48 protein-coding genes (1 of these 48 cut by a window edge) are annotated in these 57,671 nt (G+C 71.9%); 37 read left to right on the top strand and 11 right to left on the bottom strand.

Annotation, left to right across the window (positions count from 1 at the left end; genetic code table 11):
* Positions 1 to 1,724, bottom strand: the 5' portion of a protein-coding gene (locus tag ACYVK7_RS09570; RefSeq protein ID WP_460887915.1) for an ABC transporter ATP-binding protein. It extends 166 nt beyond the left edge of the window; the window shows 1,724 of its 1,890 coding nt (coding positions 1–1,724); its start codon is at positions 1,722 to 1,724; its stop codon lies off the left edge, out of view.
* 201 nt (positions 1,725 to 1,925) lie between these two features.
* Between ACYVK7_RS09570 and ACYVK7_RS09565 the strand changes: the two genes are divergently transcribed.
* On the top strand, positions 1,926 to 3,158 hold the full coding sequence (locus ACYVK7_RS09565) for a cytochrome P450 family protein (RefSeq protein WP_460887458.1): 1,233 nt from the start codon (positions 1,926 to 1,928) through the stop codon (positions 3,156 to 3,158).
* A 44-nt stretch (positions 3,159 to 3,202) separates the two neighbouring features.
* On the opposite strand, the gene ACYVK7_RS09560 is transcribed toward ACYVK7_RS09565, so the two are convergent.
* The gene (locus tag ACYVK7_RS09560) at positions 3,203 to 4,246 is read right to left on the bottom strand and encodes a helix-turn-helix domain-containing protein (protein ID WP_460887457.1); all 1,044 of its coding nucleotides are present in this window, start codon (positions 4,244 to 4,246) and stop codon (positions 3,203 to 3,205) included.
* A 169-nt stretch (positions 4,247 to 4,415) separates the two neighbouring features.
* Here ACYVK7_RS09560 and coaE point away from each other — a divergent pair, with 169 nt between their 5' ends.
* From coaE to ACYVK7_RS09535, 5 genes are all read left to right on the top strand, one after another.
* Positions 4,416 to 5,045 carry a dephospho-CoA kinase gene (coaE, locus tag ACYVK7_RS09555; protein ID WP_460887456.1) on the top strand — a complete coding sequence of 210 codons (630 nt, stop codon included), beginning with the start codon at positions 4,416 to 4,418 and terminating at the stop codon, positions 5,043 to 5,045.
* A gap of 45 nt (positions 5,046 to 5,090) precedes the next feature.
* On the top strand, positions 5,091 to 5,777 hold the full coding sequence (locus ACYVK7_RS09550; RefSeq protein ID WP_460887455.1) for a pyroglutamyl-peptidase I: 687 nt from the start codon (positions 5,091 to 5,093) through the stop codon (positions 5,775 to 5,777).
* Between the two features lie 118 nt (positions 5,778 to 5,895).
* The gene (locus ACYVK7_RS09545; RefSeq protein WP_460887454.1) at positions 5,896 to 7,278 is read left to right on the top strand and encodes an FAD-dependent oxidoreductase; all 1,383 of its coding nucleotides are present in this window, start codon (positions 5,896 to 5,898) and stop codon (positions 7,276 to 7,278) included.
* Positions 7,279 to 7,346: 68 nt separating this feature from the next.
* Positions 7,347 to 9,464 (top strand): excinuclease ABC subunit UvrB, encoded by a 2,118-nt coding sequence (gene uvrB / locus ACYVK7_RS09540; protein WP_460887453.1) that lies wholly within the window; start codon positions 7,347 to 7,349, stop codon positions 9,462 to 9,464.
* A 294-nt stretch (positions 9,465 to 9,758) separates the two neighbouring features.
* Positions 9,759 to 10,757 (top strand): TerC family protein, encoded by a 999-nt coding sequence (locus tag ACYVK7_RS09535; protein WP_460887452.1) that lies wholly within the window; start codon positions 9,759 to 9,761, stop codon positions 10,755 to 10,757.
* A gap of 105 nt (positions 10,758 to 10,862) precedes the next feature.
* Here the strand turns inward: ACYVK7_RS09535 and ACYVK7_RS09530 are convergent, their stop codons facing one another.
* Positions 10,863 to 11,729: a hypothetical protein gene (locus ACYVK7_RS09530; RefSeq protein WP_460887451.1), complete on the bottom strand. Its 867-nt coding sequence runs from the start codon at positions 11,727 to 11,729 to the stop codon at positions 10,863 to 10,865.
* Between the two features lie 403 nt (positions 11,730 to 12,132).
* The gene (locus ACYVK7_RS09525) at positions 12,133 to 12,414 is read right to left on the bottom strand and encodes a YciI family protein (RefSeq protein WP_460887450.1); all 282 of its coding nucleotides are present in this window, start codon (positions 12,412 to 12,414) and stop codon (positions 12,133 to 12,135) included.
* Positions 12,415 to 12,493: 79 nt separating this feature from the next.
* Between ACYVK7_RS09525 and sthA the strand changes: the two genes are divergently transcribed.
* A complete protein-coding gene (sthA, locus tag ACYVK7_RS09520) occupies positions 12,494 to 13,912 on the top strand; it encodes a Si-specific NAD(P)(+) transhydrogenase (protein ID WP_460887449.1) in 1,419 nt (472 codons plus the stop codon).
* A gap of 100 nt (positions 13,913 to 14,012) precedes the next feature.
* On the opposite strand, the gene ACYVK7_RS09515 is transcribed toward sthA, so the two are convergent.
* Positions 14,013 to 14,249: a hypothetical protein gene (locus ACYVK7_RS09515; protein WP_460887448.1), complete on the bottom strand. Its 237-nt coding sequence runs from the start codon at positions 14,247 to 14,249 to the stop codon at positions 14,013 to 14,015.
* 271 nt (positions 14,250 to 14,520) lie between these two features.
* Here ACYVK7_RS09515 and ACYVK7_RS09510 point away from each other — a divergent pair, with 271 nt between their 5' ends.
* The 15 genes from ACYVK7_RS09510 (at position 14,521) to ACYVK7_RS09440 (ending at position 33,667) form a co-directional block, all read left to right on the top strand.
* Positions 14,521 to 17,316, top strand: coding sequence for a tetratricopeptide repeat protein (locus tag ACYVK7_RS09510; protein ID WP_460887914.1), 2,796 nt, complete (start codon positions 14,521 to 14,523; stop codon positions 17,314 to 17,316).
* Between the two features lie 81 nt (positions 17,317 to 17,397).
* The gene (uvrA, locus tag ACYVK7_RS09505; protein ID WP_460887447.1) at positions 17,398 to 20,343 is read left to right on the top strand and encodes an excinuclease ABC subunit UvrA; all 2,946 of its coding nucleotides are present in this window, start codon (positions 17,398 to 17,400) and stop codon (positions 20,341 to 20,343) included.
* Positions 20,344 to 20,487: 144 nt separating this feature from the next.
* Positions 20,488 to 21,594, top strand: coding sequence for an acyltransferase family protein (locus tag ACYVK7_RS09500; protein ID WP_460887446.1), 1,107 nt, complete (start codon positions 20,488 to 20,490; stop codon positions 21,592 to 21,594).
* 47 nt (positions 21,595 to 21,641) lie between these two features.
* Positions 21,642 to 23,006, top strand: coding sequence for a sensor histidine kinase (locus ACYVK7_RS09495; RefSeq protein ID WP_460887445.1), 1,365 nt, complete (start codon positions 21,642 to 21,644; stop codon positions 23,004 to 23,006).
* Positions 23,003 to 23,665, top strand: coding sequence for a response regulator (locus tag ACYVK7_RS09490; RefSeq protein WP_460887444.1), 663 nt, complete (start codon positions 23,003 to 23,005; stop codon positions 23,663 to 23,665). Before ACYVK7_RS09495 ends, ACYVK7_RS09490 begins: the two co-directional genes overlap by 4 nt.
* A gap of 41 nt (positions 23,666 to 23,706) precedes the next feature.
* Positions 23,707 to 24,192, top strand: coding sequence for an OsmC family protein (locus ACYVK7_RS09485; RefSeq protein ID WP_460887443.1), 486 nt, complete (start codon positions 23,707 to 23,709; stop codon positions 24,190 to 24,192).
* Between the two features lie 51 nt (positions 24,193 to 24,243).
* Positions 24,244 to 26,190 carry an excinuclease ABC subunit UvrC gene (gene uvrC / locus ACYVK7_RS09480; protein ID WP_460887442.1) on the top strand — a complete coding sequence of 649 codons (1,947 nt, stop codon included), beginning with the start codon at positions 24,244 to 24,246 and terminating at the stop codon, positions 26,188 to 26,190.
* A 22-nt stretch (positions 26,191 to 26,212) separates the two neighbouring features.
* Complete coding sequence (rapZ, locus tag ACYVK7_RS09475; RefSeq protein WP_460887441.1) at positions 26,213 to 27,151, top strand: RNase adapter RapZ; 939 nt, start codon at positions 26,213 to 26,215, stop codon at positions 27,149 to 27,151.
* Complete coding sequence (locus ACYVK7_RS09470; protein WP_460887440.1) at positions 27,148 to 28,158, top strand: gluconeogenesis factor YvcK family protein; 1,011 nt, start codon at positions 27,148 to 27,150, stop codon at positions 28,156 to 28,158. The genes rapZ and ACYVK7_RS09470 overlap by 4 nt, the downstream gene beginning before the upstream one ends.
* 90 nt (positions 28,159 to 28,248) lie before the next feature.
* A complete protein-coding gene (whiA, locus tag ACYVK7_RS09465) occupies positions 28,249 to 29,229 on the top strand; it encodes a DNA-binding protein WhiA (protein ID WP_460887439.1) in 981 nt (326 codons plus the stop codon).
* 334 nt (positions 29,230 to 29,563) lie between these two features.
* Positions 29,564 to 30,568, top strand: a complete 1,005-nt coding sequence (gene gap, locus ACYVK7_RS09460) for a type I glyceraldehyde-3-phosphate dehydrogenase (RefSeq protein WP_460887438.1) — start codon at positions 29,564 to 29,566, stop codon at positions 30,566 to 30,568.
* 132 nt (positions 30,569 to 30,700) lie between these two features.
* On the top strand, positions 30,701 to 31,900 hold the full coding sequence (locus ACYVK7_RS09455; RefSeq protein WP_460887437.1) for a phosphoglycerate kinase: 1,200 nt from the start codon (positions 30,701 to 30,703) through the stop codon (positions 31,898 to 31,900).
* Positions 31,901 to 31,984: 84 nt separating this feature from the next.
* Positions 31,985 to 32,755: a triose-phosphate isomerase gene (tpiA, locus tag ACYVK7_RS09450; RefSeq protein ID WP_460887913.1), complete on the top strand. Its 771-nt coding sequence runs from the start codon at positions 31,985 to 31,987 to the stop codon at positions 32,753 to 32,755.
* Between the two features lie 252 nt (positions 32,756 to 33,007).
* Complete coding sequence (gene secG / locus ACYVK7_RS09445) at positions 33,008 to 33,250, top strand: preprotein translocase subunit SecG (RefSeq protein ID WP_020014806.1); 243 nt, start codon at positions 33,008 to 33,010, stop codon at positions 33,248 to 33,250.
* Between the two features lie 54 nt (positions 33,251 to 33,304).
* Positions 33,305 to 33,667 (top strand): RNA polymerase-binding protein RbpA, encoded by a 363-nt coding sequence (locus ACYVK7_RS09440; RefSeq protein ID WP_460887436.1) that lies wholly within the window; start codon positions 33,305 to 33,307, stop codon positions 33,665 to 33,667.
* Between the two features lie 106 nt (positions 33,668 to 33,773).
* Here the strand turns inward: ACYVK7_RS09440 and pgl are convergent, their stop codons facing one another.
* The 5 genes from pgl to tkt are packed head-to-tail and all read right to left on the bottom strand — an operon-like array spanning position 33,774 to position 40,331.
* The gene (gene pgl / locus ACYVK7_RS09435; RefSeq protein WP_460887435.1) at positions 33,774 to 34,568 is read right to left on the bottom strand and encodes a 6-phosphogluconolactonase; all 795 of its coding nucleotides are present in this window, start codon (positions 34,566 to 34,568) and stop codon (positions 33,774 to 33,776) included.
* On the bottom strand, positions 34,568 to 35,497 hold the full coding sequence (gene opcA, locus ACYVK7_RS09430; protein ID WP_460887434.1) for a glucose-6-phosphate dehydrogenase assembly protein OpcA: 930 nt from the start codon (positions 35,495 to 35,497) through the stop codon (positions 34,568 to 34,570). Before opcA ends, pgl begins: the two co-directional genes overlap by 1 nt.
* Positions 35,497 to 37,059, bottom strand: a complete 1,563-nt coding sequence (zwf, locus tag ACYVK7_RS09425; RefSeq protein ID WP_460887433.1) for a glucose-6-phosphate dehydrogenase — start codon at positions 37,057 to 37,059, stop codon at positions 35,497 to 35,499. The genes opcA and zwf overlap by 1 nt, the downstream gene beginning before the upstream one ends.
* On the bottom strand, positions 37,056 to 38,186 hold the full coding sequence (tal, locus tag ACYVK7_RS09420) for a transaldolase (protein ID WP_460887432.1): 1,131 nt from the start codon (positions 38,184 to 38,186) through the stop codon (positions 37,056 to 37,058). Before tal ends, zwf begins: the two co-directional genes overlap by 4 nt.
* A 39-nt stretch (positions 38,187 to 38,225) precedes the next feature.
* On the bottom strand, positions 38,226 to 40,331 hold the full coding sequence (tkt, locus tag ACYVK7_RS09415; RefSeq protein ID WP_460887431.1) for a transketolase: 2,106 nt from the start codon (positions 40,329 to 40,331) through the stop codon (positions 38,226 to 38,228).
* 314 nt (positions 40,332 to 40,645) lie between these two features.
* Between tkt and ACYVK7_RS09410 the strand changes: the two genes are divergently transcribed.
* From ACYVK7_RS09410 to ACYVK7_RS09355, 12 genes are all read left to right on the top strand, one after another.
* Complete coding sequence (locus ACYVK7_RS09410) at positions 40,646 to 41,626, top strand: heme o synthase (RefSeq protein ID WP_460887430.1); 981 nt, start codon at positions 40,646 to 40,648, stop codon at positions 41,624 to 41,626.
* A gap of 224 nt (positions 41,627 to 41,850) precedes the next feature.
* Entirely contained in the window at positions 41,851 to 42,666 is an 816-nt protein-coding gene (locus ACYVK7_RS09405; protein WP_460887912.1) for an HpcH/HpaI aldolase/citrate lyase family protein, read from the top strand.
* Positions 42,667 to 42,807: 141 nt separating this feature from the next.
* The gene (gene xerD, locus ACYVK7_RS09400) at positions 42,808 to 43,779 is read left to right on the top strand and encodes a site-specific tyrosine recombinase XerD (RefSeq protein WP_460887911.1); all 972 of its coding nucleotides are present in this window, start codon (positions 42,808 to 42,810) and stop codon (positions 43,777 to 43,779) included.
* A 150-nt stretch (positions 43,780 to 43,929) separates the two neighbouring features.
* Positions 43,930 to 44,817, top strand: a complete 888-nt coding sequence (locus ACYVK7_RS09395; protein WP_460887910.1) for a ParA family protein — start codon at positions 43,930 to 43,932, stop codon at positions 44,815 to 44,817.
* The gene (locus ACYVK7_RS09390) at positions 44,801 to 45,829 is read left to right on the top strand and encodes a segregation and condensation protein A (RefSeq protein ID WP_460887429.1); all 1,029 of its coding nucleotides are present in this window, start codon (positions 44,801 to 44,803) and stop codon (positions 45,827 to 45,829) included. Before ACYVK7_RS09395 ends, ACYVK7_RS09390 begins: the two co-directional genes overlap by 17 nt.
* The gene (gene scpB / locus ACYVK7_RS09385) at positions 45,826 to 46,485 is read left to right on the top strand and encodes an SMC-Scp complex subunit ScpB (protein ID WP_460887428.1); all 660 of its coding nucleotides are present in this window, start codon (positions 45,826 to 45,828) and stop codon (positions 46,483 to 46,485) included. The genes ACYVK7_RS09390 and scpB overlap by 4 nt, the downstream gene beginning before the upstream one ends.
* 80 nt (positions 46,486 to 46,565) lie before the next feature.
* On the top strand, positions 46,566 to 47,486 hold the full coding sequence (locus ACYVK7_RS09380) for a pseudouridine synthase (protein ID WP_460887427.1): 921 nt from the start codon (positions 46,566 to 46,568) through the stop codon (positions 47,484 to 47,486).
* Positions 47,487 to 47,628: 142 nt separating this feature from the next.
* On the top strand, positions 47,629 to 48,297 hold the full coding sequence (locus ACYVK7_RS09375) for a (d)CMP kinase (RefSeq protein ID WP_460887426.1): 669 nt from the start codon (positions 47,629 to 47,631) through the stop codon (positions 48,295 to 48,297).
* 28 nt (positions 48,298 to 48,325) lie between these two features.
* A complete protein-coding gene (locus ACYVK7_RS09370) occupies positions 48,326 to 48,517 on the top strand; it encodes a response regulator transcription factor (RefSeq protein ID WP_460887909.1) in 192 nt (63 codons plus the stop codon).
* Between the two features lie 91 nt (positions 48,518 to 48,608).
* Positions 48,609 to 50,156 (top strand): ribosome biogenesis GTPase Der, encoded by a 1,548-nt coding sequence (gene der / locus ACYVK7_RS09365; protein ID WP_460887425.1) that lies wholly within the window; start codon positions 48,609 to 48,611, stop codon positions 50,154 to 50,156.
* A gap of 169 nt (positions 50,157 to 50,325) precedes the next feature.
* Entirely contained in the window at positions 50,326 to 51,402 is a 1,077-nt protein-coding gene (lgt, locus tag ACYVK7_RS09360; RefSeq protein WP_460887424.1) for a prolipoprotein diacylglyceryl transferase, read from the top strand.
* Positions 51,403 to 51,514: 112 nt separating this feature from the next.
* Positions 51,515 to 52,768, top strand: a complete 1,254-nt coding sequence (locus tag ACYVK7_RS09355; RefSeq protein WP_460887423.1) for an MFS transporter — start codon at positions 51,515 to 51,517, stop codon at positions 52,766 to 52,768.
* A gap of 14 nt (positions 52,769 to 52,782) precedes the next feature.
* Here ACYVK7_RS09355 and ACYVK7_RS09350 read toward each other — a convergent pair whose 3' ends face one another.
* A complete protein-coding gene (locus ACYVK7_RS09350) occupies positions 52,783 to 53,970 on the bottom strand; it encodes an ROK family protein (RefSeq protein WP_460887422.1) in 1,188 nt (395 codons plus the stop codon).
* Positions 53,971 to 54,104: 134 nt separating this feature from the next.
* On the opposite strand from ACYVK7_RS09350, the gene ACYVK7_RS09345 reads away from it, so the two are divergent.
* Genes ACYVK7_RS09345 through ACYVK7_RS09335 form a run of 3 tightly spaced genes read left to right on the top strand, consistent with a single transcriptional unit; the run spans position 54,105 to position 57,648 of the window.
* Positions 54,105 to 55,613 carry a sugar ABC transporter ATP-binding protein gene (locus tag ACYVK7_RS09345; RefSeq protein ID WP_460887421.1) on the top strand — a complete coding sequence of 503 codons (1,509 nt, stop codon included), beginning with the start codon at positions 54,105 to 54,107 and terminating at the stop codon, positions 55,611 to 55,613.
* Positions 55,610 to 56,653, top strand: a complete 1,044-nt coding sequence (locus ACYVK7_RS09340; RefSeq protein WP_460887420.1) for an ABC transporter permease — start codon at positions 55,610 to 55,612, stop codon at positions 56,651 to 56,653. Before ACYVK7_RS09345 ends, ACYVK7_RS09340 begins: the two co-directional genes overlap by 4 nt.
* Positions 56,650 to 57,648 (top strand): ABC transporter permease, encoded by a 999-nt coding sequence (locus ACYVK7_RS09335; protein ID WP_460887419.1) that lies wholly within the window; start codon positions 56,650 to 56,652, stop codon positions 57,646 to 57,648. The genes ACYVK7_RS09340 and ACYVK7_RS09335 overlap by 4 nt, the downstream gene beginning before the upstream one ends.
* The last annotated feature ends 23 nt before the right edge of the window (positions 57,649 to 57,671 follow it).

Raw genomic sequence — 57,671 nt, 5'->3', positions numbered from 1 at the left:
CGCCCGGCGAGCGCCTGGTCGAGCGCCACCTGCACGGCCGCCTCGGACTCCGAGTCGAGGTGCGCGGTGGCCTCGTCGAGCACCACGACGTCGGGGGCCTTGAGCAGCAGGCGCGCTATCGCGAGCCGCTGCCGCTCGCCTCCGGAGAGCCGGTAGCCGCGGTCGCCCACCACGGTCTCCAGACCCTCGGGCAACCGCTCGACCAGGCCCCAGATGCGGGCCTGGCGCAGCACCCGCTCGAGGTCGGCGTCCGACGCCTCCGGGCGCACGAACCGCAGGTTGGCCGCCATCGTGTCGTGGAACAGGTGCGCGTCCTGCGAGACCACGCCGATCGTCGCCCGCAGCGACGCGAACGTCACGTCGCGCAGGTCGGTCCCCGCGATGCGCACGGCGCCCGATGTCGGGTCGTACATCCGGCTCACCAGCTGCGAGACGGTGGTCTTGCCCGCACCGGACGGGCCGACCAGGGCCACCATCGAACCGGCGGGAACGTCGAACGAGACGTCGCGCAGCGTGTCGGTCGCCGGGTCCTTGCGCTGTCCGGCGACCGACTCGAGGGACGCGAGCGAGATCTCGTCGGCCCGCGGGTACCGGAACGTCACACCGGCGAGGGAGACCGACGCTCCGTGGACCGCGACGGCGGTCCGCAGGTCGGTGGCGTCCGGCTTCTCGGCCACCGACGGCTCCAGGTCGAGCACCTCAAGGACCCGCTCGAACGACACGAGCGCCGTCATCACGTCGACCTGGACGTTCGCCATCGCGGTCAGCGGCCCGTACAGGCGCGTGAGGTAGGTGGCCAGTGCGACGACGGTGCCGACCGTGAGCTCGCCCGCGATCGCCTGCAGACCGCCCAGCCCGTACACGCCCGCCACGGCCAGCGCCGCGATGGTGGACAGCCCCACCCGGAACCACGTGCCGAGCAGCGCGGTCCGAACGCCCAGGTCGCGGCGCTCGCGGGCCGGTGCCGCGAACCGTTCGGACTCGGCGGCCGGGTCGCCGAAGATCTTCACGAGGTGGGCGCCGGACACGTTGAACCGCTCGTTCATGACCTGGCCCAGGTCGGCGTCGACCTCCATGCCGCGCCGGGTCAGCGCGGCCAGGCGGCGGCCGAACCAGCGCGCGGGGAGCACGAACAGCGGGACCAGGGCGAGGGCCCCGAGGGTGAGCTGCCACGACATGGTGAGCATCGCCGCGAGCGTGAACGCGATGGTCAGGGTGTTGGAGACCACCGTCTGCAGGGTCGAGGTGAAGGCGCGCTGCGCGCCGAGGACGTCACCGTTGAGGTGCTGCACCAGGGCGCCGGTGCGCGCGCGGGAGAAGAAGGCCAGCGGCATGCGCTGCACGTGGTCGAACACGGCGACGCGCAGGTCCAGGATGAGCCCCTCGCCCACCTGGGACGAGACCAGCCGGTCCGCCACCGAGAGGCCGGCGGCGAGCACGGCGAGCACCGCCGCGGCGCCGGCGAGCAGGACCACCAGGCGGGTGTCGCCGTCGACGATGCCGTGGTCGATGATCCGCTGGAACAGGAGCGGCGTGGCCGCCCCCGCCGCAGCTTCCAGGGCCAGGATCAGCACGAACAGGGTCAGTCGGCCCCGGTAGGGCCGGGCGAAGCCCGCGATGCGCCGCAGCGTGGGCCACCCCAGGTGCTGCCGGGTGACCGAGCCGTCCTGCGTGAAGGACCGCATCGCGCGGCCGCCGCCCATGCTCCCGCCGCCACCGTGCATGCTCACGTGTGCATGGTCCCACGTGCCTGGTCCCGCGTGTGCACAGACGGTTTGAACGTAGCGGATCCGCACGGGGTGACCTGGACCACACGGGTGTTACGGGTTCTTCGTAGACCGTGATAGAAACCCACGATCGGGCGTCTACGCAGGTCGCCCCATACTTCGGTGGATGATTCGATGAATATCGACGGGTGGAGGGCCATGCCTGACCTGGAACCGCAGCGGAGCGGAGGTCGTGTGGCGCTGGTGGACCTGACCGGCGCGGAGGACATGACCGCGGCGCTGCGGAAGCTGCAGGACGAATGGGGTCCGGTGGCGCCCGTGGACCTGGAGCCGGGCGTGCCGGGCTGGCTCGTGCTGGGGCACGCGGAGGTCATGGAGGTGATGCGCACGGAGAGCGTGTTCGCGCGCGACCCACGGCACTGGAAGGAGCGGCTGCCGATGGAGTCCACCCTGCACGCCATCCTCTCCCCGGCCGGACGGCGCGCGCTGTACTACGCGGACGGCGCGGACCACCGGCGGCTGCGCCTCCCGGTGGACGAGGCGTTCGCAGGCATCGACGAGGCGCAGACGGCCGCCCTCGTGCGGGGCGTCTGCAGCCGCCTCATCGACTCGTTCGCCGCCCAGGGGCACGCCGAGCTGATCGGCGGCTACTCCGCAGCGGTGTCGTTCCTCGCGGTGTCCGGCATGTTCGGCTTCGACGACCGGCAGGGGATCGCCCTGCTGCGCTGCGCGAGCGGCGTGTTCGGGCACGGCGGCGACTCCGTGTCGGCACTGGCCACCATGGACCAGATCGTCCTGGACCATGTGCTGGCGACCCGCGAGAACCCCGGGCAGAACCTGACCGCGCAGTTCGTCGCGCACCCGAGCTTCGAGAACGACACGGAGATCGTGCACTCGATGGTGGTCGCGATCTGCGCGGCCAACGAGATGCTCGTGACGTGGATAGCGGCCACGCTGCGCCGCATGCTCACCGACCCCAGGTACACCGGGCGCGTCACGGGCGTGCGCCGCGGCCTGGACGACGCGATGGACGAGACGCTGTGGAGCGAGCCGCCCGTCGCGAACCTGCCCGCCCGGTACGCCGTGACGGACTGCACGCTCGGCAACGTGCGGATCCGGGCGGGGGACGCGATCGTCATGGGCGTCGCCGCCGCGAACAACGATCCGCGGGTGCGCACCCCCGACGACCTGTTCGAGGCGGGCAACCGGTCGCACCTGTCGTTCGGCGTCGGGCCGCACGCGTGCCCCGCCAAGCGCCCCGGGCGGCTCGTGGTGAAGATCGCCGTGGAGAGCCTCATGGAGCGCCTCGACCTGCGCCTCACCGACCCCGCGGTGACCTGGGCGCCGTCGCCCTGGTCGCGCTACCCGGCGGTGCTGCCCGTCGCGTTCACCCCCGAGCGGCAGTCGGCGCGCACGCCCGCGCGGGTCTGAGCAGGCCCTGGCGGCCCGGAGGGCCGGGCCGCCAGAGCACACCACTAGGAGCCGGATCGTCGGGCGGCGCGGATCGCCTCGGCCAGCCACGGTCCGAGCGTCGACAGGTGCGCCTCCTGTGCCGCCGTGGCCGGGTCGACCGCCGCGGCGAGCTCGGCGTCGGACGACGGCTCGCCGTTGACGGTGGCGACCAGGGAGAGGTACCTCCCGTGCGTCGCCACGTACCCGGGATCCTGGAGCGACTCGTGGAGCAGGCGGTCGGCGTGGGGATAGCCCGAGGCGACGCGTTCCCACAGCGTGTCGTCCAGCTCGACCCCCAGGGCGGCGGCCGTCTGGTGCACCAGACGTGCCGCGAGCTCGCGCGCGTGCGGGTCGTCGGGGGAGAGCCCGCTGGCGTGCGCAGCCATGAGCTTCGGTGTCACGTCCTGCCCGGCGGTGGTGATGAAGTCCTGGACCCGTGCCGTGCCGAGCACGGCGCCGGGGCCGGTCGCGTAGGTCTCGTGGAGGTAGGACCGGGTGGCGTCGCGGAACGCGGCGTCCTCCAGCAGTCCCGCCAGCGTGATCCAGGCCTCCAGCTGGGCGGCGGTCGGGTCGGCAGGCAGCCGCGGCCGGAGCGCGCCGAGACGCGCGGCGTCGGCGTCGGTCAGGCCGGCGCTCACCTCCTGCCAGAAGTCCTCGACCAGACGCTCCCGCTCGGCGTCCGGCATCGAGACCAGCTTGCCGAGCAGGTCCGCCCGGCGCGCCGGGTCCTGCTGGCGCACGAGCGCACGCAGGACGGCGCGCCTGGCCCGTAGGTCCCGCTCCTGCCGCTCGACGACGTCCAGGTGCTCGGCGAGCAGGTAGTGCAGCGTGATCTCGCCGGCCAGGACCTGGCGGATCTGCTCGAGCCCGGTGCCCAGCTCGCGCATCGTGCGGATGAAGTCGAGCCTCGCGACGGCCTCCGGCCCGTAGAGCCGGTGGCCGGCCGGGGTCACCTCGGTGGCGGGCACGATGCCCTCGTCGGAGTAGAACCGGACGGCGCTCACGCTCAGCCCGGTGCGGCGCGCGACGTCGCCGATGGGGAAGAGCGGGTCATGTGGTGTGGTCATGTGCTCAAGCGTGCGACCTCAAGCCGGTTGAGACGCAAGCCCGTGGCGCGGGGCGCCGGCTCCGCGGCCCGCCCGGACCGCCCCCACCGGGCGCCAGGTAGCCTTGACGTGCCGCGGCGCACCCCGTGCCGCACGCGGTACCGCAATGCTCCCGGCCCCTGAGGACCCCATGTTCCGCATCGGACTGACCGGAGGGATAGCGGCCGGCAAGTCGGTCGCTACGGCCCGCCTGGCCGAGCTCGGCGCTGTCGTCGTCGACCACGACCTGCTGGCCCGCGAGGCGGTGGCACCCGGGTCGGTGGGGCTGGCCGAGATCGTCGAGGCGTTCGGCCCCGGTGTCCTGGCGGCGGACGGCAGCCTCGACCGGCCAGGGCTCGGTGCCCTCGTCTTCGCCGACGCCGCCGCCCGGAGCCGGCTGAACGACATCGTCCACCCCGAGGTGCGCCGGCTGTCGGCGGAACGGGAGGCGAGGGCGGCGGCCGCGGACCCGGCCGCGGTCGTCGTGCACGACATCCCGCTGCTCGTGGAGACCGGCCAGGCCGGCCACTTCCACCTGCTCGTGGTGGTCCACACCCCCGCGGAGCAGCGGGTGCGCCGCCTCGTGGAGACCCGCGGGCTGAGCGAGGACGCCGCACGCTCCCGGCTCGCGTCCCAGGCCGGCGACGACGAGCGGCTCGCCGCCGCGGACTTCACCCTGGACGGTTCGGGGAGCGAGGACGACCTGCGCGCCCAGGTGGATACCCTGTGGCAGCGCGTGGCTGTCGAGGTCGCGCAAGAGGCGGAGGCGGACTCCGTGTGATCCGGCCGGCGTGACCCGCACGGCCGTCCATGAGGAGCGTGTGCGATGAAGGTCTTGGTCACAGGGTTCGAGCCGTTCGGCGGAGACACCGTCAACGCGTCGGCGGAGGCCGTACTGGCTCTCGCGGCACGCTGGGCGGGGCCGGAGGAACTCGTCACGGCGGTGCTGCCGGTCGTGTTCGACCAGGTCAGGTCACCGGACGGACCGCTGTTGCGGCTCCTGGACGAGCACGCGCCGGACGTCGTCGTCGCCGTGGGGCTGGCCGACGGCGTCACGCAGGTGCGGATCGAACGGGTGGCGATCAACCTCATGGACGCGCGGTTGCCCGACAACGGTGGAGCCCAGCCGGTCGACGTCCCCGTCGCGGACGGCGGGCCCGCCGCCCGGTTCGCGACCCTCCCGGTCAAGGCCGCGGCCGCCGCCGTGCGCGCCGGCGGAGTCCCCGCGGGAGTCACGTACAGCGCGGGGACGTACGTCTGCAACGCCAGCTTCTACGCCCTCCAGCACGCGCTGGCGGAGCGGCCCGGTGTGCTGTCCGGGTTCGTGCACGTGCCGCGCACCACGGAGGAGGTCGGGGGAGCGGCCTCCGCTTCCGCGCTGTCCGACGGCGGCGAGCCCCACCTCCCGCTCGACGCGCTCGCCGGCGCCCTGGAGATCGTCGTGCGCACCGCGCTCGCGGCGGCCCGCGGTGAGCTGGCCGAGCCGGCAGAGACCGCGGGGACGCTGCACTGACCGACGCCGGTGCCTTGCCGCAGGTGCCCCCGATGGTCGAAAATCCGGCCAACCGGACATGGTGGTTCGACGAGGGTCGCGGCGGCCGCTGGGGTCGTGACCGTGGAGGGTGTGGCGCATGACGGACAGGCGGCTGGGCATCGGCGACGGCAGGGGCCACGCGGTGGTGGTCGGAGGCAGCGTCGCCGGCCTCATGGCGGTGGCGGCGCTCGCCGGGCACGCGGAGCGGGTGACCCTCGTCGAGCGCGACCGGTACCCGGACCGGCCCGAGCCGCGCAAGGGGGTGCCGCAGAGCAAGCACACCCACCTCCTGCTGGAGAGCGGTCTGGTGGCCATGGAGCGGTTCCTCCCGGGCCTCGGGGACGAGCTGGTGGCTGCCGGCGCGCTGCGGGTCCGGTCCCCTACGGACTACCTGCAGCACATGCGGGGCCGCTGGCTCGGCCGGTGGCCGGTGTCGGCCACGACGGTGTGCCTCACCCGGCCGCTGCTGGAGCACGTGGTGCGGGGACGGATCCTCGCGCTCCCGGGGGTGACGGCGGCGCAGGGGACCGACGTCGTGGGCCTGACCGGGTCGGCGCACCAGGTCACCGGCGTGCTGCTGCGCGAGCGCGGCGGAGCCGCCTCCGAGCCGACGCCGCTGACCGCCGACCTGGTGGTCGACGCGTCCGGCCGCTCCTCCCGCATGCCCGGATGGCTCGAGGAGCTCGGCGCGGGCAGGCCGGCGGAGGAGCGGGTCGAGTCCGGCATCGGCTACGTGTCGCGGGTCTACCGGGACCGCTCGGTCGACACGCTGACGGACGCCCGGATCCTCTACCTCATCGGGGAGACGATCGGCGCCGTGGTCGCCCCGGTGGAACCGGCGGGCACCTACATGATCACCTTCGCCACCCCGCGCGGAGAGGCCCTGCCGACCGCGTCCGACGCCTTCGAGTCCATGGCCGACCGCCAGCCGCACCCCGTGCTCCGGCACTGGATCGACAACGCGGAACCGGTCTCGCCCGTCTTCGGGTTCCGCAGGACGGAGAACGTGCGCAGGGCCTACGACCGCGTGGTCCCTGACGGTCTGCTCGTCACGGGCGACGCGCTGTGCGCGCTGAACCCGGTGTTCGGCCAGGGCATGTCGACGGCGGCGCTGGACGCCGTCGCGCTCGACGAGAGCCTCGCGGCCGGCCGCTCGGGCCGCAGGACCCAGACGGCGTTGCTCGCCGCGTCCGCGCAGGCCTGGGCGATCTCGACGGGGGCGGACAAGGCGCGTCCCGACGTCACGGGCAACGCGGCGGCACGCTCGCTCGGCGACCGGGTCACCAGCTGGTACCTCGGCCGGATCCAGGAGCGCTGTGGGGTGAACCGCGAGGTCCAGACCACGTTCCGCCGGGTGCTCGGGCTGATGGCGCCGACGACGGACCTCTTCCGGCCGCAGGTCCTGCGGTCCGTGCTGTTCCAGAGGGGCACGCCCGCTGACGCCGAGGCGCCGCTGCGCCTGGCCGCCGACAGGGGGTAAAGGGGCCGGGCCGGCCTCCTGAGCAGCCCTGCTGCGGGAGTGTCAGTGGTCGGTCGTACCGTAGTCACATGCGACCCGTGACCGATCTGCAGCGCACGGTGGCCCCTTTCGAGGTCATCTCCGAATACGAGCCGGCAGGTGACCAGCCGACGGCGATCGCCGAGCTGGCCGAACGCGTCCAGGCGGGCGAGAAGGACGTGGTGCTGCTCGGCGCCACGGGTACCGGAAAGTCGGCGACGACAGCCTGGCTCGTCGAGAAGCTGCAGCGACCCACCCTCGTCATGGCGCCCAACAAGACGCTCGCGGCGCAGCTCGCCACCGAGTTCCGCGAGCTGCTGCCGAACAACGCCGTCGAGTACTTCGTGTCGTACTACGACTACTACCAGCCCGAGGCGTACATCGCGCAGTCGGACACGTACATCGAGAAGGACTCCTCGATCAACGACGAGGTGGAGCGGCTGCGGCACTCGGCGACGTCGTCGCTGCTGACGCGTCGCGACGTCATCGTGGTGGCCTCGGTGTCGTGCATCTACGGCCTGGGCACGCCGCAGGAGTACGTGGACCGCATGGTGCGGCTCGACGTGGGCGACGTGGTGGAGCGCGACCAGCTGCTGCGCCAGTTCGTGACCATGCAGTACACCCGTAACGACATGTCGTTCACGCGCGGCACGTTCCGGGTGCGCGGCGACACCGTGGAGATCATCCCGGTGTACGAGGAGCTCGCGATCCGGATCGAGATGTTCGGCGACGAGATCGAGTCCATCCAGACGCTGCACCCCCTCACGGGCGACGTGGTGCGCAACGAGGAGTCGATCTATGTCTTCCCCGCCACCCACTACGTGGCCGGCCCCGAGCGCATGGAACGGGCCATCGGCGGCATCGAGAAGGAGCTGGAGGAGCGGCTGGCCGAGCTGGAGAAGCAGGGCAAGCTGCTGGAGGCGCAGCGGCTGCGCATGCGCACCACCTACGACATCGAGATGATGCGCTCGATCGGCACCTGCAGCGGCATCGAGAACTACTCGATGCACATCGACGGCCGAGAGCCCGGCACCGCGCCCAACACGTTGCTCGACTACTTCCCCGAGGACTTCGTGCTCGTCATCGACGAGTCCCACCAGACGGTGCCCCAGATCGGGGCCATGTACGAGGGCGACGCGTCCCGCAAGCGCGCGCTCGTCGACCACGGGTTCCGGCTGCCGAGCGCCATGGACAACCGCCCGCTGAAGTGGGAGGAGTTCACCGAGCGCATCGGTCAGACCGTGTACCTCTCGGCCACGCCCGGCGACTACGAGCGCTCGCTGTCCGACGGTGTCGTGGAGCAGGTGATCCGGCCGACCGGGCTGGTCGACCCGGAGATCGTCGTGAAGCCGACGACCGGGCAGATCGACGACCTCCTCGGGGAGATCCGCGACCGCGTGGACCGGAACGAGCGCGTGCTCGTGACCACGCTGACCAAGAAGATGGCCGAGGACCTCACCGACTACTTCCTGGAACGCAACGTCCGGGTGCGCTACCTGCACTCCGACGTCGACACCCTGCGCCGCGTCGAGCTGCTGCGTGAACTGCGGCTCGGCGAGTACGACGTGCTCGTGGGCATCAACCTGCTGCGCGAGGGCCTTGACCTGCCCGAGGTGTCGCTGGTGGCGATCCTCGACGCCGACAAGGAGGGCTTCCTGCGCTCCGGGCGATCCCTCATCCAGACCATCGGCCGCGCAGCCCGTAACGTCTCGGGCCAGGTCCACATGTACGCGGACAAGATCACGCCCGCCATGCAGATGGCGATCGACGAGACCACTCGCCGCCGCGAGAAGCAGGTGGCGTACAACCTGGAGCGCGGGCTGGACCCGCAGCCGCTGCGCAAGAAGATCGCGGACGTCACCGACATGCTCGCCCGCGAGGACCTGGACACCCAGGAGCTCCTGGCCGGCGGGTTCCGGAACAGCCGCAAGGCGAAGGGCGAAGGCCGTCCGGGCGCCCGGGTGCCGGGATCGCCGAAGGAGGGTGCGACGTCGGGCAACCGGCTGGCCGGTGCGGCGGCGAGCGAGCTGGCCGAGCTGATCCAGGAGCTGACGGACCAGATGCACGCGGCGGCCGCGGAGCTGCAGTTCGAGGTGGCGGCCAGGCTGCGCGACGAGATCTCCGGGCTCAAGAAGGAGCTGCGACAGATGCAGGCCGCGACGGCGTAGACCGGGCCGGGCCGTGCTGGCCCGGCCGGGCCAGCACGGGGGTGTCATACGTCATGTTCGGGAACAAAGGTGGCGTCCGTATGCTTCCCTGCGTTGGAGGGGAGTACCTCGAAACGGCCTGGTCGTCATCACAGCTGCCGATGACGCCAGCTCGGCCTGGCCGGCTCGTCGTGCGACCCAGCATGGTTTCGGCCAGGCTGGTGCACGGGCGGGCGAGGAAGACCTCCGGTGCCCTGCTGTACACACCGGAGGCTCGATGCTGTCGCGCGTTCCTCCCTGTTCTGGAAGGAAACAATGGTCCACGAACTTCCCGTGACCTTTGAGGCAGTCGCACTCGGGGCGATGATCGTCCTGCTGGTGGCCGATCTCCTCATCGTCGGGCGCCGTCCGCACATCCCGTCCATGAAGGAGAGCGCCCTCTGGGTGAGCTTCTACGTGGGGCTCGCCATCATCTTCGGTGTGGTCGTCTGGGTGGTCGGTGGCGTCACCCCGGCCGCGGAGTTCTATGCCGGCTGGCTCATGGAGTACTCCCTGAGCGTCGACAACCTGTTCGTGTTCGTCATCATCATGGCCAGGTTCGCGGTACCGCGTGAGCAGCAGCAGCGGGTACTCATGGTCGGCATCATCATGGCCCTGGTCTTCCGCGCGGCGTTCATCCTCGCGGGCGCCGCCCTGATCGAGCAGTTCACCTGGCTCTTCTACATCTTCGGCGCCTTCCTCATCTACACGGCGATCCAGCAGGCGATCCCCGAGAAGCCCGAGGAGCACGACGACTACAAGGAGAACGCGCTCATCCGGATGATGCGGCGGGTCCTGCCCCTGCACCACCAGTACGACGGCGCCAAGCTGCGCACGACCGTCGACGGCCGCAAGCTCTTCACCCCGATGATCATCGTGTTCCTGGCGATCGGCTCGACCGACGTCCTGTTCGCGGTGGACTCGATCCCCGCGATCTTCGGCATCACCAAGGACCCGTTCATCGTGTTCAGCACCAACCTGTTCGCGCTGATGGGACTGCGTCAGCTCTACTTCCTGCTGGGCGGCCTGCTGGACCGGCTGGTGTACCTGCCGCTCGCGCTGTCGGCGATCCTCGGCTTCATCGGCATCAAGCTGATCCTCGAGGCGCTGCACACCAACTCGATCCCGTGGATCAATGGTGGCGAGGGCTTCCACTGGGCGCCCGAGATCCCGATCTGGCTCTCGCTGACGGTGATCGTCGTCTCGCTGGTGGTCGGTACGGCGGCGAGCCTCATCAAGTCGGCGCACGACGAGCGGATCGAGGCCTCGAAGTAGGGGGCTGACCGACACGACGGGTATGTACAGCAGGTCGACGGCCGCGTCCACGCAGTGGCGCGGCCGTCGGCCTGCCGTAGGTGCCCACGGGAGCCGGGGCGCACGTCAGACCAGGGTGTAGTCCAGCTGGATCGAGAAGATGTTCCGGTCTCCTGACCGGAGCGTCCCGGTGAACGCCCGGTCGTGCAGCTCTGGTTCGGCGGGGGCGGACGGCTCGACGTCCACGGTGCAGGTCTGACCCGCCGCGGCGAGATGGTCGGCCTGCAGCCGGTAGAGACCCGCCTGCCACCGCGCGCCGGGGCCCGCCGCGGCGTCCAGCACATGGTCGAAGAGCGAGAACGTGGCGTAGCCGGCGACGGACACGGGGAGAGCGGGGTACCCGTCGAAGTGCCCCCGGCACATCGAGGCCTCCACGGCCAGCTTCGCGGTGGCGCTCCCGGCGTCCGCGGCGACGTCGACGAGCGGAGCCGCCGCGCCGTACGGGTTGGCGGGCTCCGCCGCGTCGGGCTCGGTGGCCCGCCCCATCAGACGCCGGAACACGGGCACCGACAGCACGAGGTACTCGAGGTCGAGCCGCGCCACGAGGTTCCCGTAGGCGTCGTGCAGCACGGTCTCGGCGACGGCCCGGTTGCGGCCGCTCATCCGGGCGCTCGCGGTCCCGTGGAGGGTGCTCGGCAGCCCGGCGGGCGGGTACATGCGCCCGACACCGCGGTGCGCGAGGTAGTAGTGCTGCCCGCCGCTCGGGTTGGTCGTGGCCGCGGCGCAGAGGCCGAGGATGGCGAGGTGGCGGCCCGCCTCCGCGACGTTGATCACGGTCGCCTGGCGGCCGGTCGGCGTCTGGACCGGGACGGTGGCCCTTGCCTGCCCCGGGACAGGGCTGGCCAGGTCATCGAGCGCGTAGTACGGCGGCGCCACGCAGATCTGCGGGCCGATCTTCTCGTAGGCCACAGCGGTGCTGTCGACAGAGGTCATGCAGTGCCTCCCCGAACGTAGCCGGCAGTTCTGGAAACGGCATCATGCGCACCACGCGGCACGGTGCGCCATGCCTCCAATGTGATGTTTGCGCAATAATCTCCACATGGTGGAGTATTGGGCCGTCTGACCCGTCGCCCGGTGTTGACACGGTGGGACCCGTTGCCGGACCGATGGGAGTCCGCGAGGCCGACGTGCCGGACGGTGGGGCACTTCCCTCGGGCCGCTCGCTCACCGCCTCGTGGCAGGTCACCGTGCCCGAGGACGCACGGTGCCCGAGGACGCACCGTGCCCGAGGACGCGACAGCGGGCCTGCACGAGGCCAGCGGGGTCCTCGGCTGCGCCACCGAGCTCGGCACCGTGACGAGCGTCGCCGGCACGGGAGCGGGCCGGTGGCGCTGCGCTACTCGGCCAGGCCTCCGATGACCACGTCCCACTGGCGCACGTTGCGCTCGGCGATCACGCCGCGGACGGTGAACGGGTCGGCGTCCAGGATCGCCAGGGCGGCGTCGGCCGACTCCGCCTCGACCACGACGAGGGCGCCTGTCCCGCCGTCGACCGGGCCGGAGGCGCGGACGATGCCCTGCGCGTTGAGCCCGAGCAGGAACTCACGGTGGCTCGGGCGGACCTCGTCACGGGTCGTCACGTCGTCGGTGTAGGTGTAGCTCACGGCGTAGATGCTCATGGGCGTCAGCCTGCCACGACCGGTGAACTCTTGATGAAGTCGTTCGTCACACGGCACCCCCACCAGGCAGACTCGGACCATGGACGCACGTGAGAACCACTTCGACCTCGTCGTGATCGGATCCGGCCCCGGCGGCCAGAAGGCCGCGATCGGCGCCGCCAAGCTGGGCAAGCGGGTCGCGGTGGTCGAACGGCGCGACCATGTCGGCGGCGTGAGCCTCCACACCGGCACCATCCCGTCCAAGACGCTGCGCGAGGCCGCGCTCTACCTGACCGGCCTGCAGATGCGGGACGTGTACGGCTCCAGCTACCGGCTCAAGGAGCACATCACGGTCCAGGACCTGCTCGCCCGCCTGCAGCACGTCATCGGGCGGGAGATCGAGGTGGTGCGCAACCAGCTGGCGCGCAACCAGGTCGAGACCGTCGTGGGCAGCGCCCGGTTCGCCGGGCCGCACGACATCGAGGTGACGGACCCGGAGGGCGACGTCGTCCGCCGGCTGACCGCGGACAAGGTGGTCGTCGGGGTCGGCACCCGGCCCGCCCGGCCCGCGAACATCGCGTTCGACGGCGTGCGTGTGGTCGACTCCGACGGCATCCTCGACATGAGCGAGGTGCCCCGCACCATGGTCGTGGTCGGTGCGGGCGTGATCGGCATCGAGTACGCGTCGGTCTTCGCCGCGCTCGGTACGCGGGTCACCGTCGTCGAGGCGCGCGAGAAGATCCTCGAGTTCTGCGACTCCGAGGTGGTCGAGGCGCTCAAGTTCCAGCTCCGTGACCTGTCGGTGACGTTCCGGCTGGGCGAGACCGTGGAGTCCGTGACCGCGGGCGCCGACGGGACGGTCACCGCGCTCGCCTCGGGCAAGCGGATCCCGGCCGACTGCGTGCTCTACTCCGCCGGGCGGCAGGGCTCGACCGACGGGCTCGACCTGGCCGCCGCCGGGCTCGAGGCGGACAAGCGCGGGCGGCTCCAGGTCGACAAGCAGTTCCGCACCTCCGTGGAGCACATCTACGCCGTCGGCGACGTGATCGGCTTCCCCGCGCTCGCGGCGACCTCGCAGGAGCAGGGTCGTCTGGCGGCGTACCACGCGTTCGGCGAGCCGGTCTCGTCGGTGCTCGAGCTGCAGCCGATCGGGATCTACACGATTCCCGAGATCTCCTACTGCGGGGACACGGAAGGCCAGCTCACCACCGCGGGCGTGCCGTACGAGGTCGGGATCGCGCGCTACCGCGAGCTGGCGCGGGGGCAGATCGTCGGCGACTCCTACGGGATGCTCAAGCTGCTCGTCTCGACCGAGGACCGCAAGGTGCTGGGTGTGCACGTGTTCGGTACGGGGGCCACGGAGATCATCCACATCGGCCAGGCGATCATGACGACCGGCGGCACCGTTGACCACCTGGTCGACACGGTGTTCAACTACCCGACGCTCGCGGAGGCGTACAAGGTGGCCGCCCTCGACGCGACCAACAAGATGCGCGACGTGGAGCGGTTCGGCATGTGACGGCCGCGGCGCTCCGCGCCGACCGGTGTCGACGACGGCACCCGCCCACCGTGCGGTGAGCGGGTGCCGTCCTGCGTCTGCCGCGACGCGTGAGCCGGTGCTACTTGTCGCCGGCCACCGAAGGCACCTCGGCGTCGGCGAGCGTCACGAGCGCCTGTGCGTGCAGCGCGTGCTGCCACTTGCCCAGGTCCTCGATGGTCTTGATCTTGAGCTCGGCGAGCATCTCGTCGTGCTTCGGCGTGAGGCCGAGCAGCGCCGACGGCGGTGCCGACAGGATGGCGGCGATGCTCTGGTCGTTGTAGGCCTTGTCGACGAGCTTGTTGAGGTTCAGGCTCACGTGCCTGCCTTTCGTCCGTGCGGTCGTGGAGCGGCAGGGCTTTCACCCGGCCGAGGGAAGGATGTCGCTATCCAAGGCGATATGCAACCTTTGCCCTAATTGTCGCGACAGCGTGTCGGGCCGGCACGGCGCGGCGGCCCGACGGCGGCGTTCACCAGCGCTCCCGTCCCCGGGTGGGCCCTGGACGCTCGGCGTCGATCCGTGCGCGGGGTGAATCAGCCTTGCCGTTCCCCTTGCAGTGTTGGACGTTCGTCCTGTTGACTTGCTCATCGTGGTGGTCTCGGAGGTGTCGACCCGGTTGGCCGCCGCGGTCCGGGCCGCCCGCGCAGCGGTACGCCGCGGTCCGCTGACGTCTGCTCCGGACGAGGTGCCGCGCGACGGCGTCAGGTGGCCGACCGCCCTGCTCGACCCCGCGCAGGCCGTCGTCCCGTTCCTCGGCCGCGAAGAGGAGCTCGACGAGCTGCGTACCTGGGCCGAGGGCGCCACACCGATCCGGCTCCGGCTGGTCGTCGCGCCGGCAGGCTTCGGCAAGACCCGGCTGGCGCTCGAGTTCGGCGACCGGATGCGCGTCTCCGGCTGGACCGTGGTCCCGGTACCGCGCGGCAAGGAGGCAGCGACGATCCGTGCGCGACCGGACGGTGACGTGCTCTTCGTCGTGGACAACGCGGCGACCCGGCTCGACCTCGGTGCGATGCTCGACGCCCTCGGCCGGCCCGCCGGAGGCCGCACCCGCGTCCTGCTGCTCGCCCGTGTCGCGGGGGAGTGGCTACGCCGCCTGCGCTGGGGCTCGACGCTCTGGACGCAGCTCGAGCCCGGAGCCGCGACGCAGACCGCGCTCGGCCTGCCGCTGACGCCCGGCCTGCCGGACGACGTCGTGCTGGAGGCCGCGGTCGCCGCGTTCGCCGAACGTCTCGGTGTCGAGAGCCCCGGCGTGGCCGACGTGCGAGCGCCCGAACCGGCCGGCGCCACCCGCGTGGTCGACCTGCACGCGGCCGCAGCGCTGGCCGCGCTCGAGGCGGCGGGCACCCCGGTCCCCGCGGACGAGCCGCACCCCGTCCGCGCCCTGCTCGAGGTCGCCGCGAGCTCGTGGGCCTGGTCGGCGCGGGAGGCCGGGCTCGACCTGACCATCGACGAGGTCCAGGACGTCGTGGCGGCGGCGTGCCTGCTCGGCGTGGACGACGCGGCCGGCGCGCGCGACGTGCTGCGCCGCGTCGTCCCCGGCCTGCCGGTCCGCGCGGGAGCCCGGTGGCTGCTCGGGCTGCAGAGCTCCGTGGTGGGCCTCGGGGCGAGTGCCGTGGGGCACGACCGCGTCGGCGACCTGCTCATCGTGGACCGGCTCGGGCGATCGGTCGCCCTGGTCGGCTCGTGCACGTGGGGACTGTCCAGGAGGGCGGCGCTGCGGGTGGTGCGGGTCGCCCGCCGGGTCGAGGTCGAGCTGGGGGAGCAGCCAGGAGCCGCGGCGCTCGCGGGCGAGCTCCTGCGGCGCGCCGCCGACTCGTGCGGCGACGATCCGCGCGCCCTGCGGACCATGTTCCTGCTCAAGCAGCGCAGCCTGCTCGGGGGCACCGCCGACGACGTCGAGCGGGGCCAGCAGGCGGTCGTGGTGGCGCGGGACCCGGTGGGCCGCGCGGAGGCGCTGCTCGACCTCGGTGCCGCGCTGAAGGAGTCGGGCCGGCTGGCGGAGGCGCTCGACACCCTCGACGCCGCCGTCGCCGCCTGGCGGCGCCTCGCGGCAGGAGATCTCGACCGGTACCGGACGGCCCTGATCGACTCGATCAACACGCTGGGCACCGCGCACTGGGGCGCCGGGCTGACCCAGGAGGCGCTGCGGCTTGAGCTCGAGGCGCTCGAGCTGTGCCGTGCGGCCCCGGAGCGGGACGTGACCTGGGTGGAGCCCGAGCTGGCCCGGACCCTGATCAGCCTGACCGTCAGCCTGGTCGAGACCGGGCACCCGCAGGAGCACGAGGCGCGGAACGCCGAGGTCATCCCGATCCTGCGGACCCTCGTGGCCCGTGATCCCCGGCAGTGGGGCGTCCCGCTGGCGCAGACGCTGTCCAACCGGGCGGTGACCCTGACCGAGAGTCGCCCCCAGGAGGCCCTTCCCTGCGCGCAGGAGGCGGTGGACATCAGCCGCGAGCTCGTGCTGCAGGCCGCCCAGCGGCACCGCCCGCAGCTCGGGTTCGTGCTGACGAACCTCGGCAACGCGTACGCGGCGCTGGGCCGGGACCGCGACGCGATCGGGCCGCTCGGCGAGGCCGTGGCGCTGCGCCGCGAGCTCGCGCGCGAGAACCCGGTCGCGCACACGTGGACGCTCGCCTACACCCTCGCGTCGCTCGGTGCCGTGCGCTCCCGGCTCGGCGACCTGGACGAGGCGATAGCCATCGAGCGGGAGGCGGTGCTGCTGCGCCGCCGGCTCGTGCGCGAGAACCCGACCCGGTACCGCCGGATGCTGGCGGCCTCCCTGTCCAACCTCGCGGTGACGCACTCCCGGTCCGGCGAGCCGGAGGAGGCGCTGCCGCTGGAGCAGGAGGCGGTGGCGATCCGGCGTGGCCTGGCGGAGGAGGGGCAGCCCGGCGAGGAGTACCTGGCGCGCTCGCTGTCCAACCTGGGCGTGCTGTTCTCGGAGCTGGGCCGGGCGGCCGACGCCGTCGCGCCCACTCGGGAGGCCGTCGCCCAGCTGCGCCTGCTGGCCGCCGGCGACCCGGACCGCTTCGAGCCCGACCTCGCCGACGCGCTGCTGAACCTGGGGGCGGCCCTCATCGACGCGGGGCGGTCCGAGGAGGGCATCGACCCGACGGCGGAGGCCGTGCGCGTGCGCAGGGACCTGGCCCGACGGAGCCCTGAGCTCCACCTGCCCGGCCTGGCGTCCGCGCTCTCCAACATGGTGTCGGTCCACCTCGACCTCGAGCGGTTCGAGCCGGCGGCCCAGTACGCGCAGGAGGTCGTGGACGTGCGACGGCGCCTCGTCGACGGGTCGTACGCGCACGAGCAGGACCTGCTGCGCGCCCTTGACCTGCAGGCTCGGGTGCGCCGCGCCGGCGTGGCCGGCGGCCGCCCCGTGCGCTGACGCGGAGCGGTGTGACGAGTCCGACAGGCTCATCCATAGAACAGGCGTGCGAATGTCGGTGAGGCGCCCTAGTATGCCTGTGTGAGCAATCGTCTCGTCGTCTCGGGAGCCCGGGAGCACAACCTCAAGAACGTCGATCTGGACCTGCCCAGGGACCGGCTCATCGTGTTCACGGGGCTGTCGGGCTCCGGTAAGTCGTCGCTCGCGTTCGACACGATCTTCGCCGAAGGTCAGCGCCGGTACGTCGAGTCCCTGTCCGCCTACGCGCGGCAGTTCCTGGGCCAGATGGACAAGCCTGACGTCGACTTCATCGAGGGTCTGTCGCCCGCGGTGTCGATCGACCAGAAGTCCACCAACCGCAACCCGCGGTCCACCGTCGGCACCATCACCGAGGTGTACGACTACCTGCGCCTGCTCTTCGCGCGCGCGGGCACCCAGTACTGCCCGGTGTGCGGCGAGAAGGTGCAGTCGCAGACACCCCAGCAGATCGTCGACCAGATCCTCGAGCTGCCCGAGAGCACGCGCTACCAGGTGCTGGCACCCGTCGTGCGCGGCCGCAAGGGCGAGTACTCGGACCTGTTCAAGGAGCTGCAGGCCAAGGGCTTCTCGCGCGCCCGCGTCGACGGGGAGGTCGTGCAGCTGACCGACCCGCCCGCGCTGGAGAAGAAGCTGAAGCACGACATCGAGGTGGTCGTGGACCGGCTCGTTTCGCGCGAGGGCGTGCAGCGCAGGCTCACGGACTCCGTGGAGACCGCGCTCGCCCTGGCGAACGGGCTCGTGATGATCGAGCTGGTGGACGCCGACATCGACGACCTGGCGCGTACCCGCAAGTTCTCCGAGAAGCGGGCGTGCCCCAACGAGCACACCCTGGCGCTCGACGAGATCGAGCCGCGGACCTTCTCGTTCAACGCGCCGTACGGCGCCTGCCCCGAGTGCACCGGCATCGGCTTCCGGCTGGAGGTCGACCCGGACCTCATCGTGCCGGACGACGAGCAGACGCTCCGCGGTGGCGCCGTCGTGCCGTGGGCGCAGACGTCCTCGGAGTACTTCGAGCGGGTGCTGACCGCGCTCGCGGACGAGATGAAGTTCTCCATGGACGTGCCGTGGCGTGCGCTGCCCGAGCGTGCCCGCGAGGCGATCCTGCACGGTCGTGACCACAAGGTGCACGTCAAGTACAAGAACCGCTGGGGCCGCGAGCGGCAGTACTCGACCGGGTTCGAGGGTGCCGTGACGTTCCTGGAGCGCCGGCACCGCGAGACCGACTCCGACTGGTCCAAGGAGAAGTACGAGGCCTACATGCGTGAGGTGCCGTGCCCCACGTGCGGTGGCGCGCGGCTCAAGCCGGAGGTGCTCGCGGTCAAGGTGGGCGGGCTGTCCATCGCCGATGTCAGCCGCCTCCCGGTGGGCGAGGCCGCCGAGTTCCTCAAGGGCATCGAGCTCGGGGTCCGCGAGGCGCAGATCGCCACCGAGGTGCTCAAGGAGATCCACGCCCGCCTCGGCTTCCTGCTCGACGTGGGGCTGCACTACCTCACGCTGGAGCGTCCCGCGGGCACGCTGTCCGGCGGCGAGGCCCAGCGGATCCGGCTCGCCACCCAGATCGGCTCCGGGCTGGTCGGCGTGCTGTATGTGCTGGACGAGCCGTCCATCGGGCTGCACCAGCGGGACAACCGCCGCCTCATCGACACGCTCACGCGTCTGCGCGACCTCGGCAACACGCTCATCGTCGTCGAGCACGACGAGGACACGATCCGCGCGGCCGACTGGATCGTCGACATCGGCCCGGGCGCCGGCGAGCACGGCGGCAACGTCATCCACTCGGGGGACTACGCCGGCCTGCTCGAGAAGAAGGACTCGGTCACGGGCGCGTACCTGGCGGGCCGCCGGACCATCCCGGTGCCGGCAAAGCGCCGCGCGGTCGACAAGGCCCGGCAGGTCACGGTCGTGGGCGCGCACGAGAACAACCTGCGTGACGTCGACGTGTCGTTCCCGCTCGGCGTGCTGACGGTCGTCTCTGGCGTCTCCGGCTCCGGCAAGTCCACGCTCGTCAACTCGATCCTGTACACGGTCATGGCGAACCAGCTCAACGGCGCCCGCCGGGTCGCGGGGCGGCACCGGCGCGTGACGGGTCTGGACGAGCTCGACAAGGTGGTCCATGTGGACCAGGGGCCGATCGGCCGCACGCCGCGCTCGAACCCGGCCACGTACACCGGCGTCTGGGACCGTATCCGCAAGATCTTCGCGGAGACCGAGGAGGCCAAGGTGCGTGGCTACGGGCCCGGCCGGTTCTCCTTCAACGTCAAGGGCGGGCGCTGCGAGGCCTGCGCGGGCGACGGCACCATCAAGATCGAGATGAACTTCCTGCCGGACGTCTACGTGCCCTGCGAGGTCTGCCACGGGGCGCGGTACAACCGCGAGACGCTCGAGGTGCACTTCAAGGGCAAGACGGTCGCCGACGTGCTCGACATGCCGATCGAGGAGGCCGCGGAGTTCTTCAAGGCGTTCCCCGCGATCTCGCGGCACCTGTCCACGCTGGTCGACGTGGGCCTCGGCTACGTGCGGCTCGGACAGCCCGCGCCCACGCTCTCCGGTGGTGAGGCGCAGCGCGTCAAGCTGGCGGCGGAGCTGCAGAAGCGGTCCTCGGGGCGCTCGGCCTACGTGCTGGACGAGCCGACCACCGGCCTGCACTTCGAGGACGTCCGGCGCCTGCTGGGTGTGCTGCAGTCACTGGCGGACAAGGGCAACACGGTCATCGTGATCGAGCACAACCTCGACGTGATCAAGAACGCCGACTGGGTCATCGACATGGGCCCGGAGGGCGGCAGCGGCGGCGGCAACGTCGTGGCGCAGGGCACGCCGGAGGCGGTCGCGACCGTTCCGGAGAGCCACACCGGTACGTACCTCGCGGAGATCCTCGACGGGCATGCGCAGGCGGGGGAGATCCCGGTGATCGCGCCCGCCAACGGCGCGGCGAAGCGCAAGCCGGCGGCCAAGCGGACCACGAAGGCCAAGGCGGCCGCCACGGCCTGAGACGGCGCGGGACGGGACAGCGCCGGGCGGGACGGTGCCGGGCGGGACGGTGCGTCGTCCCGGCTGATCGGCTGACGGAGATCCACCGATCGGTGGACCCGACGGTTGATCCGCGCCGTCCCGCCCGGGACGAGGCTGGGTGCCATGAGTACACCGACCGCGCCCCGCCTGGCGTACGTGGACAACCTCCGGCTCTGGCTGACCGTTCTCGTGGTGCTGCACCACGCGGCCGTCGTCTACAGCCCCCTGGCCGTCTGGCCGTACCACGAACCCGGACGCGGCCCCACCTCGGCCCTGCTCCTCCTGTTCCTGGTCCTGAACCAGCTGTGGTTCATGAGCGCGTTCTTCGCGATCTCCGGCCTGTTCGCACCAGGGTCCATCGAGCGCAAGGGCGCCCGGTCGTACTCCCTGGACCGGCTGCGCCGTCTCGGGATCCCGCTGCTGGTGTTCCTCGTCGTGCTGAACCCGCTGATGAACCTCCACGACTTCCCGTCGGCCGGCGCCGGGACGTCTCCGCTGCGGTGGTGGGCGGACGTGGCGACGCCGCAGTACATGTGGTTCGTCGAGACCCTCCTGGTCATGTCTCTCGTCCACGCCGCGTGGCGGCACCTGCGCCGTGGTCGGCGCCACGCTCCCGTGCTCGTGCGGGGCCTGCCCGGGACACGCACGGTCCTGCTCTTCGCAGCGGGCCTGACCGCTGCCGTCTGGCTGTGGCGCATCCTGGTGCCGACCGAGACGGCCTGGCCGGTCGTGGGCCTGCCCACGCCCGACCACCTGCCGCTGTACGTGGCGTTCTTCTGGCTCGGCACGCTGGCGCTGCGCAGGGGCTGGCTGGACGCGCTCACCGCGCGGGCCGCCCGGACCGGTGGGGCGGCCGCCGTGGCGGGGGCCGCCGTGTACCTGGCGGTGGCGGTCACCTCCCCGGACACCTTCGCCGGCGGGGGGTCGTGGCAGTCGCTGGTGACCGCCGCGGCGTCGGTCGCGACGGCACTCGGGCTCACCACCTGTGCGCTCGTGCTGTTCCGCACGTGGTTCGCCGTGCAGGGTCGACCGCTGCGCTTCCTCGCGGGCAACGCCTACGCCGTGTACCTCGTCCACGGGCCGGTGCTCGTGCTGCTCGCGCTGGTGCTGGCCCCGGTCGACGCGCCCGCGGTCGCGAAGTTCGCCCTGCTGGCGGTCACGGCGCTCCCCGTGTGCTGGGCCGTCGCACGGGCAGTGCGCGCCCTACCTGGCGCGCGGCAGGTGCTCTGAGCCCACCCCCTGTCACGATGTACCACGACGGCAAGGAGAGGGATCCGGTGGACGACGACGCGACAGCCCGGCGCTGGTCCGTGCGCCAGTGGCGTGCCGACCTGAGCGGGCCGGACGTCTGGCTGCGGTTCGAGGCGTTCCTGGTGGCCGTGCCCTGGATCCTGCTCCTCGTCCCCCTGATCCTCAGCCTCACCGCACCGGCCCCGGGGGCCTACGGACCGGTCGACCGGATGGTGCAGCTCGTGCTCGTCGTGCTCGCCGCCGGGTGGATCCTGGCCGGCCACACCCGGCACGACCCGCTCGCCCGCGGCCGGAGGGTGACCGTCGTCTACCTGGCCGGCCTGCTGACGTTCGCCGGGGTGCTCGCCACGCTCGACGACTACTTCGTGATCTTCGTGATCACCGGGTTCTTCCACGCGTACTACCTGGCCCGTCACCCACGCTCGTGGTCGGCGGTCTCGGCGGGGGTGCTCGCCACGTCGCTCGTCATCAACCTCGTGACGATCAGCCCTGAGCCGACGCTCCGTTCGATCGGGATGCTCGCCCTCATCGTCGTCGTGCAGACCGTCGCCATCTCCGGGGGCTACGTCCTGTCCGTCAGGGGCATGGAGCAGCAGCGCGAGCAGCAGCGTGCGGTCACCCGCCTGGAGCTGGCGCTCGCCGAGAACGAGAGACTGCACGCCCGCCTCGTCGAGCAGGCGCGCGACGCGGGCGTGGCGGACGAGCGACGTCGTCTGGCCGGTGAGATCCACGACACGCTGGCGCAGGGCCTGACCGGGATCGTCACGCAGGCACAGGCCGCGCAGCGTGTCTGGCACGACCCGGAGCGGGCGCGTCCGCACGTCGACCGGGCGCTCGACCTGGCCCGGGACTCGCTGGCCGAGGCCCGTCGCTCCGTGCGGTCCATGCACCCGGGCGAGCTGGTGAGCTCACGGCTCCCGGAGGCGCTGGCCGACCTCACCCGGCGCTGGGCGGCGGACCACGGCGTGGTCTGCTCCTGCGACGTCACCGGTGATGCCGTGCCGCTGCCGCCCGCCGCGGAGGTCGCCCTGTTCCGTGCGGCCCAGGAGTCGCTGACCAACGTCGCCCGGCACGCGGCCGCGAGCCGGGTGGGGGTGACCGTCAGCTACCTGGACGACGCCGTGCTGCTCGACGTCCGGGACGACGGCGCGGGCTTCTCGCCGCACGCCGGCGCCGAGACCTTCGGCCTGATCGCGATGCGGGAGCGGCTCGAGGGCGTCGGCGGCACCCTCGTCGTGGAGAGCGCCCCTGGCGAGGGCACGGCGGTCAGCGCGAGCGTCCCCGCGGGCAGGACGGCCGCCGCCGCGGTCCTCCCTGCCGGTGGCGGGGCCGCCGCAGGTGCGCCGGACCTCGCGACCACCACGGACACCGCCGGGCAGGGGCGCTCATGACCGCGCGCGACGTCTCCGCCGAGCACCCGATCCGGCTCCTGATCGCCGACGACCACCCCGTGGTGCGCAACGGGCTGCGCGGTGCGTTCGCCGACGACCCGGGGATCACGGTCGTCGGCGAGGTGGCCGACGGGCGCCAGGCCGTCTCCCGGGCGGTGCGCGGCGACGTCGACGTGGTGCTCATGGACCTCCGGATGCCGGTCATGGACGGGGTGGAGGCGACGGCCGAGCTGCGTCGACGCGTGCCGGACGTCCGCGTCCTGGTCCTGACGACGTTCGACGGTGAGACGGACGTGCTGCCCGCCGTCGCCGCCGGGGCGACCGGGTACCTCCTCAAGGACGCGGGCACGGACGAGCTCGCCGCGGCCGTCCGGGCGGCGCGGCGGGGCGAGGCGGTCCTCGCCCCGGCCGCGGCGGGCCACCTGATGAGCCAGGCACGCCGTCCCGCGCCCGCTCTGCTCACAGCGCGCGAGCTCGAGGTGCTCGCCCTGGTGGCTGACGGAGCGTCCAACCGCGAGGCCGCCCGCCGTCTGTTCATCAGCGAGGCCAGCGTCAAGACGCACCTCCTGCACGTCTACGGGAAGCTCGACGTGCGCGACCGCGCCGCCGCCGTCGGGGAGGCGTACCGGCGGGGACTCCTGCCCGCCACGCCGCCCTGAGCGGCAGTGTGATCCCGGCCACCAGCCGCTACGCTGACCCCATGAGCGGAGCCACGCATGACTACGCCGTGACGGTGCGGTGGACGGGCGCTGGGGACACGGGTACGTCGTCGTACACCGCGTACTCGCGGGACCACGAGATCGACCTGCCGCACAAGCCGCCGCTGCCCGGCTCGGCCGACCCCGCGTTCCGGGGCGACCCCGCCCGGAACAGCCCGGAGGAGCTGTTCGTCGCGAGCCTGAGCCAGTGCCACATGCTGTGGTTCCTGCACCTCGCGGCGGAGTCCGGTCTGGTCGTGCGCGAGTACAAGGACTCGGCGACGGGCACGATGCGGGTCGAGGCCCGTGGCGAGGGCGCGTTCACCGACGTGACGCTGCACCCGAAGATCGTCGTGGACCCGGGTGAGCTCGCTACCGACGAGCACGTCGCCGCCCTGCACCACAAGGCGCACGCCATGTGCTTCATCTCGCGGTCGGTGAACTTCCCGGTACACGTCTCGCCCGCCCGCCTCGGCGTCACCGTCTGACCCCCGCGCAGCGCGCCCCCAGGTGTCAGTGGCACCGTCTAGGTTGGGGTCATGGCGGATCCAGCTACCTATCGACCCAAGGCGGGAGAGATCCCGACGTCGCCCGGTGTCTACCGGTTCCGTGACGAGCACGGTCGGGTCATCTACGTGGGCAAGGCGAAGAACCTGCGCCAGCGCCTGGCGAACTACTTCCAGGACGTGGCGCACCTGCACGAGCGCACGCGACGGATGGTGACCACCGCGGCGTCGGTCGAGTGGACGGTGGTGGGCACGGAGGTCGAGGCACTCGCCCTCGAGTTCACCTGGATCCAGCAGTACGACCCGCGGTTCAACGTGAAGTACCGGGACGACAAGTCGTACCCCTACCTCGCGGTGACCCTCGGGGAGGAGGTCCCGCGCGCCCAGGTCATGCGTGGGGCCAAGCGCAAGGGGACGCGGTACTTCGGTCCCTACGGGCACGCGTGGGCCATCCGCGAGACCCTCGACCTGCTGCTGCGGGTCTTCCCGATCCGCACCTGCTCGGCGGGGGTCTACAAGCGTGCGGGCCAGTCGGGCCGCCCCTGCCTGCTCGGGTACATCGACAAGTGCTCGGCACCGTGCGTCGGCCGGATCAGCGTCGAGGACCACAGGGCGCTGGTCCTCGACTTCTGCGACTTCATGGCCGGTGACACCGCGAAGTTCGAGCGGCGCCTGACCAAGCGCATGCAGGAGGCCGCCGCGGAGATGGAGTACGAGCAGGCCGCCCGCCTGCGCGACGACATCGAGGCGCTGCGCCGGGCCACGGAGAAGAACGCGGTGGTGCTCGGTGACGCGACGGACGCCGACGTGTTCGCCATGGTGGGCGACGAGCTCGAGGCCGCGGTCCAGGTGTTCCACGTGCGTGGCGGCCGCATCCGCGGCCAGCGCGGCTGGGTGGTCGAGAAGGTCGAGGACGTCACCGACGGCGAGCTCGTGGAGCACCTGCTGCAGCAGGTGTACGGGGCAGCGGAGGAGGCGACCGGGCCGGAGGCCAGGGACGCGGTGCCCCGCGAGGTGCTCGTCCCCGTGCTGCCGCCCGACCTGGACCAGGTAGGGGCGTGGCTCACCGGGCTGCGCGGTGCCCGGGTGGACGTGCGCGTGCCGCAGCGCGGCGACAAGAAGGAGCTCGCCGAGACCGTCCGCAAGAACGCCGAGCACGCGCTCATGCTGCACCGCACCCGCCGTGCCGGTGACCTCACCACCCGCAGCCAGGCGCTGCGGGAGATCCAGGAGGCGCTGGACCTGGAGTCGGCGCCCCTGCGCATCGAGTGCTACGACATCTCGCACACGCAGGGCACCTACCAGTCCGCTTCCATGGTGGTGTTCGAGGACGGCCTGCCCCGCAAGAGCGAGTACCGCTCGTTCGGCATCCGCGGGTCGGACGGCGACGGCGCCCGCGACGACACCCAGGCCATGCACGAGGTCATCACGCGGCGCTTCAAGCGCTACCTCGCCGACCGGCTCCGGTCGAACGACGTCGAGATGTCCGCCGAGGTGTCCGACGGCGAGGTGGCCCCGGACGCCCCCGAGGAGAAGGCCCGGTTCGCCTACCCGCCCAACCTCGTGGTGGTCGACGGCGGCCCGCCGCAGGTCGCCGCCGCGAAGCGCGCGATGGACGAGCTCGGCATCACCGACGTGGCCCTCTGCGGCCTGGCCAAGCGCCTGGAGGAGGTCTGGGTGCCCGGGGACGACTACCCGGTGATCCTGCAGCGCTCCAGCGAGGGCCTGTACCTGCTGCAGCGGGTACGCGACGAGGCGCACCGGTTCGCCATCACGCAGCACCGCCGGCGGCGCAGCAAGGGCATGACGGCGTCCGTGCTCGACGACGTGCCAGGGCTCGGTCCCGCGCGCCGGAAGGTGCTCCTGACGCACTTCGGCTCGCTCAAGCGGCTCAAGGCGGCCAGCGTCGAGGAGATCGCCAGCGTGCGGGGCATGGGGGACAAGACGGCGGAGGCCGTGGTGGCCGCCCTCAAGGGCTGACGGTGCTGGCATGCTTGGCCCCATGAGCAACACCGAGCCGTCACCCACCACCGCACCCGACGGTATCGCCGAGGTCGAGGCCGCCACGCACGCCCCCGAGCACAGCGAGCCGCAAGTCCTGGTGATCACCGGAATGTCGGGCGCCGGCCGCTCACGAGCGGCGGCCGTGCTGGAAGACCTTGACTGGTACGTGGTCGACAACCTGCCCCCCATGATGCTCGTGCCCCTGGTGGACCTCATGGCCAAGGGGTCGAGCATCGAGCGCGTCGCGGTCGTCGTGGACGTGCGCGGCCGGGAGTTCTTCGCGGAGCTGGACAAGGTGCTCGTGCACATGACGGAGGCCGGCGTGGCCTACCGGATCCTGTTCCTCGACGCGAGCGACGAGGTGCTGGTGCGTCGCTTCGAGCAGGTGCGCCGCCCGCACCCGCTGCAGGGCGAGGGGCGCATCCTCGACGGCATCGCGGAGGAGCGGTCCGTCGTCGCGACCCTCGCCGAGCGTGCCGACCTGCGGATCGACACGTCCGACCTGTCCGTGCACGACCTCGCCCGGGAGATCCGCGGGTGGCTGGCGCACGACATCAACGAGGTGCTGCGGGTCAACGTCATCTCGTTCGGGTTCAAGTACGGCATCCCTCTGGACGCGGACCACGTGGTGGACGTACGGTTCCTGGCCAACCCGTACTGGATCACCGAGCTGCGGCATCTGACGGGTCGCGACCAGCCTGTTCGCGACTACGTGCTCGCGCGCCCGGGGGCCGTCGAGTTCATCGACCGCTACGTCGATGCCCTTGCGCCGGTGCTCGCCGGCTACCTCAACGAGGAGAAGCGTTACGTGACCATCGCCGTGGGATGCACGGGCGGAAAGCACCGGTCCGTCGCCATCTCGGAAGCCATCGCCGAACGGCTCCGTGCCAGGGGCCAGCTCGTCTCCGTCTCGGCTCGGGACCTGGGTCGCGAATGATCCCGCACGCCCCGGGAGTGCCCGACGTCCCCGCGCCGGAGTGGAGCAAGAATCCCTCCGTGGTCGCACTGGGCGGTGGGCACGGCCTGTCCGCGAGCCTGTCCGCGCTGCGCCTGATGTCGGACCGCCTGACGGCGGTCGTGACCGTGGCCGACGACGGTGGCTCGTCCGGACGGCTGCGCGAGGAGCTCGACGTGCTGCCGCCCGGCGACCTGCGGATGGCGCTCGCGGCCCTCTGCGACGACTCGGAGTGGGGGCGCACCTGGAGCGCGATGCTGCAGCACCGCTTCTCGTCGAAGGGCGAGCTGGACAACCACGCCATGGGCAACCTGCTGATCGTGGCACTGTGGGAGCTGCTCGGCGACGAGGTGGAGGGCCTGGACTGGGTGGGCCGCCTGCTCGGCGCCAGGGGCCGGGTGCTGCCGATGGCCTCGGTCCCGCTGGTGGTCGAGGCGGACGTGCGGCACCCCGCGACCCCTGAGCGTCCCGAGCCGACCCTGGAGACCGTGGTCGGCCAGAGCAGGGTGGCAGTCACCGAGGGCCGGATCGAGCAGCTGCGGCTGCTGCCCGCCGACCCGCCCGCCTCGCCGGAGGCGGTGCAGGCGGTGCTCGACGCCGACTGGGTGGTGCTCGGCCCGGGCTCCTGGTACTCGTCGGTGCTGGTCCATCTGCTGGTACCCGAGCTCGCCGACGCCCTGCACAGCACCAAGGCGCGGCGCTGCGTGACGCTCAACCTGTCGGCGGAGAACGGGGAGACGGCAGGGCTCACCGCCGTCGACCACCTGGAGGCGCTGCACAAGCACGCCCCCGGGCTACGGATCGACGCCGTGCTCGCCGACCCGTCGGCGGTCGAGGACGTCACCGGCCTGGAGGCCGCCGCGGCGTCGATGGGCGCCCGCGTGATCATGCGGCAGGTCCGGCGCGGCGACGACACGGCCAAGCACGACGGGCTGCGCCTCGCCGCCGCCTACCGCGACGTGTTCGAGGGCGTCTACGGCGACGTCTGACGGGCTGTGAGGCGACACGCCGGGACAATTCGCCCGAGTGTCCGCGATTCCACCGACCGGGTTCACCCACGACCATGGCAGTATGACGCCATGGCGCTCACGGGACAGGTCAAGGAGGAGCTCGCGCGGGTGCGGGTGGCGAAGACGTCCTGCCGTAAGGCAGAGGTCTCCGCGACACTGCGGTTCTCCGGCGGTCTCCACATCATCTCCGGTCGGGTCGTGATCGAGGCGGAGCTCGACACGGAGGCGGCGGCGACCCGGCTGCGACATGCGATCCACGACCTGTACGGGCACACGAGCGAGCTCATCGTGGTCCAGGCGGGCGGGCTGCGGAAGAGCTCGCGGTTCGTGGTCCGGGTGGTCCGCGAGGGGGAGTCGCTCGCCCGTCAGACCGGCCTGCTCGACGCACGGGGCCGCCCCGTGCGCGGCCTCGCGCCCGAGGTGGTGTCCGCCGGCGTGCAGGAGGCCGAGGCCGTCTGGCGCGGAGCGTTCCTCGCGCACGGCTCCCTGACGGAACCCGGCCGGTCCATGGCGCTCGAGGTGACCAGCCCCGGGCCGGAGGCGGCGCTCGCGCTCGTCGGCGCGGCCCGCCGGCTGGGCGTCGCGGCCAAGTCCCGAGAGGTGCGCGGCATCGACCGCGTGGTGATCCGCGACGGCGACTCCATCGGGCGGATGCTCGAGCGCATCGGCGCACCCGAGACGTTGAAGGTCTGGGAGGAGCGCAGGGAGCGCCGCGAGGTGCGCGGCACCGCGAACCGCCTGGCGAACTTCGACGACGCGAACCTGCGCCGGTCCGCCCGCGCCGCGGTCGCGGCGGGGGCCCGGGTCCAGCGTGCCTTCGAGATCCTGGGCGACGAGCTGCCCGACCACCTGCGACAGGCCGGTGAGCTCCGCCTCGCGCACAAGCAGGCGTCGCTCGAGGAGCTGGGCCGCCTGGCCGAGCCGCAGCTGTCCAAGGACGCCGTGGCGGGCCGGATCCGTCGCCTGCTGTCCACGGCGGACAAGCGCGCCCTCGAGCTCGGCGTGCCCGACACCGAGGCCGGGCTGCCCGCCGACCTGCTGGACCTCTGACCTGCTGGACCTCTGACCTGCTGGACCTCTGACCTGCTGGACCTCTGACCTGCTGGACCTCTGACCTGGACCGCAGGATCCGGGTTGTGAGAACGAACAGAACCCTGAGTCGCACACTGTCTGGGCTCGGGTCACGGTTCGGCACGGTTCGGGTATAGGCTCGAAATCGTCAGGTGACGACGCCGTGACCATCGCGTTTCCCGTTCGGGTCGTCGCGAGGTCGCGGTGCCCGGACTACCCGGCAACGCACTGCGCCGTCGACCATCGACGCCAGTGGCGACAGATACAAGGAAACGTGTGCGCCGGGACGGCCGGCGCCCCTGAGGAGGGCATTGTGACCATCCGCGTCGGCATCAACGGCTTCGGCCGTATCGGCAGGAACTTCTACCGGGCTCTCGTCGAGTCGGGTGCAGACATCGAGGTCGTTGGCGTCAACGACCTGACCGACAACAAGACGCTCGCGCACCTGCTCAAGTACGACACGGTGCTGGGCCGCCTCGGCAAGACCGTCGAGTTCGACGACGAGAACATCATCGTGGACGGCAAGAAGATCCGCGCGCTCGCGGAGCGCGACCCCGCGAACCTCCCCTGGGGCGAGCTGGGCGCGGACATCGTCATCGAGTCCACGGGCTTCTTCACGGACGCCACCAAGGCGAAGGCGCACATCGACGCCGGCGCCAAGAAGGTCATCATCTCGGCCCCGGCCAAGAACGAGGACGCCACCTTCGTCATGGGCGTCAACAACGAGCTGTACGACCCGGCGGCGCACCACATCATCTCGAACGCGTCGTGCACCACCAACTGCCTCGCCCCGCTGGCGAAGGCGCTGAACGACTCGATCGGCATCGAGCGTGGCCTCATGACCACGATCCACGCCTACACGGGTGACCAGAACCTGCAGGACGGCCCGCACAAGGACCTGCGCCGCGCCCGTGCCGCCGCGCAGAACATCGTCCCCACCACGACGGGTGCCGCCAAGGCCGTGTCGCTGGTGCTCCCGGAGCTCAAGGGCAAGCTCGACGGTTACGCGCTGCGCGTGCCGGTCATCACCGGCTCGGCCACGGACCTCACGTTCGAGGCGCCGCGCGAGGTGACGCTCGAGGAGGTCAACGCCGCGGTCAAGGCCGCCGCCGAGGGCCCGCTCAAGGGCGTGCTGGAGTACGTCGAGGACGACATCGTCTCCTCGGACATCGTGACCAACCCGCACCAGAGCATCTACGACGCGAAGCTCACCAAGGTGATCGGCAACCAGGTCAAGGTCGTCTCCTGGTACGACAACGAGTGGGGCTACTCGAACAGCCTCGTGAACCTCACCGTGTTCGTCGGCGAGAAGCTCTGACGGCTTTTCCCCCAGCGTGATCCCCGACGTCCGCGTGCGCATCGGCCAGCCGGCGCACGCGGACGTCGTCATGTGACGGAACCCCGACTGGCGAAGAACCTGTCTGCCGGTCTCTCGACCTGGAGTGCTCCTATGAAGACCATCGACTCCCTCGGCGACCTGCGCGGCAAGCGCGTCCTGGTCCGCTCAGACTTCAACGTCCCGCTCGACGGGACCACGATCACCGACGACGGCCGCATCCGCGCGGCGCTGCCGACGCTGAAGCGGCTGACCGACGCCGGTGCGCGCGTCGTCGTGCTGGCACACCTCGGCCGCCCCAAGGGCGCGCCGGACCCGCAGTACTCGCTCGCGCCCGTCTCGGCTCGCCTGGGCGAGCTGCTCGGGCAGGACGTCGTGCTCGCCGAGGACCTCGTCGGAGGCTCGGCGAAGTCGACCGTGGAGGCCCTCGCCGACGGTCAGGTCGCCCTCCTGGAGAACGTCCGCTTCGACGCGCGCGAGACCTCGAAGGTCGACGCGGAGCGCGCCGAGCTCGCCGGTGAGCTGGCGCAGCTCGCCGACGCGTTCGTCTCGGACGGCTTCGGCGTGGTGCACCGCAAGCAGGCGTCCGTGTACGACATCGCGCAGGTGCTGCCCGCAGCCGCCGGCGACCTGGTGCTCGGCGAGGTCGAGTCGCTGTCGAAGGCGACCGGCGAACCCGAGCGCCCGTACGCCGTCGTGCTCGGCGGTTCCAAGGTGTCGGACAAGCTGGGCGTCATCGCGAACCTGCTGACCAAGGCGGACCGCCTGCTCATCGGCGGCGGCATGGTCTTCACCTTCCTGGCGGCCAAGGGGCTGTCGGTGGGCGACAGCCTGCTGGAGGACGACCAGATCGACACCGTCAAGGGCTACATCGCCACGGCCGAGGAGAACGGCGTCGAGATCGTGCTGCCGGTCGACATCGTCGCGGCCGACTCGTTCGCCGCCGACGCGCCGCATCAGGTCGTCGCCGCCGACTCGATCCCCGACGGCACCATGGGCCTGGACATCGGCCCCGAGTCGGGCAAGCTGTTCGCGCAGAAGCTGGCCGACGCGAAGACGATCGCCTGGAACGGCCCCATGGGCGTGTTCGAGTTCGAGGCGTTCGCCGCGGGCACCACCGCCGTCGCACAGGGGATCATCGACGCGACCGCCGACGGCGCGTTCTCCATCGTGGGTGGCGGCGACTCGGCAGCGGCCGTGCGCGCGCTCGGCTTCGACGAGGCCGGCTTCAGCCACATCTCGACCGGTGGCGGCGCGAGCCTCGAGCTGCTGGAGGGCAAGGAGCTCCCCGGCCTCACGGTGCTCGCCGACTGACCCGGTGCTCGCCGACTGACCTGCCGTACCTCCCAGAACTCCTAGCGAAGGAAGAATCACGTGGCAACGACTCGCACGCCGCTCATGGCGGGCAACTGGAAGATGAACCTGGACCACCAGCAGGCGATCAGCACGGTCCAGAAGCTGTCCTGGTCCCTCAAGGACGCCAAGCACGACTACACGGCGGTCGAGGTGGCCGTGCTGCCGCCGTTCACCGACCTGCGGTCGGTGCAGACGCTCGTGGACGGCGACAAGCTGGAGCTCGTCTACGGCGCCCAGGACATCTCCACGCACGAGTCCGGCGCGTACACCGGTGAGGTCTCCGGGGCGATGCTGGCGAAGCTGGGCTGCACCTACGTGGTGATCGGGCACTCCGAGCGCCGCGAGCACCACGGCGAGTCCGACGTGCTGATCAACGCCAAGGTGCGCGCGGCCTTCGCGAACGGCCTCACGCCGATCCTCTGCGTGGGCGAGGGCCTCGAGGTCCGCAAGGCCGGCGACCAGGTCGCGCACACGCTCGCTCAGGTCAGGGCCGCGCTGGTGGAGGTGCCTGCCGAGCAGGTGGCGAGCATCGTCGTCGCCTACGAGCCCGTGTGGGCCATCGGCACGGGCGAGGTCGCCACCCCGGAGGACGCGCAGGAGGTCTGCGGTGCGATCCGCGGCGTGCTCGGCGAGCTGTACGACGCGCCGGTCGCCGACGGAGTGCGCGTGCTCTACGGCGGCTCGGTGAAGTCGGGCAACGTCGCGCAGATCATGGCGCAGCCCGACGTCGACGGCGCCCTGGTCGGCGGGGCCAGCCTGGACCCGGAGGAGTTCGCGAAGATCGCGCGCTACCAGTCCCACGTCACCGCCTGAGTCCGCCCCCCACTCGTCAGGCGTGCGGGTCGCCGCGGTGACCCGCACGCCTGACACGACGTCGTTCCGAGACCGTCCCGCAACCTGCCTGAGGTACCCTCACTCGGGGGCGATGTTCGAGGTACGGCTCGCTTTTCGAGGCTCCGCGGAGTCCTGAACAGGGGGTTCGCACTGTGAGGTACGTCTCGCTTACTCTTGACCGATCCGCCGCCGGGACACGCCCGGCACACCTACAACCGAGGACGTGAACCCGTGGACGCGCTCCGCATCATCCTGGAAGTCCTGCTGGTCCTGACCAGCGGCTTTCTCACCATGCTCATCCTGCTCCACAAGGGCAAGGGTGGCGGACTGTCCGACATGTTCGGTGGCGGTATCTCGATGGGCGCCGGTTCCTCCGGCGTGGCCGAGCGCAACCTCAACCGCATCACCATCGCCTTCGCCCTCGTGTGGGCCGTGGTGATCGTCCTGCTCGGGCTCATCCAGAAGGTCAGCTGACCCGGTCGCCAAGCGCCTAGCAGCTGACGGCCACACACAGAGGGGACGACAGACGTGGCATCAGGTGGTCATGCGATTCGGGGGAGCCGGGTAGGCGCCGGCCCTCTCGGGGAGACGGAGCGCGGCGACACAGCCCCGCGCATCCGGGTTTCTTACTGGTGTGCCAACGGGCACGAGACGGCACCGAGCTTCTCGGTGGGCGAGGACGTGGAGGCCCCCACCCAGTGGGACTGCCCGCGTTGCGGCTTCCCGGCGGGGATGGACCCGGTCAATCCCCCGTCTCCCGTACGGAACGAGCCGTACAAGACGCACCTCGCGTACGTGAAGGAACGCCGCTCCGACGAGGACGGCGCAGCCCTCCTGGAGGAGGCGCTGGAAGCACTGCGCGTCCGCCGTGGTGGACGCGTCGCACGCTAAGAGTTTTCGCGCCGAGGTAGTCATGCAGCGAGGTAGTCACCTGGTTCACACTGGGTGACTACCTCGCTGCATGACTACCTCGCCAGATGACTACCTCGCCAGGGGACTACCTCGGCGTGGTGGTGCCGGCCGCGTCCACGTCCAGCAGCCAGAGCGTGCGCGCCTGGCCGACGGCGCCTGCCGCCGGCACGTCCGTCACGGGGCCGTCCGCCAGCGCCGCGGCCACCTGCTGGGCCTTCTCGGCGCCCGCCGCCACGATCCAGACCTCCCGGGCGGAGCGGATCGCGTCGAAGGTGAGCGAGACCCGCTCCGGCGGCGGCTTGGGCGAACCGTGCACGCCCGTCGTCGTGCCCTGCGCCGTCAGGCCGTCGTGGCCGGGGAACAGGGAGGCGACGTGCCCGTCCGGACCCATCCCGAGCAGCAGGACGTCGAACGCGGGCACCGCGTCCCGGCCGCCCGCGTGCTCCTGGCCCGCGTGCTCCCGGAGGGTCGCCGCGTAGTCCGCGGCGGCCTCCTCGGACGTCGCGACGGACGTCGGCCCCGCCATGGGGTGCACGTTGGCCTCGGGGAGCCCGTGCTCGGCGACGAGGACGTCGAGCAGGGCCTCCCGTGCCTGGGTCTCGTTCCGGTCGGCGTCGCCGTCCGGCAGGAACCGCTCGTCCCCCCACCAGAGGTGGACGCCCGACCAGTCGACGGCAGGCACCAGCGGGCTCTCGGCCACGGCCGCGAGGGTCGCGATACCGACCGAGCCGCCCGTCAGCACCACGTGCACGGGGGAGCGCACGGACTGGACGTCCAGCACCCGGGTGAGCAGCCGTGCGGCAGCCGCCTGCGCGAGCACCGTCTTGTCGGGGTGCACGACGACGAGCCGTGCCCCCGGCGCTGACGTCGAGCCGGACATCAGGCGGCCGTCCGCGTGGTGACCTGTCCCAGGCCCCGGATGAGGGTCTCCTCGAAGATCTCGTCCGGGTCGAGCCGCCGCAGCTCCTCGATCAGCGCCTCGTTGAGCGCCCGGATCGGCAGGGCGATCCGGCGGGCCGGCTTGCCCGGCTGGGTGATCGTGACGGTCCGGCCGTCGGGCCGGTCGAGCACGATCGGGCCGCTCTTGCGCTCCAGGGTGACGCGGGTGATCGCGTCGTCGCTGGACGTGCGTACCACCTCGGCCGGGCAGTGCAGCCGTGCGCCGAGCCACGCGGCGAGCAGGTCGAGCGACGTGTGCCGCTTCTGCCCCTCGACCGTCACGGACAGCACCGGCTCGAACGGCGGCTGCTCGATGGCGGCCGCGATCAGCGCCCGCCACAGGGTCACGCGGGCCCAGGCCAGGTCGGTGTCCCCGGGGGCGTACGCCCCGGCGAGGTTGCCGAGCATGTCGACCGGGCTCTTCGCGACCGTGCTGTCGATGATCCGGCGGGCCGCCATGGCGCCCACCGGGTCCTGCGACGGCACCGCGGGTGCCTCACGCGGCCACCAGGCCACGATCGGCGCGTCGGGCAGCAGGAGCGGCATCACCAGCGTGTCGGTCCGTTCGAGGAGCGGTCCGAAGGCGCGCAGCACCACCACCTCGGAGGCACCGGCGTCACCACCCACGCGGATCTGCGCGTCGAGGCGCCCTTCGGTGCCGCGCGCGGCAGGGGCGACGACGATGACCCGGCACGGGTGCTCACGGCTCGCGTCGTTCGCGGCCTCGACCGCCTCCTCGACGTCCTGCTCGTCGGCGAGGACGACGAGCGTGAGCACGCGGCCGAGGGCCACCGCACCACCCTCGTCGCGCAGCCGCACGAGACGCTTGTTGACGTCGTTCGACGTGGTATCGGGCATGTCGATGATCACTAGGGTCGCCTCCAGGTCCTGCCGTCGCGCTCCATCATGGCGTCTGCCGACGGCGGACCCCAGGTGCCAGAGGCGTACGGCTCGGGCGTGCCCTTGCGTGCCCAGAAGGACGTGATGGGGTCGAGGATCTTCCAGGAGAGCTCGACCTCCTCACGCGTCGGGAACAGCGGCGGGTCGCCGAGCAGCACGTCGAGGATGAGCCGCTCGTAGGCCTCGGGGGACGACTCGGTGAACGAGTGCCCGTACCCGAAGTCCATCGTCACGTCGCGCACCTGCATCGCGGTGCCCGGCACCTTGGCGCCGAACCGCATGGTGACGCCCTCGTCGGGCTGCACGCGGATGACCAGGGCGTTGTTCCCGAGCTCGGACGTCAGGGAGGACTCGAACGGCAGGTGCGGCGCCTTCTTGAACACCACAGCCACCTCGGTGACACGGCGGCCCAGGCGCTTGCCGTGGCGCAGGTAGAACGGCACGCCCGCCCACCGGCGGTTGTCCACGTCCACCCGGATGGCGGCGAACGTCTCCGTGGCGGAGTCCTTCGCGATGCCGTCCTCCTCGAGGAACCCCGGCACCTCCGCACCGCCCTGCCACCCGGCCTCGTACTGGCCGCGCGCGGTGTGCTTGCCCAGGTCGGCCGGAAGCCGCACCGAGGAGAGCACCTTGATCTTCTCGGCGCGCAGCTCGGCGGCGTCGAAGTTGACGGGTTCCTCCATGGCCACCAGCGCCAGGAGCTGGATCAGGTGGTTCTGGATGACGTCGCGCGCGGCGCCGATCCCGTCGTAGTACCCGGCGCGACCGCCGATGCCGATGTCCTCGGCCATCGTGATCTGCACGTGGTCCACGTAGTTCGAGTTCCAGATGGGCTCGAACATCGTGTTCGCGAAGCGCAGTGCCAGCAGGTTCTGGACGGTCTCCTTGCCGAGGTAGTGGTCGATCCGGAAGACCGACTCCGGCTCGAAGACCTTCGACACCACGGCGTCGAGCTCCTTGGCGCTGGCGAGGTCGTGCCCGAAGGGCTTCTCGATGACCACCCGGCGCCACGCGTCCACGCCGTCGCCGTCCGCGTCGTCGTCGGGACGCGACAGGCCGTGCTTCGAGAGCTGCTCGCACACGACGGGGAACGCCGACGGCGGGACCGACAGGTAGAACGCGTGGTTACCGCCGGTGCCGCGCTCCTTGTCCAGGGTCTCGACGGTCTCCCGAAGACGCTCGAACGCGTCGTCGTCGTCGAACGAACCCTGGACGAAGCGGATGCCCTCGGCGAGCTGCCGCCACGTCGCCTCCCGGAAGGGAGTGCGGGCGTACTCCTTCACCGCGTCGTGCACCACCTGGGCGAAGTCCTGGTTCGCCCAGTCACGCCGGGCGAAGCCCGTCAGGGCGAACCCCGGCGGGAGCAGGCCGCGGTTGGCGAGGTCGTAGACGGCCGGCATGAGCTTCTTGCGCGACAGGTCGCCCGTCACGCCGAAGATCACCAGGCCGCTCGGCCCCGCGATGCGCGGCAGGCGCAGGTCGAGGGGGTCGCGCAGGGGATTGACCCCCTGCGCGATCTTCGCCGGCCTCACCGGTTGCCGGCCTCGTCGAGACCGGTCTTGGTGGTGGTCAGCAGCTCGTCCCAGCTGACCTCGAACTTCTTCACGCCCTCGTCCTCCAGCTGTGCCGTCACCTCGTCCATGGAGATGCCCTGCGCCTCGACCGCCGCGATGACGGCCGCGGCCTGCTCGCCCGAACCGGTGACGGTGTCGGCGAGCACGATGCCGTGGTCGGCGAACGCGTCGAGCGTCTTCTCGGGCATGGTGTTGACCACGCCCGCCACGACGAGCTCGTCCACGTACATCGTGTCGCGGTAGCTCGGGTCCTTCACACCGGTCGACGCCCACAGCGGACGCTGCGGCTGGGCGCCGGCGGCCTGCAGGGCCGCCCACCGCTCCGACGCGAAGACCTCCTCGTAGGCCGCGAAGGCCAGCCGGGCGTTCGCGATGGCGGCCTGACCACGCAGCGCGAGCGCCTCGTCCGTGCCGATCGCCGTCAGGCGCTTGTCGACCTCCGCGTCCACGCGGGACACGAAGAACGACGCCACGGAGCCGATGACCGACAGGTCGTGACCTGCTTCCTTGGCCTGCTCCAGGCCGGTCAGGAAGGCGTCCATCACCTCGCGGTAGCGCTGGATCGAGAAGATCAGTGTCACGTTCACGCTGATCCCCTTGGCGAGGGTCGACGTGATCGCGGGCAGACCCTCGACGGTGGCGGGGATCTTGATCATCACGTTCGGCCGGTCGACGGTCTCCCACAGCCGCACGGCGGTGGCCTTCGTCGCCGCCGTGTCGCGGGCCAGGCGCGGGTCCACCTCGATGGACACGCGGCCGTCCACCGCGGAGGTGGAGTCGTAGACGGGACGCAGCAGGTCGGCGGCGTCGCGCACGTCGTCAGTGGTGATGCGCTCGACAGCGGCCTCGACGTCCCCGCCGTTCGGCGGCCCGGCCAGCTCGGCCAGGATGCCGTCGTACGCGTCGCCCTGCGCGAGGGCGGCGGCGAAGATCGTCGGGTTGGTCGTGACCCCGACGACGTTCTTGGTGCTGATGAGCTCGGCCAGGTTGCCGGTGCGCAGTCGCTCGCGGGACAGGTCGTCCAGCCAGATGGCGACGCCCGCCTCGGACAACCTCTGGGTGGGACTGACGTTCTCGTCGGTCATCGTGCCCTTCCTCTCGTGTCCGTGTGCTTCGTCAGCGGCTCAGGACGCCGCCGCGATCGACTCCTTGGCGGCCTGGGCGACCGCCTCGGCCGTGATGCCGTACTCGGCGTAGAGCGTCTTGTAGTCGGCCGACGCGCCGTAGTGCTCGAGCGAGACGATGCGGCCGGCGTCGCCGACCACCTCGCGCCAGCCCTGCGCCACGCCAGCCTCGACCGAGACGCGGGCCTTCACACCGGACGGGATGACCGACTCGCGGTAGGAGTCGTCCTGCTTGTCGAACCACTCGCGCGAGGGCATGGAGACCACGCGGGCGTTGACACCGTCGGCGGCCAGGATCTCGCGCGCCTCGACGGCGAGCTGCACCTCGGAGCCGGTACCCACGAGGACGACGTCGGGCGTGCCCTCGGTGTCCAGGAGGGTGTAGCCGCCCCTGAGGGTGCCCTCGGCCGGGGCGAAGCCGTCCGTGCCACGGGGGTAGGTGGGCACGTTCTGGCGGGTGAGCACCAGGCCGGCCGGGTTGTCGCGGTTCTCGAGGATGCCGCGCCAGGCCCAGGCGGTCTCGTTCGCGTCCGCCGGGCGGACCACGTCGAGGTTCGGGATGGCGCGCAGGGCCGCGAGGTGCTCCACCGGCTGGTGGGTGGGGCCGTCCTCGCCGAGGCCGATCGAGTCGTGCGTCCACACGAACGTCGTCGGGATCTCCATCAGCGCCGCCAGGCGGACCGATGCGCGCATGTAGTCGGCGAACTGCAGGAACGTGCCGCCGTACGGGCGGGTCAGGCCGTGCAGCACGATGCCGTTGAGGATCGAGCCCATGCCGTGCTCGCGGATGCCGAAGTGCAGCGTGCGGCCGTACGGGTCGCCCGGGAACTTCTTGGTCGCGTGCTCGGTCGGCACGAAGGACGGCACCCCGTCCATCGTGGTGTTGTTCGAGCCGGCCAGGTCGGCCGAGCCGCCCCACAGCTCGGGCAGCACGTCGGCGAGGGCGCTCAGCACCTTGCCCGACGCCGCACGGGTCGCGACGCCCTTCTCGCTGGCCTCGAACTCCGGCAGGGAGCTGGTCCAGTCCGCGGGCAGCTCGTGGGCCCTCAGACGCTCCAGGAGCGCGGCCTGCTGCGGGTTCGCCGTCTTCCAGTCCGCGAAGGCGGACTCCCAGGCCTCACGCTGCGTGGCCTGGCGCTCGGCGACGGCACGCGTGTAGGAGAGCACCTCGGCGTCGATGGCGAACGTCGCCCCGGGGTCCAGGCCGAGCGCGGACTTGAGGCCCGCCACCTCGTCGGCGCCCATGGCCGAGCCGTGGATGCCACCCGTGTTCTGCTTGGTGGGGGCCGGCCAGCCGATGATGGTGCGCAGCGCGATGATCGACGGCTTGCCCGTCTCGGCCTTGGCGGCGTCGAGCGCGGCGGCCAGGCCGTCGGTGTCCTCGGCGTAGCCGTCGCCGCCCGAGGTCCAGTCCACGCGCTGGGTGTGCCAGCCGTAGGCCTCGTAGCGCTTCAGCACGTCCTCGGTGAAGGCGATGTCGGTGTCGTCCTCGATCGAGATCTTGTTGTCGTCCCAGATCAGGATCAGGTTGCCGAGCTGCTGGTGGCCCGCGAGCGACGAGGCCTCGGAGGTCACGCCCTCCTGCAGGTCGCCGTCGGACGCGATGACGTACACGTGGTGGTCGAACGGCGACTCGCCCGGGGCCGCGGCGGGGTCGAGCAGGCCGCGCTCGCGGCGCGAGGCCATCGCCATGCCGACGGCGGAGGCGAGGCCCTGGCCGAGCGGGCCCGTCGTGATCTCGACGCCGGTGGTGTGGCGGTACTCCGGGTGGCCGGGGGTCTTGGAGCCCCAGGTCCGCAGGGCGGCGATGTCGTCCATCTCGAGGCCGTAGCCGGCGAGGAAGAGCTGCAGGTAGATGGTCAGCGACGAGTGGCCGGCGCTCAGCACGAACCTGTCGCGGCCGATCCACTCCGGGTCGGACGGGTCGTGGCGCATGGCCTTCTGGAAGAGGAGGTACGCGGCCGGCGCGAGCGAGATCGCGGTTCCGGGATGTCCGTTGCCCACCTTCTCGACGGCGTCCGCAGCCAGTGCCTTGATGGCCTTGACCGCTCGCTCGTCGAGCTCCGACCACTCCAGGGGCTTCAGCACGGGGTCGAAAGCGTTCACGAGTCCTCTTTCTCTCCGCCGTCGACCCCCGGACGGGCCGGAGAGCCGCGCAGCGTGCGTGCGGCGGCGGCGGGATGCCGGCCGCCCTTCGTTCGATGGCGTCAACAACCCTATACGCGGGGATCATCCGTCGCGCAGGGCTGTCCACGCTGTGTACGGCGGGCGAGGTCAGGACAAATCTCACACGTCGTCGCGGGAATGCGGTGTGCGCCCCGGTCACGCTGCGACGTACGATGAGCACGCGCCTGACCGGTATGAGGACCTACCAGGTGCTTTGCTGACCTCAGACTCTCTCGAACGGAACTGCGACGCGCGTGAGAACGAGCCACTCGACGACCGGCCAGACCGCGCGTCCCCAGACCTCCAGCCCCCAGGCGCCCGTCACCGATGACGAGCAGCGTCCCGGCGGCTGGTTCCTTCGCCGGGCCGGCGCCTACGTCGCGCTGACCAAGCCGCGTGTGGTCGAGCTGCTGCTCGTCACCACGGTGCCCACCATGATTCTCGCGGCCGACGGGCTGCCGGGCTTCTGGCTGATCATCGCCACCCTGATCGGCGGGGCGGGCGCCGCCGGCAGCGCCAACGCGTTCAACATGTGGTGGGACCGTGACATCGACCAGGTGATGAACCGGACCAAGAAGCGTCCGATGGCGACGGGGGAGATCACCCCGGCCGCCGGTCTGGTGTTCGCGTCCATCCTCGGCCTGCTGTCGCTGGCCTGGTTCGTGGTGATGGTGAACTGGGCCGCGATGTGGCTCGCCCTGGCCGCCATCGTCATCTACGTCGTCGGCTACACGATGATCCTCAAGCGCCGTACCCCGCAGAACATCGTCTGGGGCGGCATCGCCGGCTGCTTCCCGGTGTTCATCGGCTGGGCCGCCGTGACGGGCGAGCTGAGCTGGGCGGCGCTCGCCCTGTTCGGCATCATCTTCTTCTGGACGCCGCCGCACTACTGGCCGCTCTCGATCAAGTTCAAGAAGGACTACGCCAACGCCAAGGTCCCGATGCTGCCGGTGGTCAGCGACGACAAGCGCGTCGCCGCCGAGATGGTCGGCTACACGCTCGCGATGATCGCCTGCTCGCTCGTCCTGACGCCGCTGGCCGGCATGTCGTGGGTGTACACGGCGTCGGCCGCCGCGCTGGGCGTGTGGTTCCTCTGGTCCACGATCGCGATGCTGCGCCGTGCGCAGGGCAGCGCGGCGGGCAAGCTGGGCGCCATGAAGGTGTTCCACGCGTCGATCACCTACCTGTCGCTGCTGTTCGTCGCCGTCGCCGTGGACGTCTTCCTCCCGTTCTGACCCGTGGTTCTGGCCCGTGGTTCTGACCCGGGTCACCGGGCGGTCATGATTCGGCCGGTGCGGACGTCCCGGCCTAGGCTGAGGGCGTGACCGAGACCCCAGCCGACCGAACCACCGAACCTGCCGACCAGTCCGGACGCTACGCGGCGGGCCTGCCGACGGCGTCAGCCGTCGTACCGGAGGGTGACCTCGCTCCGCGCCGGGCGGCCCGCGAGAAGTCTCGCGTGGCCCCCGACTACGCGCGTGCCTGGCTCCTGCTGTCCGCGATGCGGACCGAGCTCTTCGACAAGGCTCAGCTCTCCCGCGCGGACCAGGTGATCCTCGACTGCGAGGACGCCATCGACGACTCGTTGAAGGACGAGGCGCGCGAGAACGTCATCCGGTGGATCAAGAACGGTGGCTCCGCCTGGGTCCGGATCAACGACCGCCAGGCGTCGTCGTGGGCTGACGACGTCGCCCACCTGCGCGGGCTCAAGGGGCTCAACGGGGTCATGCTCGCCAAGACCGAGAGCGCCGACGACGTCATCGACACCGCGCAGCGGCTCGGCGGCGACGTGCCGGTGATCCCGCTCGTGGAGTCGGCCCTCGGCATCGAGGAGGCCGTCAACATCGCCAGGGCGCGCGGCGCGTTCCGCCTCGCGTTCGGTTCGGGCGACTACCGCCGCGACACCGGGGCGGCGAACGAGCCCATGGCCATGGCCTACCCGCGCACGCGGCTCGTGGTCGCCAGCCGCATCGGCGGGCTGCCCGGCCCCGTGGACGGGCCGACGGTGGCGTCGTCGCACGCGCTGCTGCGCGAGCAGTCCGCCGACGCCGTCAACCTCGGCATGACCGGCAAGCTCTGCCTGGACTTCGAGCAGTCGGCCGTCATCAACGAGTCCTTCGCGCCCACGTCGTCCGACGTGGCCTGGGCCGTCGACTTCTTCGCCGAGTTCGAGGCCGCCGGCTCCGTGATCCGCGACGGCAGCGACAAGCCGCGCCTCGCGCGCGCCCAGGTGATCCGCTCGCGTGCGGAGCTCTTCGGTATCAACCCGTCCTGAGCAGCCCGTCCTGAGCAGCCCGTCCTGAGCAGCCCGTCCTGAGCAGCCCGGTCCCGGCGGGGTGATCTACCGCGCGTGGCGGCCGACCGGCGTGGCCAGCTCGTCCGGGCGGGCCACGCTCGGCATGATGGGCCGGTGTCCATCGTCCCCACCCACCCGCAGTCGCCCCGTCGGACCCAGCCCGCCCCGCCTCCGGACGCCCAGCTCGACGGTGCCCTGCGGGACTACCTCGCGCACCTGAGCGTGGAACGCGGGCTCTCGGCCAACACCGTCGCCGCGTACCGCCGCGACCTCGTGCGGTACGCCGGGTACCTCGCGTCGGCCGGCCGGCCCGGGCTGTCCGGGGTCACGGAGGCGGACGTCACGGGGTTCGTCGAGGCGGTGCGCCAGGGGTCCGACGGCGGTCGCCCGCTGTCGCCGTCGTCCACCGCGCGGGCCCTGGCCGCCGTGCGGGGCTGGCACCGGTTCGCCCAGGCCGAGGGCATCGCGGTGGACGACCCGTCCGCGGAGGTGCGGGCGCCCACCCAGATGCGGCGCCTGCCGCACGCGCTGGCCGTGGACGACGTCGCCGCGCTGCTGGACGCCGCCGGTGCGGGGGAGGGTCCGCTGCCGCTGCGGGACCGGGCGCTCCTCGAGCTGCTGTACGCCACCGGCGCGCGGATCTCCGAGATCGTGGGACTGGACGTCGACGGCGTGAGCGACAGCACCGGCGTGCGCCTGTTCGGCAAGGGGTCGAGGGAACGGGCGGTGCCCGTCGGCTCCTTCGCCCGCGACGCCCTCGACGCCTACCTGGTCAGGGCCCGCCCCGCGCTGGCCGCCGTCGGCCGCGGCACGCCCGCGCTGTTCCTCAACACGCGCGGCGCCCGCATGTCCCGGCAGACCGCCTGGGCCGCCCTGCAGGCCGCCGCGGCCCGTGCGGGGCTCAAGGAGCACGTCTCCCCGCACACGCTGCGGCACTCGTTCGCCACGCACCTGCTGTCCGGCGGGGCGGACGTGCGGGTGGTCCAGGAGCTGCTGGGGCACGCGTCGGTCACGACCACGCAGATCTACACGATGGTCACCCCGGACGCCCTGCGCGAGGTCTACGCGGCGGCCCACCCGCGTGCGCGATAGGCGGACGGCGGTCCGCTGGGCGGTCCGGCCGGCCGCGCAGCCGAAGGACGCCACGCCGAGGCCGCGACCCGGGTGGCGCCCACACTCTGGTATAGCGTGGCGGGCGTGAGCGAGGCACCCAGCCAGGAGGGAGCGAACACGATGACCGACATGCTTCTCGGCAAGACGGTCGTCGGCGCACCTACGGACTCGGAGATCGTGCGCGACGTCGTCGGGCGCGTCATGCCGGAGCTGCCGGAGCCGGCGCCGCTGACGAGCCACGGCCCCGCGCGCATCATCGCGATGTGCAACCAGAAGGGCGGGGTCGGCAAGACCACCACCACGATCAACCTCGGTGCCTGCCTGGCCGAGTACGGCCGCAAGGTGCTCCTGGTGGACTTCGACCCGCAGGGCGCCGCGTCGGTCGGCATCGGGGTCAATCCCCACGAGCTCGACCTCACGGTCTACAACCTGCTCATGGAGCGGAACGTGGACATCCAGGACGTGCTCATCCCCTCCGGGATCGAGAACCTCGACGTGCTGCCCGCGAACATCGACCTGTCGGCGGCCGAGGTGCAGCTCGTCGGCGAGGTGGCCCGCGAGTCCGTGCTCGCCCGCGCCCTGCGCCCCGTGATCGACGACTACGACGTCATCCTGATCGACTGCCAGCCCAGCCTCGGGCTGCTGACCGTGAACGCCCTGACGGCCGCGCACGGCGTGCTGATCCCCCTGGAGTGCGAGTTCTTCGCGCTGCGCGGGGTGGCGCTGCTGGTGGAGACCATCGAGAAGGTCCGGGACCGGCTGAACCCGGCCCTTGAGATCGACGGTATCCTCCCCACCATGTACGACTCGCGCACCCTCCACTCCCGTGAGGTCGTGGCCCGGGTGCACGAGGCCTTCGGTGACACGCTGCTGCACTCGATCATCGGGCGCACGGTGAAGTTCCCCGACGCCACGGTCGCCGCGGAGCCCATCACGGCCTACGCGCCGGGCCACCCGGGGGCCGCGGCGTACCGTCAGCTCGCCCGGGAGCTCGTGGCCCGTGGCGACGCTGCCTGACGTCCTGGAGGCGGCGCCGGAGGTACCCGGTCCCGACGCGCCTCCCGTCGAGGAGCGGCGGACGACCCGCACGTTCCAGGTCCGGCTGCACAACTTCGAGGGACCGTTCGACCTGCTGCTCTCGCTCATCGCGAAGCACAAGATGGACGTCACCGAGGTGGCGCTCGCGGTCGTGACGGACGAGTTCGTCGCGCACATCCGCGAGGCGGAGCGGGCGTCCCGGGAGGCCGCCGCGCGCGGCGAGGAGCACGAGTCCTGGGACCTCGGTGTGGCCAGCGAGTTCCTCGTCATCGCTGCGACACTGCTCGACCTCAAGGCCGCCCGGCTGCTGCCCGGCGTGATCGACGAGGACGCCGAGGACCTCGAGCTGCTGGAGGCCCGCGACCTGTTGTTCGCCCGGCTGCTGCAGTACCGGGCGTACAAGGAGGTCTCCAAGGTCCTCGCCGAGCAGCTCGCGTCGGCCGGGCGTCGGGTGCCGAGGCTGACACCGCTCGAGCCGCACCTCGCGGCGATCCTGCCGGACCTGGTGTGGGACACGTCGGGGGAGCGGCTCGCCGAGCTGGCTGCCCGGGTCCTGGCCCCCAAGCCGCCGCCCGTGGTGGGCCTGGCCCACCTGCACGGCTCCGCGGTGAGCGTGCGCGAGGAGGCGGGCGTGATCGTCAAGCGCCTGCGGGCGGAGCAGGCGCTGACGTTCCGGTCGCTCACTGCGGGGTCCGAGCGGCTCGTGACCGTCGCCCGGTTCCTGGCACTCCTGGAGCTGTTCCGCGACTCCCTGGTCAGCTTCGAGCAGGTCAGCCCGCTGGGCGAGCTGACGGTGCGGTGGGCCGCCGGGCCCGGCGACGGCGAGAAGTACCTCGACCCGCAGGCGGGGCCCAGCGAGTTCGACGAGGGTGACCTGGTCTCGCCGGAGCCCGCCGGGCAGGAGCCAGTGCCCGACACGCAGGAGCCCGCCGCGCAGGCGGGGCCGGAACAGGAAGAGACCGCTGAGCCCGGAACGGAGGTGACGGCATGACCATCGAGGAACAGGCACCCGAGGCCGTACGGGTGGACGCCCCCGCCGAGACGCCGACGCAGGACGAGCTGGCCTTCGTCGACGTGCACACGCTCCCCGGGGGTGCGCACGCGGCGGTCGAGGCGGTGCTCATGGTGGCCGACGCGCCGATCGGTGCCGACCGCATCGCGGCGTCGCTGAACCTCACCCAGGACGAGACCGACGACATCCTGCACGAGCTGGCCGACGAGTACGCGGGCCACCTCGGGTCGCGCCCGCGCGGGTTCGAGCTGCGCCGGACCGTCGACGGGTGGCGCATCTACTCCTCGGCGGCGCACGCGGACCCGGTGGGACGCTTCGTCCTGGACGGCCAGTCGGCGAAGCTGAGCCAGGCCGCGCTGGAGACGCTCGCGGTGGTCGCGTACCGTCAGCCGGTGACGCGAGGCCAGGTCAGCGCGGTGCGCGGCGTGAACGTCGACGGCGTCGTGCGGACCCTCCTGACCCGCGGGCTGATCGCCGAGATCGGCCAGGACCCGAGCTCGGGTGCAGTTCTGTTCGGAACCACGGGATACTTCTTGGAGCGGATGGACTTCTCGTCGCTCGACGAGCTGCCTCCGCTGGCGCCGCACCTGCCCGATCTCGACACGATCGACGGCCTCGACGGGCTGGACTCGTAGTCCGGTCCGTGGCCAGAGCGCCGGGCCCGACCACGGGTCCGCTGGCGGGTCCGCCTTCCCGACTCACCGAGAGACGAATCATGAGCAACGAACGCCGCGGCGGGAGCCGCCGCGAATCCAGTGGTGGCCAGCAGCCGCGCCGACCCGACCAGTCCGGCAAGGGCGGCAGGGGCGGTAACTTCCGGGGCGGCAGCTCCGCCAAGAGCCGTGCCCAGGCCAACGCCCCGCGCCGTCGGGCCGCGCAGCCCGCGGAGCAGGGCCGCGACGTCCACGTCGAGGGCGGTGTGCGGCTGCAGAAGGTGCTCGCGCAGGCCGGGCTCGGCTCCCGCCGCGCGAGCGAGGAGCTCATCGCGAACGGGCACGTCGAGGTCGACGGGCAGATCGTCACGGAGCTGGGCGTGCGGGTCGACCCCGACACCGCCGTCATCCACGTGGACGGGCTGCGCATCCAGCTGGACCAGGCCAAGGTGACCATCGCGCTGAACAAGCCGCTGGGCGTGGTCTCGACCATGGACGACCCCAAGGGCCGGCCGACCGTCGCCGACCTCATCAGGAACCGCGAGGAGCGGCTGTTCCACGTGGGCCGCCTCGATGCCGACAGCGAGGGCCTGCTGCTCCTGACGAACGACGGCGAGCTCGCCAACCGCCTGTCCCACCCCAAGTACGAGATCGCCAAGACGTATCTGGTGACCGTCGAGGGCGAGATCTTCCCGCGCGTGGGCCGCGAGCTGCTGAAGGGCGTCGAGCTCGACGACGGCGTCGCGAGGATGGACGCGGTCAAGGTGGTCCAGCAGATCGACGGCTACGCGATGCTGGAGGTCGTGCTGCACGAGGGGCGCAACCGGATCGTGCGCCGCATGTTCGACGCCGTCGGGCACCCCGTGACGCGCCTCGTGCGCACCCGGATCGGCCCCATCCCGCTGGGCGACCTCAAGTCGGGCCGCACCCGCGTCCTGGGCCGCACGGAGCTGGGCACCCTCATGGGCGCGGTAGACCTGTAACCTCTCTCGCTGAGTGCTGGGTCTTCGCCCCTCGTATGCACTCTGACGGGCAAATATCCAGCACTCAACGAAAGTGAGCGGGACTGTGACCAGCCCTGTTGTCGTCGCCATTGACGGGCCGTCCGGGTCCGGGAAGTCGAGCGTGTCCAAGGCGGTCGCGGCCCGGCTGGGCCTCGCCTACCTCGACACGGGCGCCATGTACCGGGCGGCCACCGTGTGGGGCATGGAGACGGCCGACCTGGACGACGCCGTGTCCGTGGCCACGGCCGTGCGCGCCATGCCGCTCGTCATGGGCCTGGACCCGGCCGCGCCGGGCGTCGAGCTGGACGGCAGGGACATCGCCGTGACGATCCGCTCGACCGAGGTCACTGCCGTCGTGTCGAAGGTGGCGTCCAACCTCGAGGTGCGCTCCGAGCTCAAGCGGCTCCAGCGCGAGATCATCGAGCAGGAGTCCAGCACGGTGCGCGCGGTGCACTCGGGCGGCCGGGGGATCGTCGCGGAGGGCCGCGACATCACCACGGTCGTCGCGCCCGACGCCGACGTGCGCGTGCTGCTCACCGCGTCGGAGGAGGCGCGCCTGCGCCGCCGGTCGCTGGAGGTGCACGGCGCGGCCTCCGCTGCCGCCGTGGACGCCACGCGGGACCAGGTGCTGCGCAGGGACCAGGACGACGCGAAGGTGACGCAGTTCCACGTCGCCGCCGACGGCGTGGCGACGGTCGACTCCAGCGACCTCGACTTCGAGCAGACCGTCGACGCCGTGCTCGCCGTCGTCACGCAGCTGACGGGGCGCGAGGTGGCGCCCTCCGCCTGAGGCGGCCCGAGGCGGCCCGCTCGCCTCCCTGACCGAGCGCGAGCGCGAGGTCCTCGCCCTCATGGCGGAGGGCCGGACGAACGGCTCGATCGCCGCCGCGCTGTTCGTGTCCGAGGCCGCGGTGCGCAAGCACGTCGGGAACATCTTCGCCAAGCTGCCGCTCGACCCCAGGTCGGACCGGCGCGTCTCGGCGGTGCTCGCGTACCTGCGGGACGGCTGAGACGCCCGTCGACGGCGGTGACGCCCCGGAGCGACGCAGGTCATACGGCGGCGAGTCGGCCGGAGCGGGCCGGGCCTGCGACAATGGGCGCATGACCCACGACTCCTCTGCATCGGAGGCTGCTGCGCTGGACGCGGTGGCCCGAGATGATGCTGCCCTGGACGCTGCCGCCCCGGTCGCTCCCGACCTCGATCTCGCCGAGACCGAGGACGACCTCGCGCGCGAGCGCGCGCTGCGCGCCGGCCTCGAGGAGTTCGAGCTCGACGAGTCGGACCAGGAGCTCCTGGGGTCCGAGTGGAGCGACGAGCAGGCGGAGGCCGAGGCGGCGCTGCCCGTGCTGGCCATCGTCGGGCGGCCGAACGTCGGCAAGTCGACCCTCGTCAACCGGATCCTCGGCCGGCGAGAGGCCGTCGTGGCCGACAAGCCGGGCGTGACCCGCGACCGCGTCTCCTACCCGGCCGAGTGGGCGGGCCGCCGCTTCATGCTCGTCGACACGGGCGGCTGGGAGGTCGACGTCGCGGGCATCGAGTCCAAGGTGGCCGAGCAGGCGGAGGTGGCCATCTCCCTCGCCGACGCCGTGGTGTTCGTGGTCGACGCCGCCGTGGGCGCCACCGCGACGGACGAGCGGGTGGTGGAGCTGCTGCGCCGCTCCGGCAAGCCGGTGGTGCTGTGCGCCAACAAGGTGGACGGCGCCTCGGGCGAGGCCGACGCCACCTACCTGTGGGCACTGGGCCTGGGGGAGCCGCACCCGGTCTCGGCCCTGCACGGTCGTGGCACGGGCGACCTGCTCGACGCCGCCGTCAAGGCACTGCCCGGGAAGTCCGAGCACGGCACGGTGCGGCCCGCCGGCCCGCGCCGCGTGGCGCTCGTGGGGCGGCCGAACGTCGGCAAGTCCTCGCTGCTGAACAAGATCGCGGGCTCGGAGCGTGTCGTCGTCGACGAGGTGGCGGGCACCACGCGCGACCCGGTCGACGAGCTGATCGAGCTGCGCGGCATCCCGTACTGGTTCGTGGACACCGCCGGCATCCGCCGCCGCGTGCACCAGACCAAGGGCGCCGACTTCTACGCGTCGCTGCGTACCGCGGCCGCCATCGAGAAGGCGGAGATCGGCGTCGTGCTCGTCGACGCGTCGAACCCGCTGACCGAGCAGGACATCCGCGTGATCCAGCAGGTCGTGGACGCCGGGCGCGCGCTCGTCATCGCGTACAACAAGTGGGACCTCATGGACGAGGACCGCCGTCCCTTCCTGGAGCGCGAGATCGAGAAGGAGCTCGTGCAGATCGCCTGGGCGCCGCGCGTCAACCTGTCGGCGCGCACCGGCTGGCACAGCGAGCGCCTGGTACCCGCGATCGAGCGCTCGCTCGCGTCCTGGGACCGGCGCGTGCCGACCGGCAAGCTCAACGCGTTCCTGGGTGAGCTCGTGGCCGCGCACCCGCACCCCCTGCGTGGTGGCAAGCAGTCGCGCATCCTGTTCGCGACGCAGGCCTCGACGCGGCCCCCGCGGTTCGTCATCTTCGCCACGGGGTTCATCGAGGCGGGCTACCGCCGGTTCATCGAGCGCCGCCTGCGTGAGACCTTCGGCTTCGAGGGCACCCCCATCGAGATCTCGGTCCGAGTCCGGGAGAAGCGCCGCCGCTGAGAAGGCCGGGTGCGGGGCCTGCCCGGCGGGCCCTGCCCCGCGGGCGGGCCCGGTGTGTGGTCGGCAGAACGTCAGGTGATCGGTAGCCCGGGCTGCCGATCACCTGACTTTTTGCCGACCACGTGGTCCGGATGCCCATCCGGTCGGCAAATCGCGGTACCTTCGGGTCGTGCTCTCGGCCAGTATCCCCAGCCCCGACCCGGTGTGGTCCCAGTTCAGCCTGGGCCCGCTCACCATCCACACCTACGCCCTGTGTCTGCTGGCCGGCATCGCCGCCGCCGCGTACATCACGGACCGGCGGCTGCGCGCGCGTGGCGCCGCCCCCGGGCTCGCCCTCGACATCGCGATGTGGGCGGTCCCGATCGGCATCGTCGGCGCCCGGATCTACCACGTGCTCACCCACCTCGGTGACTTCACCGGGCCGGGCGTCGACCCGTGGGCCTGGGTGCGGATCTGGGAGGGCGGCAACGCCCTGTTCGGCTCCCTGCTCGGCGGGGCGGTCGGCGTCTGGATCGGCTGCCGCCAGACCGGTCTGCGGTTCGGGTCGTTCGCCGACGCGCTCGCGCCCGGCCTGCTCGCCGCCCAGGCGATCGGCCGGTTGGGGAACTATGTGAACCAGGAGCTGTTCGGCCTGCCGACCACGCTGCCGTGGGGCCTGGAGATCCGCGAGGACGCCCCGATGTTCCCCGACTGGGCGGACCCCGGCACCCTGTTCCATCCGCTGTTCCTGTACGAGATGATCTGGAACCTGATCGGGATCGCCCTGCTGCTGGCCATCGAGCGGCGTGTGGTCCGCCGGAACGAAGCGCTGCTGGCCGACGGCGGCACGCCCGGAGCCGGGCTGCGCTGGGGCCGCATGTTCGGCCTCTACCTGATCTGGTACGGGCTCGGCCGCAGCTGGCTCGAGGCCATCCGCATCGACCCGACGAGCGACGCGCCGCTGGGTGTCCCCGCGAACATCTGGACGTCCGGGGCCGCGATCGTGCTCGGCATCGTGATCATCGTGGTGCAGGGTCGTCGGCACCCGGAGCCCGAGCCGTCGGTCTACCAGCCGGGGCGCGAGCCGGAGCACGAGGACGAGAACGCCGAGCCGTCCGACACCGAGCCGTCCGACACCGAGCCGTCCGACGCCGAGCCCGCGGCCGCTGAGCCCGCGGAGGCCGACGCCAAGCCGGCCGAGCCCGCCGACACCAAGCCGTCCGACGCCGAGAACACCGCGTCGACCGGTTCCGCCGACAGCAAGTAGACGTCGGGCCGTCTCCGGCAAAGGCCTGAACCTGGGGCTGTGGGGGTGCGTGTGCGCACCCTCACAGCCCTTCGGCTTGTTCACCCGGGCAACCGCTGCGCAGGATGTGGTCATGCCACACCAGCCGCCGGGGGACACCCCTGCCCCCGACCGGACCACCGCGGAGCGGCGGGCCTGGTGGCCGGTCGCCGCCGTCCTGCTGGCCGTGGCCTGGGGTGGCAACGAGTTCACGCCCCTGCTCGTGATGTACCGCGAGCAGGGGAACATGGGCGACGTGACGGTCGACGCCCTGCTGGCCGCCTACGTCTTCGGCATCGTCCCCGCGCTGCTGCTGGGCGGTCCGCTGTCCGACCGGCACGGCCGCCGTCCGCTGCTGCTGCCCGCCGCGCCCGTCGGCGCGCTCGGGTCGCTGGTGCTCGCCCTCGACCCGATGAGCCCGCTGCTGCTCGCCGTCGGCCGCGTGCTGTGCGGGGTCGCGCTCGGGCTGGCGATGGCCGTCGGCAGCACCTGGGTCACGGAGCTCAGCGCCCGGGCGGGCGAGCGGGGCGCGGGCCCGCGGCGCGGCTCGCTCTCGCTGACCGTCGGGTTCCTCACGGGGGCGGGCGTCGCGGCGATGCTCGCGCAGTTCGGGCCGTGGCCCACGCACCTGTCGTACGTCGTGCACGCCGCTGGCGCCCTGGCCACGGGCGCGTGGCTGCTGCGTGTTCCGGAGACCAACCCGGTGCTGCGGCGGGGCGACCGGGGCTCGCTGCGCGACGACCTGCGGATCACCGCCGTCCGGCACCCGCGGTTCCTGCGGGTGGTGGTGCCGCTCGCGCCCTGGGTGTTCGGCTGCGGCGGCAGCGCCTACGCCGTGCTGCCCGCCCTGCTCTCCGGCCACGCCGGAGACGTGCCCATCGCGTTCGCGGGCGCCCTGACCGTGCTCTCGCTCGGGTGCGGCATCGGCATCCAGGTGGTGGCGCGGCGCATCGACACGCCGAGGTCGGCCAGGGCCTCGGTCGTCGCGCTGAGCATCGTCGCGCTCGGGATGGGCCTGGCGGCGTGGGCCTCGGCGTCGCCGTCCCTACCCCTGGGCGTGGTCGCCGGCGTGGTGCTCGGACTGGGGTACGGGCTGGGTCTCGTGGCCGGGCTCAGCGAGGTCGCGCGCATCGCCGGGCCCGGGCAGCTCGCCGGCCTGACCGCCGTGTTCTACTCGCTGACCTACCTGGGCTTCTTCGCGCCGATGGTGCTGGCGTGGCTGCACGGCACGTGGTCCTACGTCGAGATGTTCGGCTTCGGGGCGGCGGCCGCGGCGCTCTCGCTGGTGCTCGTGGCGCTGTCGTCGCGCACGGCGCTGCCGCGAGCGGGCGGCGACGGCGCGGGCTAGGCCGACTGCCTCCGTCAGGCGGCCAGCGCGTCGATCGCGGCGGGGGACAGCACGTGGTCGATGGCCATGGCGCTCGCGCCCAGCACGCCCGCACCGGCGCGCGCACGCGACGCGACGATGCGCAGGTGCTGCGTGGCCAGCGGCAGGGACCGCCGGTAGACGGCCTCGCGGATGCCCGCGATGAGGTGCTCGCCCGCGTCGGCCACGACCCCGCCGATCACGATGACCGACGGGTTGAGCATGCTCACGCAGGACGCCAGGACCCCGCCGATGTCGCGGCCGGCCTGCCGTACCGCCTGGCTCGCGGCGACCCCTCTCGACCGGACCAGGGCGACAACGCTGTCACTGTCGACGGCGTCGAGGCCCTGCGCGGCGAGCGCCGCCGCGACGGCCTGGCCGCTCGCCACCGCCTCGAGGCAGCCGGTGTTGCCGCACCGGCAGGGCACGTGGTCGGCGCCGGGCACGGCCATGTGCCCGACGTCGCCGGCCGCGCCCTGGGCACCCCGCCGCAGCGCGCCGTCGGCGATGATGCCGGCGCCGATGCCGGTGGAGACCTTGACGAGCAGCAGGTCCGACACCTGTGACCAGGCCGCCCGGTACTCGCCGAGCGCCATGATGTTCACGTCGTTGTCGACGAGCACGGCGACCCCGAGCTCGTCCCCGAGGATGCCCGGGACGTCCACGTCGTCCCACCCGGGCATGATCGGCGGGTTGATGGGCCGGCCGGTCGAGTGCTCGACCGGTCCGGGCAGCCCGATGCCGATCCCTGCCAGATCGTCGACGTCTCGGCCCGCCGCGGCGAGCAGGTGTCGGCCGGCGTCGGCCACCCAGGGCAGCACGACGTCAGGGCCCGCCGCAATCGACAGGGGCTCCTCGTGCGCGGCGAGCACCGTGGAGGCGAGGTCGGTGAGGGCCAGACGGGCATGGTTGGCCCCGAGGTCGACGGCGAGGACCACGCGGGCACCCGGCCGAAAGGCGAAGGTGGCCGGTCGCCGCCCGCCGGTGGAGCCCGCGGTGCCGGCCGGGGCGATGAGCCCCGTGCTCATGAGCGCGTCGATCCTCGTCGCGATCGTCGACCGTGACTGTCCGGTGATGGCGATCAGGTCCGCACGCGTGCGGGGCTTGCCGTCGCGCAGCAGCTGGAAGAAGTCACCGGTGCCCAGGGACAGGGGTGGTGTCCTGGAGCGGTCGTCGGTGGGCATGGGCGGCCTCCCGGGTGAATTTGCGGTCGCGTATCGGCAAAAGATAGCCCATATGATCCAGGAACCACAGAAGGCGCGTAAGTGACATGCAACTTTTGGTTGACATCAGCCAGAAGTTCCCTACATTGGTGGATATGCGAGCCGATGACGACGCGCACACTTCTTCTCCCGACCCCGTCCTGCGCCTTCGCGGCGTTGGCAAGGAGTTCTTCGGCACCTCGGTGCTGCGAGAGATCGACCTGGACCTCTACCCCGGTCAGGTCCACGCCCTGGTGGGTGAGAACGGCGCGGGCAAGTCGACGCTGATGAAGATCATCGCCGGCGTGCACCGGCCGGACACCGGCACCCTCGAGCTCGGCGGCACCGGGACCGCGTTCCCGACCCCGCTCGACGCACAGCGGGCTGGCGTGGCCACCGTCTTCCAGGAGTTCAACCTGCTGCCGGACCGGTCCGTCGCCGAGAACGTCTACCTGGGCCGCGAGCCCCTGCGCCGCGGCATGGTCGACCGCCGCAGGCTGCACGCCGACACCACCCGCCTGCTCGACGACCTGGGGCTGACGGGCATCACGCCCTGGACCCGCGTCGGGTCCCTGTCCGTGGCGCAGCAGCAGGTGGTCGAGATCGTCAAGGCCGTCTCGTACGACGCCCGGATCATCTCCATGGACGAGCCGACGGCGGCGCTCGCCGACCAGGAGGTCGCGCTCCTGTACGAGCTCGTCCGGCGGCTGCGCGACCGCGGCGTCGCCATCCTGTACGTCTCGCACCGGCTCCAGGAGATCTACGACCTGGCCGACACCATCACCGTGCTCAAGGACGGTAACCACGTGCTCACGGCGCCCGCCGTCGAGGTGAGCCCCGACCGGCTGGTGCGCACCATGGTGGGCCGCGACTTCGCCGGGTTCTTCCCCGACAAGCCCGCCGACGCCGTCCCCGGCGAGGTGCGGCTGGCGCTCGCCGGCTCCGGCAACACGATGGTCGACGGCATCGACCTCGAGGTACGGGCCGGCGAGATCGTCGCCCTGGCCGGCCTGCAGGGATCCGGGCGCACCGAGATCGCCCACGGCGTGTTCGGCATCGCGCCGTTCACCCGCGGCTCCATGACCGTCGACGGGCAGCCCGCCCAGGTCCGCAATCCCCGCCAGGGCGTGCGCCACCGCCTCGCCCTGGTCACCGAGGACCGCAAGACCGAGGGTCTCGCCCTGGGGCAGTCGGTCCTGGCGAACGCCCGGCTCGTGCTCGACGCCGTGCTGCCCCGCGCCTCGGACCGCCGGTCACGCCAGATCCCCGGCCTCCTGTCGTCGCTCGAGGTGGTCGCCAGCTCCCAGGACACCGAGGTCCAGTACCTGTCCGGGGGCAACCAGCAGAAGGTGGTCCTCGCCAAGTGGCTCGTGACCGGGCCGCGGGTGATCGTGCTCGACGAACCGACCCGCGGCATCGACGTCGGAGCCAAACGAGCCGTCTACGACCTCATGCGCACCCTGACCGCCGACGGCACCGCCGTGCTGCTCATCTCCTCCGAGCTGCCCGAGGTCGTCGCGATGGCCGACCGCATCCTCGTGGTGCGCGACGGCCGGATCGCCGGCGAGCTGCCGGGCGGCAGCGACGAAGCGGCCGTCATGGCCCTGGCCACGGGAGCGGCATGACGACGACCACCACCGCCGGGCAGGCGGCCACCCGGCGCCGCCACCACCTGGGATCCACCGAGATCGTCTACCTCGCGCTCGTCGGCATCCTCCTGGTCGCGGGCGTCCTCGTCGCGCTCCGCGGCGGCAACCTCTTCGCCCAGCAGAACATCAGCTACATGCTCACGCAGACGAGCCTGCTGGGGTTCGTCGCCGTCGGGCAGACGCTCGTGATCCTGTGCCGCTCGCTCGACCTGTCCGTCGGGTACGTCGTGGCGCTCTGCTCGCTGATCGGCGCCACGACGATGGCGGGCGACCCGTCCCGCGTGTGGCTCGGCGTCGTGGCGGCGCTCGCGGTCGCGGCAGGCGTCGGCCTCGTGAACGGCCTGGTCATCTCCGCGCTGCGGGTCAACCCGTTCATCGCGACGCTCGGCATGGGCCTGATCGTCAAGGGCTTCCTCGACACCCGGTTCAAGGGGCCGGAGGGCGAGGTGCCGTTCGCCTTCCAGACGTTCGGGTACACGCGCATCGGCCCGGTGCCCGTCTCGACGATCGTCATGCTGCTCGTCGCCGCGGCGGCGTTCGTGCTGCTCACCAGGACCCGGGCGGGCTACCACATGTTCGCCGTCGGCGGGAACCTCGACGTCGCGCGGCTCTCGGGCGTGCGCACCGGCAGGACCCTCGTGCTGGCCCACGTGCTGTGCTCCCTGTGCGCGGGGATCGCCGGCCTGCTCATCGCAGCCCGGTTCGGCACGGGGAACGCGCTCGTCTACTCCTACGGCCTCGACCTCGACTCGATCGCGGCCGTCGTGCTGGGCGGCACCCTCCTGTTCGGGGGGCGGGGCTCGGTGCTCGGCACGGTCGGCGGCGTGGCGATCCTGGCGGTGCTCGACAGCTCGTTCAACGTGCTCGACGTGAACCCGTTCTTCAAGGACGTGCTGCGCGGCGTGATCATCATCGCGGCCGTCGCCCTGTACGCCCGCCGGCAGATCGACCCTGCGAGCCGGCGTGTCCGGTTCGGCGCACGAGGTTCGGTCCCACGAGGAGGGGATACCGCATGACCCTGACGACGACCTCGCGCGACACCCCACGAGGTACCGCACGGCAGTGGCGTGACCGCCTGCTGTCCGGCGGTAGCTGGACGGTGCTCGCCCTGCTCGTGGTGGTCCTCACCGTCATCGTCGTGATCAACCCCTCGTTCGCCGAGCCGGTGTCCCTCATGGCGTTCGCCAAGAAGGCCGCTCCGCTGGTGGTGCTCGCCGTGGGCCAGTACTTCGTGATCGTGTCGGGCGAGTTCGACCTGTCGGTGGGCTCCCTCGTCGGCGCCCAGGTGGTCATCGCGGCGCGCCTCATGGACGGCCAGGAGGCGCTGACCTGGCCCGTCGTGGCCCTGATGCTCGTGTTCGGGCTGCTGGTCGGTCTCGTCAACGGCCTGGTGACCACGCTGCTGCGGGTGCCGTCGTTCATCACCACGCTCGGCATGATGCTGGTGCTGTACGGCGCCATCCGGCTGTGGACCGGCGGCGCGCCGACCGGCGCGCTCACCGAGAGCTTCCGCGTGCTGGGCCGCAAGGGGTTCCCGGACACCCCCGGGCAGTTCCAGGTGCCGTACGCGCTGCTGGTGGCGCTCGTGGTGGTCGGGATCGCGGTGCTGCTCATGCGCCGCCCGTTCGGCCGGTCACTGGTCGCCGCGGGGGACAACGCCCTGGCCACCACCTACAGCGGCGCGTCCGTGTGGTGGCTGCGCACGCGGGCCTTCCTGCTCTCGTCGTTCCTCGCCACCGTCGCGGCCGTGCTCATCGGCGGGTTCGCGGGCGTGACCGCCCAGGTGGGGCAAGGGCTCGAGTTCATGGCGATCACGGCCGTCGTGCTGGGCGGCGTCGCACTCGGCGGTGGCCGCGGGACGGTCGTCGCCGCCATGGTCGGCGCGCTCGCGCTCGAGGCCCTCTTCACCCTGTTCAACCAGCTCGCCCTGCCGTCGACCATCCGGCCCGCCGTGCAGGGCGTGATCATCATCGTCGCCGTCGCCTACGCGGCACGCCGACAACGCACCTGAGCCGACGACGCACCTGAGCTCGA

The organism is Promicromonospora xylanilytica, assembly GCF_054782895.1.
Note: the sequence above shows the minus strand (reverse complement) of the source record. Positions and strands in the feature narration are given on the sequence as shown.

Bases quoted from the DNA above. Each gene is read 5' to 3' on its own strand.
- ACYVK7_RS09565 (WP_460887458.1), top strand. From the start codon at position 1,926: ATGCCTGACCTGGAACCGCAGCGGAGCGGAGGTCGTGTGGCGCTGGTG.
- ACYVK7_RS09560 (WP_460887457.1), bottom strand. From the start codon at position 4,246: ATGACCACACCACATGACCCGCTCTTCCCCATCGGCGACGTCGCGCGC.
- coaE (WP_460887456.1), top strand. From the start codon at position 4,416: ATGTTCCGCATCGGACTGACCGGAGGGATAGCGGCCGGCAAGTCGGTC.
- ACYVK7_RS09550 (WP_460887455.1), top strand. From the start codon at position 5,091: ATGAAGGTCTTGGTCACAGGGTTCGAGCCGTTCGGCGGAGACACCGTC.
- ACYVK7_RS09545 (WP_460887454.1), top strand. From the start codon at position 5,896: ATGACGGACAGGCGGCTGGGCATCGGCGACGGCAGGGGCCACGCGGTG.
- uvrB (WP_460887453.1), top strand. From the start codon at position 7,347: ATGCGACCCGTGACCGATCTGCAGCGCACGGTGGCCCCTTTCGAGGTC.
- ACYVK7_RS09535 (WP_460887452.1), top strand. From the start codon at position 9,759: ATGGTCCACGAACTTCCCGTGACCTTTGAGGCAGTCGCACTCGGGGCG.
- ACYVK7_RS09530 (WP_460887451.1), bottom strand. From the start codon at position 11,729: ATGACCTCTGTCGACAGCACCGCTGTGGCCTACGAGAAGATCGGCCCG.
- ACYVK7_RS09525 (WP_460887450.1), bottom strand. From the start codon at position 12,414: ATGAGCATCTACGCCGTGAGCTACACCTACACCGACGACGTGACGACC.
- sthA (WP_460887449.1), top strand. From the start codon at position 12,494: ATGGACGCACGTGAGAACCACTTCGACCTCGTCGTGATCGGATCCGGC.
- ACYVK7_RS09500 (WP_460887446.1), top strand. From the start codon at position 20,488: ATGAGTACACCGACCGCGCCCCGCCTGGCGTACGTGGACAACCTCCGG.
- ACYVK7_RS09490 (WP_460887444.1), top strand. From the start codon at position 23,003: ATGACCGCGCGCGACGTCTCCGCCGAGCACCCGATCCGGCTCCTGATC.
- ACYVK7_RS09485 (WP_460887443.1), top strand. From the start codon at position 23,707: ATGAGCGGAGCCACGCATGACTACGCCGTGACGGTGCGGTGGACGGGC.
- uvrC (WP_460887442.1), top strand. From the start codon at position 24,244: ATGGCGGATCCAGCTACCTATCGACCCAAGGCGGGAGAGATCCCGACG.
- rapZ (WP_460887441.1), top strand. From the start codon at position 26,213: ATGAGCAACACCGAGCCGTCACCCACCACCGCACCCGACGGTATCGCC.
- ACYVK7_RS09470 (WP_460887440.1), top strand. From the start codon at position 27,148: ATGATCCCGCACGCCCCGGGAGTGCCCGACGTCCCCGCGCCGGAGTGG.
- whiA (WP_460887439.1), top strand. From the start codon at position 28,249: ATGGCGCTCACGGGACAGGTCAAGGAGGAGCTCGCGCGGGTGCGGGTG.
- ACYVK7_RS09455 (WP_460887437.1), top strand. From the start codon at position 30,701: ATGAAGACCATCGACTCCCTCGGCGACCTGCGCGGCAAGCGCGTCCTG.
- tpiA (WP_460887913.1), top strand. From the start codon at position 31,985: ATGGCGGGCAACTGGAAGATGAACCTGGACCACCAGCAGGCGATCAGC.
- pgl (WP_460887435.1), bottom strand. From the start codon at position 34,568: ATGTCCGGCTCGACGTCAGCGCCGGGGGCACGGCTCGTCGTCGTGCAC.
- tal (WP_460887432.1), bottom strand. From the start codon at position 38,186: ATGACCGACGAGAACGTCAGTCCCACCCAGAGGTTGTCCGAGGCGGGC.
- ACYVK7_RS09395 (WP_460887910.1), top strand. From the start codon at position 43,930: ATGCTTCTCGGCAAGACGGTCGTCGGCGCACCTACGGACTCGGAGATC.
- scpB (WP_460887428.1), top strand. From the start codon at position 45,826: ATGACCATCGAGGAACAGGCACCCGAGGCCGTACGGGTGGACGCCCCC.
- ACYVK7_RS09380 (WP_460887427.1), top strand. From the start codon at position 46,566: ATGAGCAACGAACGCCGCGGCGGGAGCCGCCGCGAATCCAGTGGTGGC.
- der (WP_460887425.1), top strand. From the start codon at position 48,609: ATGACCCACGACTCCTCTGCATCGGAGGCTGCTGCGCTGGACGCGGTG.
- ACYVK7_RS09355 (WP_460887423.1), top strand. From the start codon at position 51,515: ATGCCACACCAGCCGCCGGGGGACACCCCTGCCCCCGACCGGACCACC.
- ACYVK7_RS09350 (WP_460887422.1), bottom strand. From the start codon at position 53,970: ATGCCCACCGACGACCGCTCCAGGACACCACCCCTGTCCCTGGGCACC.
- ACYVK7_RS09345 (WP_460887421.1), top strand. From the start codon at position 54,105: ATGCGAGCCGATGACGACGCGCACACTTCTTCTCCCGACCCCGTCCTG.
- ACYVK7_RS09340 (WP_460887420.1), top strand. From the start codon at position 55,610: ATGACGACGACCACCACCGCCGGGCAGGCGGCCACCCGGCGCCGCCAC.
- ACYVK7_RS09335 (WP_460887419.1), top strand. From the start codon at position 56,650: ATGACCCTGACGACGACCTCGCGCGACACCCCACGAGGTACCGCACGG.